The sequence below is a fragment of the Streptomyces sp. NPDC050161 genome (assembly GCF_044460025.1).
Classification (GTDB): Bacteria; Actinomycetota; Actinomycetes; order Streptomycetales; family Streptomycetaceae; genus Streptomyces.
Genome location: NZ_JBITJM010000018.1, coordinates 56,278 through 112,623, shown reverse-complemented (window position 1 = coordinate 112,623; position 56,346 = coordinate 56,278). Strand labels below are relative to the sequence as shown.

Genomic DNA, 56,346 nt, shown 5'->3' with positions numbered 1-56,346 from the left:
CGCGATGCCGCAGCCCGGCAGGGATCCCGATCCCGCCCCGGTCACGCTCGGCGCCGCCGACCGCCGGATGCTCGACGCGCTCGCCAGGGACGGCCGTACGCCGCCCGCCGAGCTGGCCGCGGTCACCGGCTGGTCGCCCACCACCGTGCGCCGCCGGCTCGCCGAACTCCAGGCCGGTGGCGTCCTCTACTTCGACGTCGACTACGACGTGCGGCGTTTCGGCTACGGCGTGATGGTCGCGCTGTGGATGTCCGTCGCACCGGCCGAACTGGCCGCCGCCGGGGCCGCGTTGGCGACGCACCCGGAGGTCGCGTTCGCCTGCGCCACCACAGGACCCAACAACCTCTTCGCCTCGGTGGTGTGCCGGGACGTCCGCGCCCTCTACACGTATCTGACCAGCCGCATCGCGGCGCTGCCCGGGGTGCGGACGATGGAGAGCGCGCCGCGGATCCGGCACATCAAGGGCGCGGGGCCTTTCGTCGCCGCCGCGCCCAAGCGCTCGCAGGGAAAGCGCCGTTGACCGTGCTCAGCGCCCGTACAGGCGCTCCAGCACCACCGCGATGCCGTCGTCCTCGTTGGACGCGGTGATCTCGTCGGCGACGGCCTTCAGTTCGTCGTGGGCGTTGGCCATGGCGACGCCGTGCGCGGCCCAGGCGAACATCGGGAGGTCGTTGGGCATGTCACCGAAGGCGAGGGTCTCGCTGCCCTTGGCGCCGAGGCGGCGGGCGGCCAGCGAAAGACCGGTGGCCTTGGTCAGGCCGAGCGGCAGCAGCTCGACGATGCCGGGCCCGGAGACCGTCACCCCGACGAGATCACCGGCGGCGGCGCGCGCGGCCTCGGCCAGTGCGTCGTCGTGCAGCGTGGGGTGCTGGAGGTAGACCTTGTTCACCGGCGCCGACCACAGCTCGGCCGGGTCGTCCACCTGGATGCACGGCAGCGGCCCTTCGGTGAAGCGGTAGCCGGGGCCGACCAGCACCTCGCCCGCCAGGCCGTCCCGGCTCGCGGCCAGCCGCAGCGGGCCGGTCTCCGTCTCGATCTTGGCCAGCGCGAGCGCGGCGAGCTTGCGGTCCAGCGTCACGGACGTCAGCAGCCGCTGCTCACCCGCGTGGTAGACCTGCGAGCCCTGCCCGCACACCGCGATCCCCTGGTAGTCGAGCGCGTCGAGGATGTGCCGGGTCCAGGGCACCGCCCGGCCGGTGACGACGATGTGTGCCGCGCCCGCCGCGGTGGCCGTGGCGAGCGCGGCGCGGGACCGCTCCGAGATGGTCCCGTCGTGCCGCAGCAACGTCCCGTCGAGGTCCGTCGCGATGAGTTTGTACGGCACTGCCGGGGCAGCGTCCGGGCCTGGGGAGGTCACTTGGCGACGGGCTCCAGGATCTCGCGACCGCCCAGGTAGGGGCGGAGCACCTCGGGGACGCGCACCGAGCCGTCCGCCTGCTGGTGGTTCTCGAAGATCGCCACGATGGTGCGCGGGACGGCGCAGAGCGTGCCGTTCAGCGTCGCCAGCGGCGAGACCTTCTGCTTGCCCTCGACGTTCTCGCGCATCCGCACGGAGAGGCGGCGGGCCTGGAACTCGTCGCAGTTCGACGCCGACGTCAGCTCGCGGTACTTGCCCTGGGTCGGGATCCACGCCTCGCAGTCGAACTTGCGGGAGGCGGAGGCGCCGAGGTCACCGGTGGCGACGTCGATCACCTGGAACGGCAGCTCCAGGCCGGTCAGCCACTGCTTCTCCCAGTCCAGCAGGCGCTGGTGCTCGGCCTGCGCGTCGTCCGGCGCGACGTAGGAGAACATCTCCACCTTGTCGAACTGGTGGACGCGGAAGATGCCGCGGGTGTCCTTGCCGTACGTGCCGGCCTCGCGGCGGAAGCACGGCGAGAAACCGGCGTAGCGCAGCGGCAGCTTGGACGCGTCGACGATCTCGTCCATGTGGTACGCGGCGAGCGGGACCTCGGAGGTGCCGACCAGGTAGTAGTCGTCCTTCTCCAGGTGGTAGACGTTCTCCGCCGCCTGGCCGAGGAAGCCGGTGCCCTCCATGGCGCGCGGGCGGACCAGCGCCGGGGTCAGCATCGGCGTGAAGCCGGCCGCGGTGGCCTGCGCGATGGCGGCGTTGACGAGGGCCAGCTCCAGCAGCGCGCCGACGCCCGTCAGGTAGTAGAAGCGCGAGCCGGAGACCTTGGCGCCGCGCTCGACGTCGATCGCGCCGAGCAGTTCGCCGATCTCCAGGTGGTCCTTGGGCTCGAAGCCCTCGGCGGCGAAGTCGCGGCGGGTGCCGAGGGTTTCCAGGACGGTGAAGTCCTCCTCGCCGCCCACGGGGACGTCCGGGTGGACGAGGTTGCCGAGCTTGCGCAGCAGGGCCTGGGCCTCGGCCTTGGCCTCGTCCTGCGCGGCGTCGGCTTCCTTGACGGCGGCGGACAGTTCGCCCGCCTTCTTCAGCAGCACGGCCTTCTCGTCGCCCGCTGCCTTGGGGATGAGCTTGCCGAGCGCCTTCTGCTCGGCGCGCAGCTCGTCGAAGCGGACGCTGGACGACCTGCTCCGCTCGTCGGCGGAGAGAAGCGCGTCGACGAGTTCGACGTCCTCTCCACGGGCGCGCTGGGACGCGCGCACACGGTCGGGGTCCTCACGAAGCAGGCGAAGGTCAATCACCCCTCCAGGCTACCGGGACCGGGCCGGGGCGCTCGACGCGATATTTCACGGCGGGTGTTATGTCCGCTTTGGGATTGTTTATTCTCGCGCAGTGACAGGCAGGAATGCGGTCAATGGTGAGCGGAAAGCGCCGTCGAAGTGACCGCGAAGTGCCCGCCGGAGTGTCGCAGTGATCTACGGCAAAGCGAGACGAAACGCGCCCGGGCGCCCGTGGAAGCCTCCGGGGCGCCGTTCGGGAGTGGCTGAATCTCGACGGGGGAATTTCCCGGCGGGATTCGGGGTGGGTGCGAGAGGCGTGCGCCGACCGGTGATCAACTGGGTGTGTGGAGGGAGTTGGCGAGGAGTGCGGAGGAGGGTGCGGGAAGGGGATTCCGGAGCTGGGGCGGCTGGGGAAAACCGGAGTTGTCCACAGGGGAGAGAGGTTCGGCGATTCTTATCCACAGGCTGTGTGTGAAAACTGTGGACCTCGGAATCTCTCGTTCCGGTAGGCGAATCGTCCGCTATGGATTCGTTGTCCAAACCCCGTTCACCCACTCTTTCGCGTGGAGTTGCCTCGCCCTAAAGGATTGGCCGAGGGAATTGCGCTGACACGGCCCACTTCAGGGATTGCAAGGGCCTGTGGGGTGATCTGGTGACGAAGGGGCGATTTGCCGAGATTGCCGGACTCTCACATCGGCCCCCATGTCGACTTACCCACAGGTCGAGACTCATGCCTGTGGATAACTTTGTGGACAGTCTCCACACCCCGGCGAAAGCCCCAGGTCGGCTACGTCCCGCCGGGCCGGACGGCGTCCGCCGGGCCCGGCCGGCCGACCGGTCAGGACCGGCCGTCGAGGCAACGAGTCAGCCAGTCCGACGCATCGGTGAACGCCGCGTCCGTCATGTCCGGGCGGACCGTCGCCGACACCTGGTCGGCGCGCGGGTACGAACCGAGGAAGCGCACCTCGCGGCAGACCCGCTTGAGCCCCATCAGCACCTCGCTGACCCGGCGGTCGGTGATGTGGCCCTCGCAGTCCACCGAGAAGCAGTAGCGGCCGATGCCCTCGCCGGTCGGGCGGGACTCGATGCGCATCATGTTCACGCCGCGCACCGCGTACTCCTGGAGCAGCTCCAGGAGCGCACCGGGGTGGTCGGCGCGCAGCCACAGCGCCACCGAGGTCTTGTCCGCGCCGGTGGGCGCGGCGGGCCGGGCCGGGCGGCCGACCAGGACGAAGCGGGTGGCGGCGTTCTGCGCGTCGTGGATCTCGGTGACCAGCGGCTCCAGGCCGTAGGTCGCCGCGGCGAACTCCCCGGCGAACGCGCCGTCGTAGCGGCCCTCCTGCACCAGCCGCGCACCGTCCGCGTTCGAAGCCGCCGACTCCCAGACCGCTTCCGGGAGATGGGCCGCCAGCCACTTGCGGACCTGCGGCTGGGCGACGGGATGCCCGGTCACCGTCTTGACGTCGGACAGCGGCGTACCGGGGCGCACCAGCAGGGCGAAGGCGATCGGCAGCAGCACCTCGCGGTAGATCATCAGCGGTTCGCCTGCGGCCAGTTCGTCCAGGGTGGTGGTCACGCCGCCCTCGACGGAGTTCTCGATCGGGACCAGCGCAGCCGCGGCCTCACCGCAGCGCACCGCGTCCAGCGCGGCCGGTACGGACACCATCGGCACCAGCTCGCGGGTCGCCGATTCGGGGAGCGTGCGCAGCGCCGCCTCCGTAAAGGTGCCCGCCGGGCCGAGATAGGTGTAGCGACTGGCCGACATGCAGGTGTCTCCCTCGCGTTCTTGCGGGGACGTCCCGCCGATCTCCCTTGTGTTCACGATACCGAGACCCGGCCCGGCCCCGCGGGCTCCGTCCACAGAGCGGCCCCCGCACCCGCCACCCTGTGGACGCGCGGCCGGGATCAGCCCTCCAGCAGCGACTGCCCGACGTAGCCGCCCTGCTCCGGGGCGGGCGGCACCGCGTACAGGCCGCTCGCCTCGTGCCGCAGGAACGGCGACAGCGCGTCGCCGCGGTCCAGCTTCCGCTGGATCTGTGTGAAGGCGCGCAGCGGGTCGGCCTGCCAGCAGATGAAGAGCAGCCCCGCGTCCGGTGCGCCGTCGTCGCGGAACCCGTCGTGGAAGGAGAACGGGCGGCGCAGCATCGCCGCCCCCTGGTTGGAATCCGGCGCGGCGATCCGGGCGTGCGCGTTGGCGGGGATGACCGGCAGCCCGTCGGCACCGGTCTTGTCCAGCTGCATCGGCGTGGTCTCCGAGCCGCCGGTCAGCGGGGCGCCGCTGACCTTACGGCGGCCTATCACCCGCTCCTGCTCGTCGCGCGAACGCTTCTCCCAGTCGTCGAGGAGCATCCGGATGCGGCGGACGACGGCGTACGAACCGCCGCGCATCCACGCCTGGTCGGCGTCCCGCCCCACGAAGATCCGCTCGTCGAAGTCCTGGTCGGACGGCTTGGGGTTGTTGGTGCCGTCGATCTGGCCCATGAGGTTGCGGGCGGTCAGCGGCTGCGCGGTGGCGCCCGGCGTGCGGTTGAAGCCGGTCATCTGCCAGCGCAGCCGCGCGGTGCCCGCGGCCTTCTTCTGGAGCGCACGCAGCGCGTGGAAGGCGACCAGTGCGTCGTCGGCACCGATCTGGATCCACAGGTCGCCCTCGCTGCGCCCGGCGTCCAGCGCGTCCGACGAGAAGTCGGGCAGCGGGTCGAGCTGCACGGGCCGCTGCTTCTCCAGGCCCGTACGGGCGAAGAAGCTGTGGCCGAAGCCGAAGGTGACGGTGAGCGAGGACGGTCCCGCGTCGCGTGCCACGGCGGTGTCGTCGGCCGGGGCCCGTCCCGCCATCAGCTCTTCGGCCAGCTGTGACCAGCGGCGCAGCAGTGCGGCTGCCGCCTTGCGGTCCTTGCCTGGTGCCAGGTCGAAGGCGAGCAGATGACCGGCGGCCTGGAGCGGCGTGGTGATGCCGGCCTGCTGTTTGGCGCGCGCCGCGCGGAAGGGCACCCGCGTCGCGCCGATGGAGCTGAGCGCGGCCGGCGCGTCGCCCTGGGCGGCGGCCGACCCTATGGCGCCGCCGGCCCCGCCGACGACAAGACCGGCGGCGCCGGCCGCGCCGACGGTGCCCAGCAACCGGCGGCGGGACAGCTCGACGGACGGGGATCCTTCGGCCGCCGCGGAGTCGTCGGCGGTGTGCTGCGCTGACCGGTCCGGCTGTCCGCCCTGGCCCCGGTTCGGCTTCTTCGTGGTCATCAGTCGATCTTCACGTTCCTGGTCTCGGTCACCTGGTCGACGTCGGACGTCCGCACGAGCAGCGCGAGCTGCCACTGTCCGGGCACCGGCAACTGGACGCCGTTCGCGCTCCAGTGGCCCTTGCCGACGTGCTCGGGCACCACCGGGAGCGGCCCGAGCTTCTTGGCCCGCAAGGTGAAGGACACCTTCACCTCGGGGACGTTCATGGTCGCGCCCGACGGGTCGGCGATGCGTACCCGCAGCTGGTTGCCGCTGCCGCTGCGCCCCGGGTCGAGGTCGATGCGGGCGGTGCCCTTGCCGTGCGCGCCGCCGGTGTCGAAGGGGATGGTCAGCACCCGCGGCTGGTTGGCGTCCGCCGACTGCCCGGCCTCGCCCGCCTTCACGGCCTCTTCCGTACGGGCCGGTTCGGTGGCGGTCAGCACGGTCGCCACGACGAGCAGCACCACGGCGACCGACGCCTCGGCCAGCACCGACCGGCGCAGCCCCCGCCGCTCCGGGTCGGCGTCGCGCAGCTGCCGCACCTTCGCGCTCTTCAACGCGGCCTGCTGGCGGGCGAGTTGAGCGGCCCGCTCGGGATCGGCGGGCACCGGGCCGGAGGTCTCGGATGTGTCCGGTGCGTCGGGGGCATCCGGCCCTGAAGCCGCCGCGACACCGGCGGGCACCATGGCGGCTGCCGTCTCCCCGCCCGCCTCCCGCAGCCGCGCCGTCCACCGGCGGGACGTCCACGCGATGCCGACGAGCACCACGACCAGTGCCACCTTGAGCAGCAGCAACAGTCCGTAGCTGGTGTCGGTGAGCGCGTGCAGGGTGCCGACCTGCCGCCAGGACTGGTAGATGCCGGTGGCCACCAGCACCAGCACGGAGCCGAACGCCAGCCGGGAGAAGCGGCGTACCGCGGTGCGCTCCACGACAGGGCCCCGGTACAGCGACACGAGCAGCGCCGCGAGGCCGCCGAGCCAGGCGGCGAAGGCCAGCAGGTGCAGCACGTCGACCGGCATCGCGACGGCGGGCTGCAGACCGGTCGACGCGTGCTCGGCCGCCGCCCAGGTCGTCGCGAGCCCGGCGGCGACGAGCACTCCCGCCGCGGAAAGCCAGGCCGTCAGCCGCCGCAGCCGCCCGGCACCGGGAAGCTCCCGCGCCCCGTCCGCCTCGTCGGGCCCCTCGATACGCGCCGCCTGCCGGGCCCGCGCGTACGCCCCGAAGAGCACCGCCAGGAACACCGCGGCCACCGCGAGCAGCAGCAGCCGGGCGAGCAGCGCGGTGCCCGGTTTGGTCTCCAGGGCGCCCTTGAGCACGCCGAGATCGAAGACGTCCGCGAGGTCGCCCGACCCGGTGTACGGGCCGCGCAGCAGCAGCATCACGAGGGTGGTCGCCGTCAGCAGCGCCCAGCCGCGGACCACGAGACGCTGCACCGGCCGGACCCCCGCCGCCGCCGGACGGCAGGCCAGTACGAAGACCGCGCCGCCGACCAGCAGCGTGAAACCGGCGTAGGCGAGGTAGCGGGCGATGCCGTACAGCGCGCCCACCAGGCCGCCGCCCGCCTCCTGTTGGGGCAGTGGCGCCTTGGTCGCGGAGGGCGCGCCGACCGAGAAGGTGAAGGCGCCCGACACCGGGTGGCTGTCGGCGGAGATGGCCTGCCAGGCGACGGTGTACGTCCCGTCGGGGAGTCCTGGCGGCAGCCCCGTGCCGTATTTGACGGTCTCGCCGCTGCACAGGTCACGCAGCTTGCCGCGGTCGACCCGCTTGCCCTTCGGGTCCAGGACGCGGATCGAGTCGTCGCTCATGGCGACGCCTTCGGAGAAGCTGAGCGCGACCTGTTCGGGGGCATGGTCCACCACCGCCCCCTGCGCCGGACTGCTGCCGGTCAGTGCCGCGTGCGCGAAGGCGGGTGCGGCGCCGCCGAACAGGACGCCGAGCAGCGCGCCGACGACGATCAGCAGGCGCAGCGCCGCGGGCCGCGGCTGCCGAGGGGCGGTGGTGATCATGAAAGTGCTCCCCTTTCTCCGTACTTCTACGTCACTTCTTCGGTGTGTAGGCGGCGTCCTTCACCGGCACCTCGACCTTGACCGGGTCGGAGGTGCCGAAGTGCAGCTCGATGGTGACCTTGTCGCCCGCGGCCGGCTTCTTCTTGAGGCCCATGAACATCAGGTGGTTGCCGCCGCGGGAGAGCGTCAACTCGCCGTTGGCGGGCACCGGAAGGGAGTTGACCTGCTCCATCTTGTTGCCGGTCGTCTTGTGTATCGAGACGTCGTCGGAGAGGTCGCTGGTGACCGACGTCAGCTTGTCGGCGGCGGAGCCGGTGTTCTCGATGACGAGGAAGGCGCCCGCCATCTTCTCGTTGACGGGCTGCGGCATGTACGCGCCGCTGACCTTCAGCTTCGGGGCGCTGTCGGCGGAGCCGCAGCCGGCCAGGGCGAGGGCCGAGACGGCGGTGAGGGCGAGGGCGGTGGCGGTGCGGCGGTTCACGGGTTCTGTCCCTTGATGATCTTCGGAAGTGCGGAGGTGTAGTTGTCGGCGGTGGCGTCCTGCATGCCCAGCCAGTGGATGCGGTCGTCCTTGGGCGAGGCCATCAGGACCTGCGCGCCGTGCGTCGAGACGATGTCGCCGTTCTTCTTCGTGACCGGCTTGTCGATGCCGACGTTCACGCTGCGCGCACCGGCCTGGATCGTCTTGAAGTCGCCGGTCAGGCCGGTGAACTTCTTGTTGATGCCGCCGAGCCACTTCTTGAGCGCCGACGGGGTGTCGCGCTCCGGGTCGGAGGTGATGAACACGACCCGCAGATCGTCCTGTTCGGCCTTCGGCAGCTGCTTGACCGCGACGGCGACGTTGGCCATCGTCAGCGGGCAGACGTCGGGGCAGTTGGTGTACCCGAAGTAGATCAGCGTCGGGTGGCCCTTGGTCTTCTCCAGCAGGTCGTACTTCTTGCCGTCGGAGTCGGTCAGGACGAGGTCCGGCTTCTCCATCGGGCTGTCCAGCGCGACGATCGGCTTGGAGGAGGCGCCGGAGACCGACGCGGCGGGCTTGTCGCCGCCGTCGTCGGGTCCGCACGCCGTCATGGTGAGGGCGGCGACCGCCGTGAGAGCAGCCGCGATCAGGGTCTTACTACGCATTGCAGAGGTATCCCGTGTGGTCAGAAGCGGGTGCCGGGCCGGCCCGCAGCGGGCAGGCCCGGCCACTGGTCAGGCGTTGCGGCGTCGGCCGGCGAAGACGCCGTACGCGACTCCGATGATGCCGATGACGATGCCGACGATGCCGAGCACCCGTGCCGTGGTGTCGCTTTCGGACACCTTCTGGTCCGGCGCCGGGGCGTTCTGGGCGGCCTGCGGGCCCGCGGCGCCGTCCTTGGCCGCCGCGGTGAGCTTGAGGACCGGAGCCGGATTCTCCGGCTCGGCCGCGCCCTCCTTCGCCGGCTCGATCCAGCGCACGACCTCCTTGTTGTCGTACGTCTGGAGGGCCTTGAAGACGAGCTGCCCGGCGTGCTCGGGGAGCTGGCCGACGGCGAGCGGGAACTGCTGGAACTGGCCGGGCTCGATGCCGTCGTCCTCCGCCGTCCACGTGATCTTGGAGGGGGCCTTGTCGATCTTCTCGCCGTGCGTCTCCACCGGCTTGTCGAGCTTGGCCTCGGTGACCTGCACCTTCCAGCCGGGCACCGGCTGCGGCATGACGGACACCAGCGGATGGTCGGTGGGCAGGGTGACTTCGAGCTTCACCGTCGAGGCGTGGTCGCGCTCGTTGGGGACCTTGAGGTTGATGGTCGCGTAGCTGCCCTGCGCGGCGGTGTCGGGCTGCACGGTGACGTGCGCGAACGCGGGCGCGGCCAGCAGCAGCACACTGCCCGCCGCGATACCGCCCACAACAGGCAGGCGGCGCATGGTCTTCTTCGTCATCTCGGTTTTCGCCATGGCGGAAACTCTCCACAGTCAGGAGGAGGTAGGGGTGGTCGGCGCGCGCGGCGACGACGCGAAAGCCCCGGCCCTTCCTGCGGGCGTGCTTCGCGTGGCGTCAGGCCGCGAGGGTCAGCGCGGGCGGCCCGCGCCGGACGACACTGTGCTGAAGGACGAGTTCCCGCGGCCCGGCCTCGCCGCTGCCGTGGGCGCGGGGCGCCGCCGGGCCGTTGCCCTGTGCGGCGCCGGTACCGGCGAGCAGGAAACGGACCAGCGCGAGCGCCGAACGCAGCGCACCGGCCAGCGCCTGCGCCGCCGCTTCCTGCGCCGCGGGAGCCGAGAGCCGCACCAGCCGCCACAGGGCCGCCTCGCCGCGGCGCAGCAGCCACCCGGCGACCAGTGCGGCGAGCAGGTGTCCGAGCAGCATCGGCAGCGAGGGCAGCAGGCAGTGCGCCATCGCGCTGTGGCCGCCCGACCCCGTCGTGAGCGGCTGGGACATGCCGGACATCCCCGACGCGCCGGCCACCGCCGGATCCACCCCGCCGCCCTCGGCAAGGATGCGCCGCGCTTCACCGCCGTTGATCTGCACGCCGTCCAGACCGCAGGTGAGCCGCCGCGCGAGGCCGATCACCGCCTGGTCGGAGAGGCCGCCTGAGCCCGTGCCGCCCGGAGCGGCGCCCGGCGCGCACTGCTGGCCGAGCGAGAAGAGCGAGTGCAGGGCGAGCTGCCCCACGGCCAGACCTGCGGCGATGCCGGGCAGCGTGCGCTCCCGGTCGGCCAGCGGCACCGCGACCGCGAAGACCACGGCGCAGGCGACACCCAGCGTCCACAGCGGCACCGAGGCGAAGGACCCGGCCATGTGCCCGGCAGCGGACAGCGCGACGCAGACCGCGGTGAACACCGCGGCCCTCAGCAGCCGCAGATCGGCGGCTGCCCGTGCTGTGCTGGCGACGGGGGCAGTCATGGCGGCGCCATCATCCCACTGCGCTTATCCACCGCCTACGGCAGGTCACCGCGCAGGGGCGCGCGGCAGGGGGACGGCGGAGGACGGCAGGGCGCGCGGGGGCGCATACCCCGGAGCTCGCTTACACGGCACGCTCGGTGCCCGCATCCGCCGATCGAGCGGTGTGCCTCCCCCGGCATGCTTACCGGGCTCTTACCGCGGCAATACGTAACGGTATGTCGAGCCGCGGCGCAGGAGGCTGGAGCGAATGAGCATCTGGTGGTCACTCCATCTGCGCCGTGAGCCTGCGAGCGTGCCCCTCGCCAGACGTCTGCTGCTGGGCGCCATGGAAACGGCCGGCGTCGACCAGGACATCTGCTACGACCTCGCGGCAGCACTCTCCGAGGCCTGTGCGAACGCCGTCGAACACGGCGGTGACGCGGCGGGCGACGACTACCGCGTCACGGCGTTCATCGACGGCGACACCTGCCGCATCGAGGTCACCGACTCGGGCCCCGGCTTCTCCGCCGCCCCCCGCCCCCCGACGGACCCGGCCCTGCTGACCCCCGCCCCGGCCCCCACCGACGCCGAGGACGGCCGCGGCCTCTTCCTCATCGAAGCCCTCACCGACCACGTCCGCTACCGCAACCGCACCGGCCGCCGCGGCGCCGTCGTCAGCTTCGACAAGATCCTCAAGTGGCGGGAGGGGGCGGCGCTTCCTATGGCGTCGTGAGCGCCCAGGCGCGGAAGGCCGGGGACTGACCCGGGTTTCGGCAGTACGGGCCCCGAATCCGCCCTTCACGGGTGCCGGGTGCCCGGTGCCCGGTGCCGGTTTCCCGATGCAGCAGCCTCTCGTTGCGCTCATTGCCCAGGGAGCAGGAACCGGAGCACCGGGCGTGCGGCGGATTCCGGTGTGCTGTCCAGGTCGTCGGGCAGGGCGCCGCTCAGCCACAGGGTGCTGAGGCCGTGCACGAGTGACCAGGCGGCCAACGCGGCCGTTCGTTCCTGTGCCTTGTCGGTGGTGAGTGTGCGGGCTCCTTGCGCCAGCACGTCGCGCGCGCGGTCGCGGGCCGCACTCACCGCGGGGTCGTCGGGGTGGTACAGCTCGGGCCGGAACATCACCTCGAAGTGGGCCCGATGGCCGACGGCGAACCGCACATATGCCGTCCCGACCTCCAGGAAATCCGCTCCTGCCCGCGTCAGCGCCTCGGCGAACAGCTCGAAGCCCTCGGTGGCGATCGCCGTCAGCAGCCCGGCCTTGTCGCCGAAGTGGTGGGCGGGAGCGGCGTGCGAGACACCCGCGCGACGGGCCACGTCGCGCAGGCTCCAGTCAGCCGGCCCCGATTCGGTGATGGCCTGGACGGTGGCGTCGACGATGGCCCGTCGCAGATCGCCGTGGTGATAGCTCCGCTGGTTGATCTTTCTCTCCTCCTCGACTTCCCGGCACGGGCTCGGGCGCGGTGCCGCGCGGCACCGGCGCCGCAGCCCCGAAGCAGCATCTTGCCATTGACTAGATCCCCTCCGCATGGAATCTTGCCAGTGACAAGATTGGAGCCGGAATGATCCCCCTCATCGCCCTGGCCGGCGGCTTCGCGCTGCTGCGTGCCCTCGGGGCCGTCGGCATCGACACCCTGGACGGCTGGCAGCCGGCGATCCGCGGCGGACTGGCGCTGATGTTCGCCCTCACCGGTGTGACGCACTTCGTCCGCAGCCGGCGACGCGACTTCGCCGCGATGGTGCCGCCCCGGCTGCCCCGGCCTGAGCTGCTGGTGACGATCACCGGCATCCTGGAACTGGCCGGTGCGGCAGGGCTGTTGCTTCCCCCGGCGGCTCCGTTCGCCGCGATGGGGCTCGCCCTGCTGATGATCGCCATGTACCCGGCCAACGCGTCGGCCGCCCGCCGCCGCCTCACCCTGGCCGGCCGACCGGTGACCCCGCTGGCCGCCCGCACGGCCCTGCAAGCGGTTTTCGTCACCGCCGCCCTCGCCGCCGCCTGGTGACGAAGGTGCCCGCGGGGTGCGGGTGGGGGCGTCGGCGGTTTCCAGCCGCAGTTCAGCGGCCTGCAACCCGTCTGTCAGCCTTGTCGTCCTGATCATGTGGCTACTTCGCCATCAGGTCCGGTCAACAGGGGGAGCACAGGGCTATGTCCAACGGCAGCATGTCGGTCACACCCGAGGAACTGCGGGCGGCGGCAGGCGCCGCCGACGCCGTCAGCGGGGATCTCCAGGCGCCCATGGCCGTGGCCAAGCGCGACATCGAAGCGGCCGGTACGGCGCTGAAGTCCTGGCACATCGGCCCGGACATGGAACGCGTTGCCCACGACTGGGGCATGGCGCTGGACGAGCTGAGCAAGCGGATCGGCGGCGACCCCGAGAGCGCGGCGTCCCGCCTGCGGCGCACCGCCGACGGCCACCAGTTCAACGAAGACGTCACCGCGCAGTCGTTTCAGGGGCGGTAACCGGTGCCCGAGCGCTTCAAGGAACTCATCGAGCAGGACTTCTCCGACCTGGAAGCCGCCGTCAGGTCCTGGCAGAAACTGGCCAAGGAGTTGGAGGCGGCCCAGGTCAGGCACCGGCAGAAGGTGACAGGACCGCTGCACGCCAGTGGATGGCAGGGCGTGGACGCCCGCTACGGATTCATGAAGATGGAGGCGAGCGAGACCCAGCTCGGCACCGCGCAGTCCGACGTCACCTCCATCGCCACCGTCCTGGACACCGTTCATGTCGATATGAAGCTGGCCCAGGATCAGTTGCGGATGGCGGTGCGCGTCGCGGAAGGCAACGGGTTCGCGGTCGACGACCACGGCAACGTGACGGACAACAGCCCCTGCCCCACCGGGAATGCCGATGACGAGGAGCAGGCGCGGTATCGCGGGCGCGTCGCCGACATGGGCCTCTACAAGGACATGATCCAGACCGCCATCGACAACGCCGGTTCCGCCGACTGGAAAGGGATGCAGCTCCTTCAGAAGATCGACGCCTTCACCCTCGACAAGGATTACGGAGCATCGGCGGCGAAGGACGGTGCCCGCGCGGTCGCCGGGTTCTCCCACATCGACGAGGAATCCATTCCGTCGAAGAAGGACCCGAAGGAGAACGCCAAGTGGTGGGCGGGCCTCACCGAGCAGGAGAAGCAGTCCTACCTCGACGCCTACCCCGAGAAGATCGGCTGGCTCGACGGCATACCCAGCGCCGACCGCGACGAGGCGAACCGCAAGACGGTGGATCTCCAACTCGCGGAGTACGACATGAAGAAGCAGAACGGCGAGTTGGGGATCCACGACCAGCGGCAGTACGACGGCCTGCGGAAGCTGCAGAACGCGCTCGACAAGGCCGACGGTGGCGGCGGCGACGGCAAACGGCTCTACGTACTCGGGATCGACACGCAGCGCGACGGGCGGGCCGTCGTCGCACAGGGAAATCCGGACACCGCCCGCAATGTTGCGGTGCAAGTCCCGGGTACCGACAACGACTTGACGAATGTTGATGAGCAGATCGAGCGGGTGGGCCGGCTGCAGAAGGCATCCGATGACAAGGGCGGCGAGAGCACCGCGGTGGTGTCGTGGCTCGGATACGACGCTCCCGAGACGGACGCCAGCATGGTCACAACGGGACGTGCCGACGCCGGTGCCGGTGATCTGAGGAGCTTCACGCATGGCTTGCGTGAGTCGCATGACGGCGAACGTTCCCACATGACCGTGCTGGGCCACAGCTACGGCTCGACGGTGGTCGGTGACGCCGCATCCCATGACAGCGGCCTCGATGCCGACGACGTCGTCGTGGTCGGCAGCCCGGGAATGACGGTGGACCATGCCAAGGACCTGCAGATGAACCCGGACCATGTCTGGGCCGGGTGGGCAAAGGACGACGTGGTCTCCACCATCGCCTCGGATAAAACCCTGGGAGAGAACCCGGCGGACAAGGAATTCGGGGGCAAGGTCTTCGACGTGGACACCTCGGGCCACGGCGGCTACTGGGACAAGGGCAGCGAAAGCCTCGCCAACCAAGGACGCATCATCGCAGGTCAGCCACCTGGGGACGGGGAATACCACGTGCAGCCGCAGCCCACCCCGCCCGGCACCACGGGGCCGAAGTGGTGACGGGCCGCATCCGGCGTCCTGGCCGTATCAGCGTGCTCACACTCGTCGCCCTGCTCGCATCGGGAGGATGCATGACCGACTCCGGGAAGAACGATCCGCTGCCGGTGAAGAGCAGGGTGGGAGCCGAACACTCGGCGCGCGAACTGATCGACTCCCTGGCCCGTCAGTACGGTCTCCAGGCCGACGACGGAACGGTGAGCAAGGAGTTCTTCGAATGCTTCGGTGAAAACCACGAACACGCCGATGACGGCCGCTTCGACCTGTCCTACGCCGTGCGGGCCGAGCTCCCCAGGGACGAACACGGCAAGGCCCTGCGCCCTATGCGTAAGAAGCTCGAAGCCGAGGGCTACAAGATCAGTAGCTACCGTGAAGAACCCGCACTCATGGATGCGAAGGGCGGCGGCGACAAGTTCTTCGTCTCGGTGGAGACCTACGGGCGCGGCAACGCACTTGTCTTCTCGGTGGAAACCCCCTGCTTCCTGCCTCCCGGCACGAAGCAGCAACAGGTGTCCGCCCTGGCGCCCGACGCCGTGCCCGTCGCGCCGGTGGATCCCCGCCTCGCGCTGATGGAGCCCACCGGGGCCGCGCTTCCCCCCACCCCCTTCGGGTAACGGCCCCGCCCCCTCACCCCTGCGAAGCCGCGTTCAGCAGATCCAGGGCGCTGTGCTGGCAGCCGTTGCCGGTGGTGGTGAAGGGGCCGGCCCAGTGGGGGCCGTACTGGTCCAGTGAGGTGCGGTCATCGGCGTGCAGGGTGGCGGCCTGTTTGTCGAGGTAGGCGTGGTAGGGGTGGTCGGGGAGTTCCTTGTTGAGGATGCCCAGGCCGCGGGCGTAGGGGCCCTTGAAGGAGTCGCCGTCGGATGTGCAGCCGGTGCCGTCCGGTTCGTAGGGCTCGTGCAGGGTGCCGCCCGGGTTGAGGTAGGTCGATGAGGTGGAGGCGTCGGCCAGGGTGCGGGCGCTGTTCAGGACGGACGCGTCGCCGGTGGCGCGGTGGAGTTCGGCGAGGCCGGCGAGGATGACGCCCTGGTTGTACGTCCAGGTCAACTGGCCGTTGTTCTTGCAGGAGTTGTCGAGGCCGTCGTTGATGGTGTGGCCCGAGTTGGTCATGCCACTGCCCTGGAACCAGGACCACTCGTCTTCGGCGCGCTGAAGGTAGGTGCGGTCGCCGTCGATGCGGTTGTGCAGGGACGCGTTGAGGTGCAGGTACAGCTCGTTGGTGATCGCGTTCTTGTACGGCTTGTCGGTGGCCCACTGGACGCCGCCCCCGCAGGCGCTGGTCCAGTAGTCGTGCATGTGGTCGGCGTCGGCGCGGGCGGTGTCCAGGTACCGCTGCTCGCCCGTCACGTCGTACGCGGCGACCCAGGCCAGGCCCCACCAGCCGGTGTCGTCGAGGTAGGAGTTCTTGAAGTCGCCGTCCTGCTCGCCGCGGAGCTTGTCGTACGTGGTGGAGATGGCGTACGTGTAGCTCGGCATGCCGCTGACGCGGATGTTGTCGATGAGCGAGGTCAGCGCGGTGGCCGAGGTCCACCAGCCGGCGAACTTCCCGGTGTCGCGGTGGTAGCCCATCATCAGCGCGGTGGCCGCGGCGGTGCTCCTGCTCCAGGAGTTCCAGGTGGTGCGCTTCCACGGGGTGCAGGCGATCTCGGGCCGGTCGCCCGCCTTGCCGCAGGCGCGCAGTGCGCCGATCCCCGCGTGGTTCCAGTCGTCGACGTTGTACATCTGGCTGCGCCAGCCCCGCGAGCCATCCGGGGTCTTGGTGGCGCCGAGCCTGCTGCCCGAGGCCCAGGTCTGCCCGCCGTCGAAGGAGCGGTCGAGCCAGATCTCGTCGCCGGGATTGCCGTTGTCGATCGACGCCCAGCCCATGACATCGTTGTCGGAGAGGTGCAGGGCGAGGGTGCGGGAGTAGAGCGATGCGGTGGCGGCGGTGTGGTCGTCGGCGGCGTACTGGGGGTCGCGGGCGTCGCAGTGCTTGTTGCAGACGGGCTGGTCGGCCGCGCGGGGGTCGGCTGCGCGGGGATCGGCTGCCTGTGCCGCCGCCGACGACGGGAGGGCGGGTGCCAGGAAGGCCAGCAGGCAGGAGGCGGCGGCGAGCCTTCTGAGGCGGGGGGATCGGGGGTGGCGGGCGGTGCCGCCGGAGTGCGGGGTCGGGCGCATGATCTCCTCCAGTCGCAGGGCGGAGAGCGGGGTGACGGCCCAGACAAGCGTCCTGGCTTTGTGCATGTCAAGTGAACGTCCGGTGCAGCAAAGGGAGTTGGGGTGTGCTTGGCGCTCCCCGGGGGGACCGGGCGACCGATGCGGCCCCGAGGCGGTGGGATTCCGCCCGTTCGGCGCCGTCGCGCGGGATGGGATGAACCTTTCCCGGTCTTTACTGCGCACTGGTTGCAACTGCGAAACAAGCGCAGCAACGTGAGGAGGGGCGCCCGCAGAAGGAGAGGCGCGCCCCATCGGACGCGACCCACCCGGACGCGCCCCACCGGAAGAGAGCAGTACCGCCCATGCCCGTGCCCCCCGCCGCCCCGCAGGCCACCGCGCCCGCCGCCACCCGCAGGCAGCGCATCGCCCGCTCGATGACCCGCGCCGAGTGGGGCCGTCTGGGCGGCATGGCCGCGTTCATCCTCGCCCTGCACGTGATCGGCTGGTTCACGCTGGTGGCGATCGTCGCGCCGGAGCACTACAGCCTGGGCACCAAGACCTTCGGCATCGGCATCGGCGTCACCGCCTACACCCTGGGCATGCGGCACGCCTTCGACGCCGACCACATCGCCGCCATCGACAACACCACCCGGAAGCTGATGAACGAGGGGCAGCGCCCGCTCTCGGTCGGCTTCTGGTTCTCGCTCGGCCACTCCAGCATCGTCTTCGGCCTGGCCTTCCTGCTCTCGCTCGGCGTACGGGCCCTGGCGGGACCTGTCCAGGACGACGGCTCCCGGCTGCACGACGTCACCGGTCTGATCGGCACCACCGTCTCCGGCGTCTTCCTGTACGTCATCGCGGCGGTCAACCTCGTCATCCTGGCCGGGATCTGGCAGGTATTCCGCCGGATGCGGGCCGGCGACTTCGACGAGGCGGCCCTGGAGGACCAGCTCGACAAGCGCGGGCTGATGAACCGGCTGCTCGGCCGCGTCATGAAGTCGATCACCAAGCCCTGGCAGATGTACCCGCTCGGCCTGCTCTTCGGCCTCGGCTTCGACACCGCGACCGAGGTCGCGCTCCTCGTACTCGCCGGATCAGGCGCCGCGTCCGGACTGCCCTGGTACGCCATCCTCTGCCTGCCGGTGCTCTTCGCGGCGGGCATGAGCCTGCTGGACACCATCGACGGCTCGTTCATGAACTTCGCCTACGGCTGGGCCTTCTCCAAGCCGGTCCGCAAGGTCTACTACAACCTCACCATCACCGGCCTGTCGGTCGCCGTCGCGCTGATCATCGGCACCGTCGAACTGCTCGGCCTGCTCGCCGACAAGCTCGGTCTGCACGGCGCCTTCTGGGACTGGATCGCCGGGCTCGACCTCAACATCATCGGCTTCGTGATCGTCGGCATCTTCTTCGTCACCTGGCTCGTCGCGCTGGCCGTATGGAAGTTCGGCCGTATCGAGGAGAAGTGGGAGGCGGACATCCGGCCGACGGGGGAGGCGGGGGCCGAGTGAACTCCGGGGTGTGCGGGGCGGAAGCGCACACCACGTCAGTGCCCTTTGAGCGACGAGGGGTCTTCTCCCTCTTCATCTCTGCCGGTCAAGGGCACGCGCCGGCCGGCCGACCGTGGCTGCGACGGCTTCGGTGATGGGGACGGTGCCGGAGATGAGTTCCAGGGTCAGGCCCGCTGTGGCGGGGGTGTCGAGCAGGGCGGCGATGACGGCGGCGACATCGGCGCGGGTGATGTCGCCGACGCCGGTGGTTTCGGCGAGGCGGACCCGGCCGGTCCCCGTGCCGTCCCGGAGCCATGCGGGCCGGACGACGGTGCAGTCCAGGGCGGGGCGGGCCAGGAGGTTTTCGTCGGCCTCGCCCTTGGCCCGCAGGTAGACCTCGACCCGTGGGTCGTCCGGGTAGCGCTGCGCAGGGTCGGCACCCATCGCCGAGAGCATGAGGTACCGGCGGACGCCTGCGAGTCCGGCCGCGTCCGCGAGCGTGAGGGCCGCGTCACGGTCGGCCGGATCCGCCCGGCCGTTCGTGTCCCCCAGTCCGATACCGGCGGCGTAGACCACCGCGTCCGCGCCGTCGAGAACCTTCGCGAGCTGCGGTGCCGTAGCGGTGGCGAGATCAAGGAGTACGGGTTCCGCTCCTGCGGCCCGGACTCTGCCGGCCTGTCCGGAGCGGCGGATGATTCCGGAGACCCGGTGGCCCCGGTCGGTGAGCAGGCGGGTGAGGAGGAGGGCGACCCGTCCGTGACCACCGGCGATAACGGTATACATGCCGCAAAAATACCCATCCGGAGATCGCGGTAAGACGAGCCTCTGGACTCTTCACCCCAGGGGACGCACGTCCGGCGCGCCCGCCCACCCGCCGGCATCCGGCCGGGCCGCCCGTCGGACCCGCCCCACAGGAGGGTGAATTCCGCACGATTCACCCGTACTTGAGGGGGTTCTGCCCCCAGGATGGGCGGGCGACCTGCGGCATGCCTCGGGCGAGGGAGGCCCCGGAGGAGGCAGCCGGCCGAGCGCACGACGCTCCGGCAGCGCGAGGCAGTACGAGGCAGTACGAGCCAGCGCGTGTACGGACCGCAGGCCCGCATCCGGCTCTCATCGAGCACGGGACACCCGACCCTCCACAGTTTCCCGCCCATCCCGGCCGACGCCTCCTCCGCGCGGGCGGCACCAACGAACCGGCTCCGTCGACAGCCCACCGCTCCAGCGCACTGACGGGAGAAGCATGCCCCCCACCGACACCGTCCCCCTGCACCGCCTGACCTTCGCCCGGCCCGCCCCTCCCCGGCGGACGACCCTGCCCGACGGCACCACCGCCTGGCTCTTCACCCGCTACACCGACGTCCGCCGCATCATCAACCACGCCACGTTCCACCGCGTTCTGCTGCCCGCACCGGGCGCCGGCACCACCAACCTGGTGGACGCCCCGGACTCCCTGACCAAGAAGGATGACGACCAGCACCTCCGGCTGCGCCGTACCGTCCAGCGCTCATTCAGCCCCCGCGCGATCGCGCGCATGACACCGTGGGTGAGCACTGTCGTCGACCAACTGCTCGACGCACTCGTCGACCACGGCCCCCCGGCTGACCTGGTCACCCATTACACCCAGTCGCTGCCCATCGCGGTCATGAGCAGGCTGACGGGAGTGCACGACGTCAGTGACGCCCGCCTGCGCCACTGGGCCGAGCACGCCTTCGCCGGTGCCACGACGGACCGGGCGGAAGCCGCCGATGCCACCCGGGAGTTCACCGACTTCACCGTCAACCTGCTGGCCGAGCGGCGGCGCACACCAGGCCCTGACATGATCAGCTCCCTGGTCCAGGCCGCCGACGTCGAAGGCGGCATCACCGAGCCGCAGCTCGTCAACCTCGTCAGCACGCTGATCGTGGGCGGTCACGACACCGCGATGACCATGCTCGGCAACTCCCTGCTCTACCTGCTGGACGAGCGCCCCGAGGTCTGGGCCCGCCTCGGCTCCGACGAAGCCGCGGCCGGCCTCCTGACCGACCGCATGCTGCACCTGATCCCGCCCGGCGACCCCGACGAACACCCCAACCCCCTCCGGGCCACCGAGGACATCGACGTCGGCGGCATCACCATCCGAGCGGGGGAGATCGTCGTCGTCGACCGTGCCGCGGCCAACCGGGATCCGGCAGCGTTCTCGGACGACCCTTTCAGCGACCTGTTCGCACCGCTGGAGAGCCCGACCCTGGCCTTCGGCGGAGGCCGCCACTACTGCCCTGGCACCTGGCTGGCCCACGCCGAACTGCACCTCGGCCTGCACCGCCTCGCCGCCCGCATCCCCGGCCTGCGCCTGACCACATCGGCCGACACCGTCGAGTGGCGCCTCGGCACCATCACCCGAAGCCCGCTGCACCTGCCGGCGACCTGGTGACCCCAACCGTCGACGGCGGCGCCGCTCAACAGGTCACGTTGTGTGGCCGGCTGCCCACCCCCTGACCGGCCTGCCCCTGCGCTCCCGCTCACCCCAACCCCCTTACCGCACCGCAGCCTTGAGCAGCACCTCGGTCAGCCGCCCGGCCGTCTCCACGTTGCAGTTGCCGAGCGCGATCAGCGGCAGCCGGTAATGCCCCACGAGGCTCGGCAGGTCGAGGCCGAGCGACGGCAGCGTGATGCCGTTGGCGTGCAACGCACCCTGGAGCGCTTCCAGACGCTCGCCGACGTCCTCGGGGTCGGGGGTGCGGTCGGTGTAGGGGGCGTGGTCGTGCATGGTGTCCACCTTCCTGTGCGGTCTGTGACGAATCCCTCACAGCGTGACGTGGTGGCGCGTAGCGTGGAAAGGGAAAAAACGACACCGAGCTGACCGTGAAACGGTGAACCATGCCCCCTCGTAAGGACATTGATGGATCGCTGAGCGTCCCCGCTTTCTACGGCAAGGAATTGCGCTGGAAGCGGGAAGCGGCGGGCAGGACGCTCGAAGAGCTGGTGGACGGCTCCTTCTACGGGACGAGCTACCTGAGCGAGATCGAGCGTGGCCAGCGCCGTATGCCGCTGGACCTCGCCAGGCATGCGGACCGTGTGCTGGAGACGGACGGGTTCTTCGAGCGGCGCTGTGAAGACGTCAGAAGGGCCAAGCGAGGCGGGCATGCCGAGTACTTCATCGACGCCATCGAGCTTGAGGAGCGCGCGCGGGAGATGGAGGAATGGTCACCCACGCTGATTCCCGGGCTGCTGCAGACGGCGACATACGCGCGGGCTGTTATCGAGGCCGCGCATCCCATGCAGCAGGCGGATCAGGTCGAAGAGAAGATCAGGGCTCGACTGGGACGAGCACGCCTCTTCGATGATCCTCAAAGGCCTGAGTTCTGGTGGGTGTTGAACGAGTCGCTGCTGCGGCAGCCGATTGTCCCGCGCGAGGCCATGGCGGAGCAGCTCGACCACATCGTCGCTCTTGCACGAAAGCGTCGGATCTTTCCACAGGTCGTTCCGTGGACCGTCGCAGCGCACCCGTTCATGATGGGCATGGCGACGATCATGACGTTCGACGACGCCCCGCCAGTCATCTACACCGAGGCCCTGTACAGCGGCCAACTCATCGATGACCCACGGCTCGTACGCCTGTATATGAAGGCATACGATCGGCTCAGGGCCGCCGCTATGTCACCAGAGGCGTCCCTGGCCATGATCGAAAAAGCGGCTGAGGGCTACCGAAATGACGAGCAGAGCAGTTGACCTGACCACCGCTCGCTGGCGTAAGAGCAGCTACAGCAACGGCGACGGCGGAAGCTGCATCGAAATCCGCGAAGACCTCCCCGGCATCGTCCCCGTCCGGGACTCCAAGAACCCGGACGGGCCGGCGCTGGTGATGGGTGCCGGGGCCTGGGGCCGGTTCGTCACGGCCGTCAAGGGTGGGGCGCTCGGGGTCTGAGCGGGGCGCCGCTGTCGGCGGAACGTGCCGCGCGGTCTCGCAGGTGAGGACTTCCCCCGCGGTTTCCCCACACTGCGAGACCGGCACGCACTGTCTAACGCGAACTTGCTCGCGTTAGTCTGTACTGGACAATACGTGGCCCGATCCCGCACGGCAATACGGAGCGGCAGTGAACCCTGCGCCTCACCCTCCCGGCACGGCCCGACCGGGAGGTCGTACGGCACGTACCCGAGAGGCCGTACTGACCGCGGTCTTCGACGAGTTGGCCGAGTCGGGGTTCGGTGCGCTCACGATGGAAGGCATCGCCCAGCGTTCCGGAATTCACCTTGCGACGATCTACCGGCGCTGGCGGAACATCGAGGGCCTGGTCTGCGATCTGCTGACGGACGTCAGCAGCACGAGCGTTCCGCTGGCCGACACCGGAACCCTCGACGGTGACCTGCGCGCGCTCGCGTATTCCCTCCAGACGCTCTACGAGGCCGCCCGGGTGCGCGGGCTCCTCGACGCGGTGGTCTCCGCGGCGGCACGCCAGCCGGAGGCCGCCGGCATCCTCCGCGACTTCTTCGACGTCCGTCTCCAGCTCGCGGGCGCGATGGTCGGGCGCGCGATCGCCCGCGGCGAAGTCCCGGACGACACCGACCCGGTCGCCGTGATCTCCGCCCTCGCCGCGCCCTTCTACTACCGCCTGCTCATCTCCCGCCGCCCCGTGGACCGCGCCCTCGCCGACTCCGCCGCCACCGCGGTCCGGGCGGGGGTCGAGGCGGGGGCGTACCGGACGGGAGACTGAGGCACCCCGGGTTCCGGTGGCGTCGGCGGTGCGCCGGGCGGCCGACGGGCGCACGCTGGAAGAAGCGATTCCGGAGGTGATCGTCATGGTGCACACCGCTGTCGGATGGCATGTCGAGATGGAATTCGAGGAGGACACCCACCGCACCCGCGCGGCGGCGCTGGTACGGCTCCCCGACGGGCGTGAGGTACGCGCCCACGGGTATGCCAGCCGCCACCCCGTCGACTCGTACCAGCCCCGCATCGGCGAGGAGATCGCCGCGGCCAGGGCACTCAACGAACTGGCCATGAAGATGCTGACCAAGGCACACGAGGAGATCGACGAGGCGTCCGGCAGGACGTCCTACCCGCTGGCGCTGTGAGGTGGCAGGCCAACGGCCGGTGACCCCCAGGGGATCACCGGCCGTTGCGCGTGCCGTGCGGCTGGGTCAGCCCTTCAGACCGGCCATCCAGGACTCGACCTCGTCCGAGCGGCGCGGCAGGGCGGCCGAGAGGTTCCGGTTGCCGTCCTCGGTGACGAGGATGTCGTCCTCGATGCGGACGCCGATGCCGCGGTACTCCTCGGGCACCGTCAGGTCGTCGGCCTGGAAGTACAGGCCGGGCTCGACGGTCAGCACCATGCCGGGCTCCAGGGTGCCGTTGACGTACGCCTCGGTGCGGGCCGCGGCGCAGTCGTGGACGTCGAGGCCCAGCATGTGGCCGGTGCCGTGCAGGGTCCAGCGGCGCTGGAGTGCCAGCTCCAGGACGCGGTCGGCGGGGCCTTCGATCAGGCCCCACTCGACGAGCTTCTCGGCCAGCACGCGCTGCGACGCGTCGTGGAAGTCGCGGAAGTTCGCGCCGGGCTTGACCGCCGCGATACCGGCTTCCTGGGCCTCGTACACCGCGTCGTAGATCTTGCGCTGGAGGTCGGTGTAGCGGCCGTTGATCGGCAGGGTGCGGGTGACGTCGGCGGTGTAGAGGCTGTTGGTCTCCACGCCGGCGTCCAGCAGCAGCAGGTCGCCGGAGCGGACCGCGCCGTTGTTGCGGACCCAGTGCAGGGTGGTGGCGTGCGGTCCTGCGGCGCAGATCGAGCCGTAGCCGACGTCGTTGCCCTCGACGCGGGCGCGCAGGAAGAACGTGCCCTCGATGTACCGCTCGCTGGTCGCCTCGGCCTTGTCCAGGACCTTCACGACGTCCTCGAAGCCGCGGACGGTCGAGTCGACGGCCTTCTGCAGCTCGCCGATCTCGAAGGCGTCCTTCACCACGCGGGCCTCGGAGAGGTAGACGCGCAGCTCTTCGTCGCGCTCGGCGGTGACCTTGTCGGCCAGCGCCGTCTCGATCCCGGCGTCGTGGCCGCGGACGACGCGGACCGGACCGGTCGCCTCGGTCAGCGCTTCGGCCAGCTCGCGGACGTCCTTGCAGGGGACGCCGAGCAGCGCCTCGGACTCGGCGAGGCTGTTGCGGCGGCCGACCCACAGCTCGCCCATGCCGTTGAGCCAGAACTCGCCGTTCTCGCGGTTCGAGCGGGGCAGGCGGTAGAGCGTCGCGTCGTGCGCGTCGCCGTTCGGCTCCAGGACCAGGACGCTGTCGTCGGTCTGGTCGCCGGTGAGGTAGACGTACTCCGTGGAGGCGCGGAAGTCGTACTCGGTGTCGTTCGAGCGGGTCTTGAGGTTGCCCGCGGGGATCACCAGACGCTCGCCGGGGAAGCGCGCGGAGAGCGCGGCGCGGCGGGCGGCGGCGTTCGGGGCCTGCTCGATCGGCTCCAGGTCACGCAGTTCGGTGTCCGCCCAGCCGCTCTTCATGCTCGCGGCGAGCTCGTCGGAAACGCCCGGGTAAAGGCCGTTCTTGCGCTGCTTGATCGGCTGCTCGTCCTCGTCCGGGGTCTCCGGGGTGAGCTCGTCGGTCACGATGCCTCCTTGTAAAGACTGAACCGCGTTCCATCGTATGTGCGGATCGAATGCGGTCCAGAGGGCGGAAGGTGTGACCTCTCCGGCACTTCGGCCATGTAGGGGCGGAGCCGCCAGGGGGGCCGCGTCCCTTGGGGCGGCCGGGTCTACGCCTCGAAGTGCGCGGCGAGCAGGATGACGTCCTCGTCCGACGCGGGATCGTCGAGACCCTGGGGCAGCAGGGCGGCCAGGATGTGGTCGGCGATCGCGTCCGGATCGCGGCGGCTCCTCCTGGGGACGCGGGCCGCCGCGGCGTGCAGCCGGGCGAAGGCGCGGTCCGTGGTGTCGCCGGTCCGGTGCAGCAGCCCGTCGCTGTAGAGCAGCAGGGTCTCGCCGGGCGCCGGTTCGATCTCCACGCTCGGCGCTTCCCAGCAGGCCAGCATGCCGAGCGGTGCGGACAGCGAGGTCTCGACGAACTCGGTGCGCCGCTCGCCGACGATCAACGGCGGGCAGTGCCCGGCACCGGCCAGGGTCAGCGTGCGCGGAGCGTCGCCGGGCAGTCCCGCCGGGCCGCCCGGCGGCTCGGTGAACGCGAACAGGGCGGTGGCGGTGCGGGCCGGTTCGGCCAGCCGCATGAGGAGTTCCAGGTCGGACAGGACCGCCACCGGATCCTCGCCCTCCATGACGGCGTAGGCGCGCAGCGAGGCCCGCAGCCGGCCCATCGCGGCCACCGCGCCGGGGCCCGAGCCGGAGACCGAGCCGACGGCGAGGCCCAGCGCGCCGTCGGGCAGCGGCAGCGCGTCGTACCAGTCGCCGCCGCCGCGCGGTCCCGATCCGTGCCGCACCGCGAGGCGTACGCCTGGCACCCGGGGCAGCCGGTGGGGCAGCAGTTCCTCGCCGAGTGCGGTGGCGGTCTCGCGGTGGCGGTCGAGTTCCAGGAGGCGGGCGAGGTGTTCGGACGCGTAGCTGCGGTAGCGGCCGATGAGGTGGCGCTGCCGTTCGGTCGGCTCGGCCGGTTCGTCGTAGAGCCAGGTCGCGGCGCCGAGGCCGCCGTAGGGGTCGGCGGCCAGCCGGACGGTGTAGCTCGCGGCGTACCCGAGGCGGGCGGCGACCTCGCGCAGCCGGGGGTCGATGCCCTTCGTGCCGGGGATGTCGGGTTCGGCGGTCTCGGTGCGCCCGGCTGCCTCGGTGCGGGTGCCGTCCTCCGGGCGGGATCCGGTGGCGTCGTGGCCGCCGTCCGGCTCCGGGAGGCCGTCGAGCATGCGGCGGTGCGGCAGGGCGCGGTGCGGGACGGTCTCGATGTGGCCGATGTCGGCGGGGCCGAGGCCGAGGCCGATGGTGGTGTCGGGGCCGAGTCCGTCGGCCGGTTCGATGACGATCAGGCCCCGGCCTGCGCCGATGAGGGCGGCGCCGGCCCGCAGTACTTCCCGGAGCGCGTCCGGCAGTGTGCGGGTGCACGCGAGCCGCTCGGTGAGGTCGTGCAGGGTGTCGGGGTCGGCGGGCGGGTCGGCAGTGTGAGCGGAGCCGGAGAGTGGGGGCTCGGTTCCGGCCACTTTCGGGACATGGGGGAGGGTCATGGCCGACGACTTCCGCCAGGCCCGGAATCACGCCAGGTGGCAACGCATTTTGGTAGGGAGTGCGTCGTTTTGTTGAGTGATGTCGTGCGGTTGTTTTGTCCGCTCAATTTACTCAATAGCATCGCAAACCCCCATGTCATGCTGCTCAGCTATCAATGCCTCCACATCTACACGCAACAATGACGTGATGTCCAGCATTGTCCCCAGGGGGTTTATGGTGTCCACTGGGCAAGAAGGTTGGCCGGAAAACATCCCCACGGACACTCATTTGGGGTCGACTGACGGCGATCAACAGCGCGTCATATGCACGATGGCGGGTACGTACTCGGAGAGATGCGGGGCCAGTTGGGGCCGCACCGGAACCCTCCGGCGGACACGGGCGTCTTTACGGACGACGACCGCGACGGACTCCCAAGTGGCGGGGATTGCACTACCGCACAGCAAGCGCCAAGAGCGCGCCACCCCGTCACGTTCCACGCTCGGCGTACGACGTGATGCGCTGCCCTTCGAATACGCAGTGTCCAAAGATCCACGTGGCGTGACCGGCCCCGGGTCGTACGGCCAGGTCGTATGAAATCGCCGCGCAGCGGCATGAACCGGCATGTAGTGCGATGGACTTAGCCCTCGGCGTTAACGGAAAGGAACGAGCGCTCATGCGCGAGATCCTCGGAAGGCGACGCAAGCATCTGTTCCGGCGCACCGGGAGGTCGGCCCTGCTCGGTGCGGCGCTCCACTGCGCCACCGAATGGCAGTGGCCGGTGGTCCCGGGGGTGAGACTGCGGGCCGGCGGCCGGCAGCCCGGCGGCTGGCACGGCCTCGGCGAACGCGCGGCGCCCCGGTGCAGCTGCCCCGACGCCGACTGCGTGGTGCCCGGCGCGCACCCCTTCGACCCCGGGCTGCTGGCCGCCACGACCGACGCGCGGATGGTGCGCTGGTGGTGGACGAACCGGCCGGACGCCCCGGTCGTGCTGGCCACCGGCGGCAACGCGCCCTGCGCGGTGAGCCTGCCGGCCGTCGCCGGTGCGCAGGCGCTGGCCGCCCTCGACCACTTCGGCGTCCGTATCGGCCCGGTCGTGGCCACCCCCACCCGCTGGTCGCTGCTCGTCTCGCCGTACGACCTGGCGGAGTTGGGCGAGCTGCTGCACACCCAGGAATGGGTGCCCAGCTCGCTGCGCTTCCACGGTGAGGGCGGCTATCTGGTGCTGCCGCCTTCGCAGATCGGCGCGGGCGCGGTCCGCTGGGAGAGGCCGCCGGCCGCCACCCAGGCCGCACCGTGGCTGCCGCAGGTGTCCACGATCGTGACCGCACTGGTCACCGCGAGCACCAGCGCCCCGGACGGCGGCAGCCGGCTCGCCTACTGAGCCCTTCCGGGGCCGCGTCCCGGAGTTTCACCCGTACGGGGCGGCGCAGCACGGGACTTCACCTCCCGGCGCCCCCGTACGGCCGTGCCCGCCGCACGGCCCCGGCCGCTCCGGTCCGCCCGCCGGAGCGTCCCTGCGCGCCGCGTCCCGGCAGCGTTGTCACTGCGGCCTGCCACGCCCCTGCGGGCGCCTCGGAAGCCCTCGCATGCGCCGCTGCGCGGTTCTGTGCCCGTGACCCTCCTGGCGGGCCTGTCGGACGTCCTGACGTGCGCCGACGGGCAACTCCGTGCCGGGTGGCGGGTGTTCACGCGGGTGCGGGTGCGGGGGCTGTGCGCGAGGCGAAGAAGATCCACACCCGGTGCCGCGTCGGATGCCGCGCGAGGTCGTGTCCGGTGTGCCGCAACGGATTCCGTGCCGGTGATCGGGCGGGCGGCCGTGCGGAGAGGGTCCGGCCGGGAAGAGCGTCCGGCTGCGGACATGGAAGCGCCCGGTCGCTGGCGACGGGGGATGCACCAGCGACCGGGCTCCTAGAACGGTAACAAGAGATCGGCGGTTCGCAAATTCGATCGCGGAATTCCGGACGCCTATTTACCGATAGGTAGGGGCAGTTGTGACGGGAGTCACGTCAGAGGCCCCTGGGATGTCACTGTCAGCTCAGCGTCACCTGACGGTTGGTGAGGCCACCGCGCGCCCGGCGCTCCTCCGAGGTCAGCGGGGCGTCCGAGGCGAGCGCCTCCGCCAGCCGCTCGGCGAACGCCGCGGCCGGTGCCGTCACGTCCTCCGCGCTCATCTCCGACGGCAGGTCCCAGACCGGCACGACCAGGCCGTGCGCGCGGAAGGACCCGACGAGCCGGGTGCCGTCACCGAGCGAGGACGTGCCGGCGGCGTGCAGCCGGGCGAGCGCGTCGAGCAGCTGCTCCTCGGGGAACGAGGTGACCCAGCGCAGGTGGTTCTTCTCCGGGGCCTCGCACCAGTAGGCGCCCTCCAGGCCGGGGATGCGGGCGGTCGGGATGGCGGAGGCGTTGGCCCGCTCCAGGGACGCGGCCACCTCGGGAGCGGCGTTTTCCGCGTCGTCCACCCAGAACTCGAAGCCGCTGTGCACGGACGGCTCGAAATGAGCGTCCGGGTCGAGCAGATCCTGGAGCCGGGGGCCGTCGGCGGCGGGCCGTCCGGCCGCCACCGGGGTGCCCGGCTTCGCGGCCAGGGCGCGCTGGAGCGTGTCCGCCAGGTCGCGGCTGAGGTCGCCGGACGAGGTGTCGTTCTGGATGCCCAGCAGGACGGCGCCGTCGTCGCGGCGCAGCGCGGGCCAGGCCATCGGCAGCACCGTGGCCAGCGTCACCGACGGCACGCCGTCGGGCAGCCCGCCCTTGAGGGCCAGCTCGGCGGTCGCGGCCGGCACCAGCTCGCGCAGCGCGACCCAGTCGCACTCGCCGGGCAGGCCGTCGAACGGGCGCCTGACCAGCTCGGTGACGGCGTGCGCCGCACTCCGGCCGTGGCATGCCTTGTAGCGGCGGCCCGAACCGCACGGGCAGGGCTCGCGGGCGCCGACGACCGGCACCTCCCCGTCCTGCATCTTCGGTGCTGCGGCCTGGGGCTGGGGGCGGCGCTTCTTGGCCATGGCGGCGGTGTCTCCTGGTCGATCCTGGGCTGAGAGGCGTGCACGCCAGGGGCGTCCGGCCGCTGCGTGCGCGCCTCTTTGGGACGCGGTTCGGCGTGAGCCTAGAGGAATGAGCCCGAATGCGTGTCGCCCTGCCCGCCCTGCCGCACGGCCCGCACCCTTCGCTCCTGCAGCGGGTGCCGGGACCGCCTACACCGGGTCTTCGAGGTCCGCGAAGGCCAGCTCGGGCGGCAGGCCCTGCGCCCCGCCCGCGGCGAAGGACGCCGGCAGGACCGGCGCCAGCGCGACCCGGTCGGCGAAGCCGTCGTACGCGGACAGCACGGCCCAGACCGTGACCTCGCCCTCCATCACCTCGCGTACGCCCCAGTCCTTGGACAGCGAGCGGATGATCGCCAGCCCACGGCCGCCGCGCGCGGTGACCGAGGGGGTGGCCGGACGGGGCCGGGTCGGGCCGCCACCGTCCGTGACCGAAACCGTGAGCTGCCCGCGGCCGTCGATGCGCCAGGAAGCGAGGACGTACTCCTGGTCACGACCGCCGTGGATCTCGCGCACGGCCCCCGCTTCGCGTACGGAGTCCGGCAGGCTCTTCTCGTATACGGGACGCGCATGCCGAGCGGCATTGCTCAACAGTTCCGAGAGGATGAGGACCGCGTCATCGACGACTGTGTCCTGAACTCCACTTGCCAGCAGCTCTTCGCTCATGCGTCGTCTGGCCATGCCGACACCCACAGCACCATGGGGTACGGCCATGATCGACGACGTCGGCACCTCTTGTGCCACCACCAACGCCACCCCCGAGACCTCCTTTGCCCCACGCCACGGGATGAATTCCCCAATGGACTGGACCGGAAACCGGCCAAGCGCTGCACAGTGACGCATTCGACACACATGCCCACGTGTCGCATGCGCCGGTGCACACCCTGTGACGAGCTTTAGGTAAAGCCGAGTTGGTTTCGTACCTGCTTAGGGCGATTTGTAATGACCGCATCCACGCCGAGATTTCGGCACAGCTCGACGTCATCGGGTTCGTTGACGGTCCACACGTGCACCCGGTGACCTGCCCGGTGCGCCCTGGCGACGTAGTCGGGGTGCGCGCGCAGGATCCGTATACCGGGCCCCGCGATGCCGACGCCGGGCGGCAGCCGGCCGTCGCGGTGCCGGGGGGTGAGGAACTGCATCAGGTAGACCGCCGGGATCGCCGGGGCCGCGGCCCGCACGCGGTGCAGCGAGCGCGCCGAGAAGCTCATGACGCGGACCGCGGGCGGCAGATCCCCGGGGCCCGTGGGCCTGGTGTGCCCGAAGCGCTCCAGGAGGGTGACGAGCCGGTCCTCCACCTGTCCGGCCCAGCGGGTCGGGTGTTTGGTCTCGATGGCCAGCTCGACCCGCCGGTCGGCGTCCGCGACCAGCTCCAGCAGGCGCTCCAGCGTCAGCACGGAGGTCAGCTCGGGGTCCTCGTACTGCCGGTCGGGCGCCTCGGGGTCGCCGGCCGCCGCCTTCCAGGACCCGAAGTCCAGGGTGGCCAGGTCGGCCAGCTCCAGCGCCGAGACGGCGCCGCGCCCGTTGGACGTGCGGTTCACCCGGCGGTCGTGGACGCAGACCAGCTGGCCGTCGGCGGTCAGCCGGACATCGCACTCCAGGGCGTCGGCACCGTCCTCGATCGCCTTGCGGTAGGCGGCCAGCGTGTGTTCCGGAGCGTCGTCGGACGCGCCGCGATGGGCCACGACGGACAGAGCGGGAGGACCCGGACGGGCGTCCTGGGCGGGGCGTGCATAGGTCACCGAGTTATCGTGCCATCCACCGTCGTCGGGCCGCCCCGCGCAGCCCGTGCGCACGGCAGGGGACGCGCTGCTCATCGGGCGTGAAGGACGTCCGGGATGAAGGATGAGGGGACGGTCACAGCCTCGGCTTACGGTGCGCTGACGCGCTGTGGGAAAGGCTGGAGGCCGAGCCCCGCCCGTGCCGTCCGGGCCGGGACTCGCCCGTTCCGCCCGGATCCGGAATCCTGAAGACCGGATTCCGCGTCCCTGGGACAGAGGAACCGGAAATCCCGGAACACCGGAACACCCGGTCCCGGAGACCGGCGAACCGGACGACGAGGCGCCGCAGACGCCCCCGCCGCCCGGTGAACCGGAGGACGGGCCGGGTTGTGGGCCGGCACAGTCGTGAAGCTGAGGAGAGAGCCGTGAGCACCGAGAACGAGGGCGCCGCCGTCCCGCCGGAGGCCGAGCCGCCGGCGGCGCCCAAGGCGTCGGACAGCACACCCGCGTCCGCCTCCGCCGCACAGACTCCGCACACCCCGCCCGCCCCCGCCGCGCCCCCGCCGCCGGACTTCGCCCCCACCACGGGCGACGGCCGGGCACCGGACGCGGCAGGTCCTGGCGCTCCCGCCGACCAGGACCGTACGGCGACGATGGCCGCGCAGCCCGGATACGGCGGGCCCGGACAGCCGCCGTACCCCGGCGGCGGGTACCCCGGGGCCGCGGGCGGACCCGCGGGGCAGCCGCCCGCCTACGCCTCGGCGGGCCACGGCGCACCCGGTGGCGGCTGGGGCACGCAGCCGCCCTACGGCGGTGGTGGCGGCGACCCCTGGGGCGCGCCGGAACCGCAGCCCCCCAGGCGGCGCAACGGCGGCCTGGTCGCGGCCGTGCTGGTCGCGGCGCTGGTCGCGGGCGGCGTCGGCGGCGGCATCGGCTTCTGGGCCGCTGGCCGCGACGACAGCTCCTCCACCACGGTCTCCTCTTCGGGCGACCCCGGTGCGCTCAACCGCAAGCCCACATCCGTCTCCGGGATAGCGCAGAAGGCACTGCCCAGCGTCGTCACGATCGAGGCGCAGGGCGCGACCGGCGAGGGCGGCACCGGCACCGGCTTCGTCTACGACAAGCAGGGCCACATCCTCACCAACAACCACGTCGTGGCGGCTGCCGACGACGGCGGTTCGCTCACCGCGACGTTCTCGGACGGCAAGAAGTACAACGCCGAGGTCGTGGGCCGGGCCCAGGGCTACGACGTCGCCGTGGTCAAGCTGAAGAAGGCATCGGACGCCAAGCTCACGCCGCTGCCGCTGGGCAAGTCCGCCAACGTGCAGGTCGGCGACGCCACGATCGCGATCGGCGCCCCCTTCGGCCTGTCCGGCACGGTCACCACCGGCATCGTCAGCGCCAAGGACCGCCCGGTGGCCTCCAGCGACGGCGGCGGCAGCAGCGCCTCGTACATGAGCGCCCTGCAGACCGACGCCTCCATCAACCCGGGCAACTCCGGCGGCCCTCTGATGGACGCGAGCGGCAACGTCATCGGCATCAACTCGGCCATCCAGTCGGCAGGAAACGGCGGCCTGGGCGGCGAGGGCCAGCAGTCGGGCAGCATCGGCCTGGGCTTCGCGATCCCCATCGACCAGGCACGCCGGGTGGCCCAGGACCTGATCAGGACGGGCAAGCCGGTCTATCCGCAGATCGGCGTCCAGGTCACCATGAAGGACACCGGCAACGGCGCGACCATCCCCCAGACCGGCAACGGCGGCTCGGACGCGGTCACTCCGAACGGCCCCGCCGACAAGGCAGGACTCCAGCCCGGCGACACCATCACCAAGCTCGACGACACGGTGATCGACAGCGGCCCCACCCTGATCAGCGAGATCTGGCAGCACAAGCCCGGCGACAAGATCACCCTCACCTACAAGCGCGGCGGCAAGGACCGCACCGCCGTCGTCACCCTGGGCCAGCGCACAGGAGACAAGTGACGCGCTAGTCTGATCCCCGCGGCACCGCCAGGCGCTGCCGCGGGGAGGCTTGCCCGAGCGGCCTAAGGGAACAGTCTTGAAAACTGTCGTGAGGTAACCCCTCACCGTGGGTTCAAATCCCACAGCCTCCGCAGGCGGACGGCCTCTGACCAGGGATTTCCCGGTCGGGGGCCGTTTACTTTCCCGGTAGCCGCCGACCCGTGGCCGACCGTTCCTGGCCGCGTTCGGCCGCCCTGGCCATCGCGCTCGCGGACGCGGCCGGTCCGGCCGGGGCCGCAGCCACCGCAGGGCTGCCCCGGCCCGGCTTCTGCGTGACCGGTTTTTCGGTGTCAGGTTTGTGAGACTCCGCCGTCGACGATCAGTTCGGAACCGGTGGTGAATGAACTCTGGTCACTGGCGAGGAACAGTGCCGCCGCGGCGACCTCGTCGGGTCGGCCGAGGCGTCCCAGGGGGATCCGGGCCGTCATGCTCGCCCGCACGGCGTCGCGCGTGGTCCCGTCCCCGCAGAGGGCCGACATCAGCGCCTCGGTTTCGATCGGACCCGGGCTGATCGCATTGACCCGGATGCTGCGCGGGGCGAGGTCCACGGCGAACGATCGTGCCAGGTTGCGGATAGCCGCTTTCGATGCGGCGTAGACGCTGCCCGACGGCCAGCCCCTCGTGCTGACCGTGGACGACATCAAGATCACCGATGCGCTCTCGGACAGCAAGGGCAACGCCTTCTGCACTGTGAAGATCAGGCCCTTCACGTTGATGTCGAAGGTCCGGTTGAAGTGGTCGACGGTGATCTCACTGAGTGCCGTCCTGGTGCCGACGGCAGCATTCGCCACCACGATGTCGAGATGGCCGCTGCGCTTGCTGATCACGTCGAACACCCGATCCAGGTCGTCGGGGTCGGACACATCCGCCGTGACAGCGGTGGCACGTTCACCGATCTCCGCAGCGACCGCGTCGAGTTGACGGGTCCGGCGACCCGTCAGGTACACCGTCGCGCCCTCCTGCCCGAAACGCTGGGCGATCGCTTGGCCGATTCCCGAGGACGCGCCGGTGACCAGTGCGACCTTTCCGTTCAATTGCTGCACGATCAACTCTCTTTCACGTGACAGTCGGGGCCAGGGTCCGGAGGAGGCGGAGCATCGCCTCCGGGTCGCTGCCGGTCTGTCGCGCGGTCTCGTCGGAAGTCATGGACGCGGCGTCCGGGACGTCCGCGATCCGCAGCTGGCCGCCACCACTCTCCTGTGCTCCCGTCCGCTGTCCCCGCCGAACGAGCTCTCCCGGAGAGCGGGTTCGGGAGCGGGTGCCCCCGGCTGTGCGGCAAACGGAACAACGAGGCGACGGGGTGACCGGAACGGCTCCGGATCCTGTTCGTTGAGCGAACCCCCTCGGTGGGGTTCGGTGCCCAGTCGATCACCGGAAGAGGGCCGATGGGCGGGGTGAGGCCCAGCTCCTCCTGGACCTCGCGTCGGCACGGGGCCAAGGGGGATCCCCCCTGTTTCGTCTCCGGGCGCTGATCGTGGCTGATGGCCAATCCTCGTTCAGTGGCGGATCGCACTGTGTCTCCGGGGCCTGGGGGAACGGGGCGTTCCTGCTGCGTGTCAGGGTGTTTCACCTGCGAATCGTCCAGCTCCGGGGGTGGGAGGTCGGGGGGCTGTCGCTCCCCCGCTACCGTGACGCTGAGTGAGTTATTTGCTGGGTTTGGCGCTGATTTCGGGTGATGTTGGCGTGGAATGGAAGGCGGGCGAGGGCGGTATGGCGGGGCGTGGGGTGCGTGGGCGGCGTGGTGTGGGGGTGTGGGTTCGGCGGGCGACGGGGCGGGATGCGAAGCGGCTTACGCGGATGGTGCGGAGTTCGCGGGCGTATGAAGGGCCGCATGCCGCGATGGTGGCGGGGTATCGGGTGGGGCCGGATTACATCGAGGCGCATGAGGTGTATGTCGCGGTGGAAGGGGGTGGCGAGGCGTCGGGGGCCAACGGGGGTGTGGGGGAGCGGGTGTTGGGGTTCTATGCGTTGGTGCTGGAGCCGCCCGAGTTGGATCTGATGTTTGTTGCCGATGAGGCGCAAGGGGCGGGGATCGGGCGGTTGTTGATCGCGCACATGCGGGAGGTGGCGCGGAGTGCGGGCATTGAGAGCGTGCGGGTCGTTTCGCATCCGCCGGCCGAGGGCTTCTATCGCAGTGTCGGTGCGCGGCGTACCGGCACCGTGGCGGCGAACCCGCCGGCTGTGATGTGGGATCGGCCGGAGATGACGATTGTGGTGGGGGAGGAAGAGGGGGAGGGGTGAGGGGGTTTGGGGTGGGGGTCAGTCGAGTGTGACGAGGTCTAGGTGGTCCGGGCTCCAGAGGTCCTCTGTGCCGTCGGGGAGGAGCAGGATGCGGTCGGGGCGTAGTGCCTCGATGGCGCCCGGGTCGTGGGTGACCATGACGAGGGCGCCCGGGTAGGTGTCGACGGCGCTCAGGACCTCGCCGCGGGACGCCGGGTCGAGGTTGTTGGTGGGCTCGTCCAGGAGGAGCACGTTCGCGCCGGAGTGGACGAGTCCGGCCAGGGCGAGGCGGGTCTTCTCGCCGCCGGAGAGGACACCGGCCGGTTTGTCGGCGTCGTCGCCCGTGAACAGGAACGAGCCGAGGACGTGCCGCACCTCGCCGTCGGTGAGATGCGGCGCGCCGGCCGCGAGGTTCTCCCGGACGCTGCGCGCCGGATCGAGGGTGTCGTGTTCCTGGGCGAAGTAGCCGAGCCGCAGCCCGTGACCGTGCACCACCCGCCCGGAGTCCGGCAGTTCGCGTCCGGCGAGCAGCCGCAGCAGGGTCGTCTTGCCCGCGCCGTTGAGTCCGATCACGACCAGGCGGCTGCCCCGGTCCACGGCCAGGTCCACGCCGCGCAGCACCTGGTGGTCTCCGTACGCCTTGGTGAGGCTGACGGCCCCCAGGGGCGTCCGGCCGCACGGTGCGGGTTCGGGCAGCCGGATCCGGGCGACCTTGGCCGTGCGGCGGGCCGGTTCCAGGTCGGCGAGCAGCCGGTCGGCGCGCCGTGCCATGTTCTTCGCCGCGATGGCGGTCGCGACCCTGCCGCGCATTTTGTCCGCCTGGAGGCGCAGTGCGGTGGCCTTGCGTTCGGCGTTGCCGCGCTCGCGGGCGCGGCGGCGTTCGTCGGCCGCGCGCTGGGTGAGGTAGGCGTGCCAGGTGGTGTTGTGGATGTCGAGGGTGGAGCCGGCGGCTTCTGCGGCGCCCGGATGCGGGCGAGCGCCGGGGGACGGGTCCAGGTGGAAGACCCGGTTGACGAGGCCGGCCAGCAGCTCGGTGTCATGGCTGGTGATCACCAGGCCGCCGCGGTGACCGGCCAGGAACGTCCGCAGCCAGGCGATGGCGTCGGCGTCCAGGTGGTTGGTCGGCTCGTCGAGCAGCAGGGTGTCGTGGTCGGCGACAAGGATGCGGGCCAGTTCGACGCGACGCCGCTGCCCGCCGGAGAGCGTGCCCACCGGTTGGTGCATGACCTCGGGCGGCAGCCCGACGCCGGCGGCGACCCGTGCCGCGTCGGCCTCCGCCGCGTAGCCGCCGCGCGCCTGGAAGTCGGCCTCCGCGCGGGCGTACGCGGTCATCGCGCGCTGCTGTGCGGCGGGCGCGGCGGCCTCGGCCATGGCGGTCTCGGCGGCGCGCAGCGCCCGCACGGCGCGGTCCAGGCCGCGGGCGGACAGGATCCGGCCGGTGACGCTGACGGACGGGTCGGCCGTGCGGGAGTCCTGCGCGAGGTGGCCGAGCGAGCCGGTGCGGGTGACCGAGCCGGCGGCCGGCTTGGCGGCTCCGATGAGGGTGTTGAGGAGGCTGGTTTTGCCGGCGCCGTTGCGGCCCACGAGGCCGATGCGGTCGCCGGGGGCGATGTGGAAGGTGAGGTCGGACAGCAGGAGTCGGGCGCCGACGCGTACGTCGGCACCGCGCACGGTGATCATGGATAACGCTCCGGAAAAAGCTCAAGGACACACAGACACACGGGTGGCGTGAAAGCGGGTGTCCGAGCTAGGAAATCCGGGGTGTCGACATGGCGGCCAGGGTAGTCGGGGTGGCGCGCGGGCGCAGCTGAATATTGCGGGACCGCCGTGGGGGAGCGGGGAGTGGGGAGTGGGGGTGTCGTGGTGGTTCGAGAGGGCCTGTGGTGGGCGTCAGGAGCGTTCGTGGCCGGGGTCAGGGGGTCTTGCGCGGGGCGGTGAGTGATGCGACGTAGTGGCGGGTGGCGGAGGTCAGGGTTGCCCGGATCTCGCGTTCGGGCAGGCCGGTGCGGCGGGCGGCGACGGTTAGGGCGCCGGTCAGTTCCGTGCCGAGGCCGGATTCGTGGGCGCGGCAGGCGGCCCAGAAGAGGCGCGCGTTGCGCTGCCCCGGGGGCGAGGTGCGGACGAAGCGTACGAGGGCCGTGGCGGGGTGGAGCGACGTCGGGTGGGGTGCTGCCGCGGGCGCCGGTTCGCCGGGGCGGGGCGGGGGCGTGAGGAGGCGGATGAGGGCGCGCGGGGCGGCGGCGGGGGTGCGGGGTGTGCCGGGCGCGAGGACGTACCGGCCGTGGGTGGTGAGGGAGCCGGGGCCCACCAGGTAGCCGCCGGTGCCGCGGATGTCGATGCCCGGGGCGAGCAGGCCGGCGGAGTTGGGCACCGGAGGGCCTGGCGGGCCGGTGAACCAGAGGTGCAGGCCGCCGCTGGGGGTGCGGACCGTGACGGTGGGCGGCAGCCCGAAGTGGTGCTGGGCGGCGATGAGTTGGAGCGCGGTGCGGCCGTCGGCGCCGTGCTTGGTGTCGAGGTCGACGCCGATGAGGTGGTGCGGTGGCAGGCCGCAGGCGATTCCGTAGGCCGTGGCCCAGGGGGCGGCGGCGAAGAGGCGGCGCACGGTGAACGGGTCGCTGCTCGCGTCGTGCACGCCGTGTCCGATCCGGCCGCATGCGCCGCGGCAGGGGGCGGTGGCCCGGCCGGCCCTGTCGTGGTGCGGGGAGCGGACGGCGGGGACCTTGCCGCGGGTCAGCGGGATGACGGCGTAGCCGAGGCCGGCGGCGGCGAGGGCGTGGGCGAGCGCGGCGCTGTGCGGGGTGGCGGGGGTCATCTGGGGTGGTGGGGGTGGTGGGGGCGGTAGGGGCTGTGAGGGCTCGGGGGGTTGTGGGTCTGCGGGAGGGCGGGTGTCGCGGGCCGGGCGGGCGGAGTGGGCGGAGCGGACGGGGCCGGCAGGGCGGGCGGCGACAGGGCGGTCGGCGACCGGATCGGCATGGCTGTGGAGTGGGGCCATGGATCTATTTTCGTACGGATGTTCGAGTAAAGGAAGGGGGGTGTGGGGGTGGGGTGTGCCCTGGGTGGGATGTGGGGGTGAGATGGGGGGTGTTGGCGGTTTAGGTGCGGTTTCTCGCTCTTGCGAGGGAATCAGGGGATCCGTTGGGATTCGATGGAGGTGTGGTGGGCAGTTCTCGTCCTGCGGCAACCCGTCGGCGGTCGGCGGGGCCGGGCAACCGCCGGGGGGCGGTGCGGAGTTGTGGCCGGCGGGCCCGGTCCGCTCGCCCGGCCCGTGTGTCCCGTCCGGGGTGTGCTCGTGCGGTCCCGTGGTTCCGGTGCGGGGCGGCATGCCGGTTCCGGCACCAGGAGGAGAGATGGCAGGACTGTGCACCACCCGGCCCGTCGGCGGCCGACGGGATGCGCTCGGGGAAGGCGGCACCACGACCGGGTGCATCCCCGGGGTGGACGGGAGACACCCGCCGTAGTGGGTTGTAGCGGGCCGCGATGGTGCGGAGGCGGGGAGGTGTGGGGGTCGGGAGGCGGGATGCGGAACGGCTGATGGGGGGGCAGAGGGGGGCGGGGGGGGCTGGGGCGCCCCGGGGGGGGGAGAGAGAAGGGTCGCGCCAGGCCAGGTATCCGCTTCGACCTTGACAGCGCGAGGGTTTCTGACGGACAGTCAGAAACCCTCGCGCTCGTTCATGACCGGGAGTTGAGGGGCGCGGCGCTCCGGCGGGTCGACGGCGCGCGTCCGGCCGCCGGGCACGGGCGCGCCCGCCGAAGCGCCGCGCGTCCCCGCCCGCTCCGCCGCCCGATCCAGCCCCGCACCTCACGCCGCCACCAGAAGGGGAGGCCGCCGACGTGCACCTCGCCCCCACCGCGCGCCAGCAGCGGTTGCGCGCCGAACTGCGTTCCTACTTCCGGGAGTTGCTGCCCGACGGGCCGCTCGACGACCCCGCCGAGCAGCGTGCCGTGCTCCGCAGGATCGGCGCCGACGGCCTGCTCGGTCTCGGTTGGCCGGTCGCGTACGGAGGGCAGGGGCGCGGCGCCGACGAGCAGTTCGTGTTCTTCGACGAGGCGTACCGCGCGGGCGCGCCGGTCTCGATGGTCACGCTCAACACGGTCGGTCCGACGCTGATGAAGTACGGCACCGACGAGCAGAAGGACTACTTCCTGCCGCGCATCCTGAGCGGCGAGACGGTCTTCGCGATCGGCTACACCGAACCGGAAGCGGGCACCGACCTCGCCGCGCTGCGTACCCGCGCGGTGCGGGACGGCGGCGACTGGCTGATCGACGGGGCCAAGAGCTTCACCAGCAACGCCCACCAGGCCGACTGGATCTGGCTGGCCTGCCGCACCGATGCCGGGGCGCCCAAGCACAAGGGCATCTCGATCATCCTCGTGCCGACCGGCGCGCCTGGCTTCTCCTGGACGCCGATCGAGACGGTCGGCGGGCTGATGACCACCGCGACGTACTACGACGGTGTCCGGGTGCCGGCCGGGAACCTCGTCGGCGAGGAGAACGCCGGCTGGCGGCTGATCACCAACCAGCTCAACCACGAGCGGGTGGCGCTGGCCGCCATCGGGATGCAGGCCGAGGACGCCTTCGACGCGGCGCTCGGGCATGCCCGTACGCCGGATCCGGCGACCGGGGAGCGGCCGGCCGACCGGGCGTGGGTGCGCTCGCGGCTCGCCGAGGCGCACGCCAGGCTGGCCGCGACCCGGCTGCTGAACTGGCGGCTGGTCGGCGACGTCGGCGCCGGGACGCTCGGCCCCGGCGACGCCAGCGGCGTCAAGTTCGCCGGTACGGAGAGCACCGTCGAGGTGTACCGGATGTGCCAGGAGGTGGTGGGCGACGCGGCGTTGGTGCGGGCCGGATCACCGGGCGCCTTCGGGGGCGGCGAGCTGGAGCGGATGAACCGTGCGGCGCAGATCAACACGTTCGGGGGCGGCGTGAGCGAGGTGCAGCGGGAGATCGTCGCGACGATGCGGCTGGGGATGCGGAGGGGGCGCAGGTGAGCGGCGGTGACGAACGGATACGGGGCGCCGGGGGGCGCGAGGACGACCTTTACGCGCGTCTCCGGCGCTTCGAAGGACGGCCCGCCGCGACCGGCGGCGTCGGCAAGGATCCCGTCAACCTGCCCATGATCAGGCACTGGTGCGAGGCGATGGGGGACGACCACCCCGCGTACCGGGGGCCGGACGCGGTGGCTCCGCCGACGATGCTCCAGGCATGGACCATGGGCGGTCTGTCCGGCCACACGGACCGCTCGTCGGAGTACGACGCGCTCTTCGCGCTGCTCGACGGCGCCGGTTACACCTCCGTCGTCGCCACCGACTGCGAGCAGGAGTACCTGCGTCCGCTGCGGCCAGGTGACCGGATCACGTTCGACGCGGTGATCGAGTCGGTGTCGGACCGCAAGACCACCAAGCTGGGGACCGGGCACTTCGTCACGACGCGGATGGACGTGCACGCCGACGGCGAGTTGGCCGGCACCCACCGCTTCCGGATCCTCAAGTACGCGCCGGCGCGCGCGGGCGGGCGCCCGCCGAGGGCCGAGCCGCCGCCCCGCCGCCCCCGGCCCGTGATCAACCGCGACAACGCCGGGTTCTGGGACGGGGTCGCCGCCCACACCCTGCTGATCCAGCGGTGCACCGGCTGCGGGCGGCTGCGGCTGCCCTGGCTGCCCGGCTGCCCGGACTGCGGCGGGCAGGAGTGGGACACGGTCGAGGCGGGCGGGGCTGGCACCGTCCACTCGTACGTCGTGATGCACCACCCGCCGTTCCCGGCCTTCGATCCGCCGTACGCGGTCGCGCTGGTCGAGCTGGCGGAGGGGGTGCGGATGGTGAGCAACGTGGTCGGGGTGGCGTACGACGAGGTGCGGATCGGGATGCCGGTGCGGCTGGAATTCCTGCGGGTGGACGGGGAGTTGGAGCTGCCGGTCTTCCGGGCCGTGCCGGGCGCGGGGGCCACGGGCGGAGGCGAGGGCTGACATGGACTTCACACCCACGGACGAGCAGCGCGCGGCGAGCGGTCTGGCGGCGGAGATCTTCGCCGACCTGTCCACGCCGGAACGGCTGGCCGCGCTCGGCGGCGGCCCCGACACCGTGCTGTGGAAGGCGCTGTGCGCGGCCGGGCTGCCCGGTGCGGTGGAGGACACCGGGCTGCTCGGTCTGGTGCTTCTCCTGGAGGAGCAGGGGCGGGTCACCGCGCAGGTGCCGTTCGCCGCGACCTGCGTGTACGGGCTGTGGGCCGTCGCCGCGCACGGCACGTCCGGGCAGCGGGAGCGGCTGCTGCCCGCCCTGCGCGACGGGACGCTGACGGCCACCGGCGCGTTCCCCGGCGGCGCCGCACCGGCCGTACGGGCCGAGCGGGACACCACCGGAGGGCCCCGTTCCGCCCCGGGGGCCGCCCGGCTGACCGGCACGGTGCCCGTCGTCCCCTGGCTGTGCGGTGCCGGGCTGCTGCTGGTGCCGGACGCCGGGCGGCGGCTGTGGCTGGTGCGGGGTGACGCGCCCGGCGTCGGCGTCGAGCCGGTCGCCACCACCGCGCCCTGGTCGGCGGGACGGCTCACCCTGGACGGCGCCCAGGCCGAGCGGCTGGGGGCCGACGAGGCCGCGGGCACCGGCCCGTACGACGACGTCGTCGCCGCCGCCCGCACCGCCTTCGCCGGGCTCCAGGCCGGGGTCTGCGCGGGCGCCGTCGCCCGCGCGGTGGAACACACCGCCACCCGCGAGCAGTTCGGGCGTCCGCTCTCCACCAACCAGGGGGTGCTGCTGCGGGCCGCCGACGCGCACATGGACACCGAGGCGATCCGCGTCACCGCCTACGAGGCGGCCTGGCGGCGGGACGCGGGCCTGGACGCCGCGCCCGCCGCGCTGACCGCCGCCTGGTGGGCGTCGGAAGCGGGCACCCGCGTGGTGCACGCCGTCCAGCATCTGCACGGCGGGATCGGCGCCGACCTCGGCCACCCCGTCCACCGGCACTTCCTGTGGGGCAGGCAGCTCGGCGCGCACCTCGGTGCCGGTGCCCAACTCCTCGAAGATCTTGGCCTGTTGCTCACCGAAGGCGCGACGGAGGAGGAAACGGTATGAAGCCGGGCGATGAACTGCCCCCGCTGCGCATCCCCGTGACCCGCACGCTGATCGTCTCCGGGGCGGTCGCCTCGCGTGACTACCAGGACGTGCACCACGACGCCGAGGCGGCCCGCGCCAAGGGCTCCCCCGACCTCTTCATGAACATCCTCACCACCAACGGGCTCGTCGGCCGCTACATCACCGACCACTTCGGGCCGCGGGCCGTACTGCGCAAGGTCGCCATCCGGCTCGGCGCGCCCAACTATCCGGGGGACACCATGGTGTTGAAGGGAACGGTGACCGGGGTCGACGGCGGGACGGCGCAGGTCCGTGTCGTCGGCGCGAACGGCCTGGGCCACCACGTCACCGGCACCGTCACGGTCACCGTGCCCGCCGACGACGGCCTCCCGGAGGGCAACGGCCGCGCAGGGGAGGCGTCATGACCCTGGACCGTGCGGACACCCTCGGCGGCCGGGCCGCCATCGCCGGTATCGGCGCGACCGCGTTCTCCAAGGACTCGGGGCGCAGCGAGCTGAAACTCGCCGTCGACGCGGTGCACGCCGCACTCGACGACGCCGGTCTGCGGCCGTCCGACGTTGACGGCCTGGTCACCTTCACCATGGACACCAGCCCGGAGATCACCGTCGCGCAGGCGGCCGGCATCGGGGAGCTGTCCTTCTTCTCGCGCGTCCACTACGGGGGCGGCGCGGCCTGTGCCACCGTCCAGCAGGCGGCGCTCGCCGTCGCCTGCGGCCTCGCCGACGTCGTCGTCTGCTACCGCGCGTTCAACGAGCGGTCGGGGCGCCGCTTCGGCTCCGGCGTCCAGCAGCGCGAACCGTCGGCCGAGGGCGCCGCGCTCGGCTGGATGCTCCCGTTCGGCCTGCTCACCCCCGCGTCCTGGGTCGCGATGGCCGCCCAGCGCTATCTGCACGCGTACGGGCTGACGCCGGAAGCCTTCGGTCATGTCGCGGTCACCGACCGCAGGCACGCGGCCCGCAATCCGGCCGCGTACTTCTACGGCAAGCCGATCACCCTCGCCGACCACGCGGCCTCCCGCTGGATCGTCGAACCGCTGCGGCTGCTGGACTGCTGCCAGGAGACGGACGGCGGCCAGGCGATCGTGGTCACCTCCGTCGAGCGGGCCCGTACGCTGCGCAGGAAGCCCGCGGTGATCACGGCGGCGGCGCAGGGCGCGGGCCGCGCGCAGGAGCAGATGACGAGCTTCTCGCGGGATCTGACCGGGCTGCCCGAGATGGGGGTCGTCGCCCGTCAGCTGTGGCGCACGGCGGGGCTCTCGCCCGCCGACATCGACGTGGCGATCCTCTACGACCACTTCACGCCGTTCGTGCTGATGCAGCTGGAGGAGTTCGGCTTCTGCGGGCCCGGCGAGGCGGCCGGTTTCGTCGCGGCGGACGCGTTGCCGCTGAACACCCACGGCGGCCAGCTCGGCGAGGCGTATCTGCACGGGATGAACGGGATCGCGGAGGGCGTGCGGCAGGTGCGCGGCAGCTCCGTCAACCAGGCGCCGGGCGCCGCGCGGGTGCTGGTCACGGCGGGTACCGGGGTGCCCACGTCGGGGCTGATCCTGGGGGCCGACGGCTGAGCGGCGGGCCCGCTGCCGGGACGGGGCCGGGCAGCGTAAAACCTGCGAGGTGGGCTTCCTTGGACGGCATTGTCCGTCAGGTGGTGGAGGTCGCCTTCCGGTCTTTCCGACTTTCCGGCCTCTCAGCCCGGCCCTTGCGTGCTCGAAGGAACTCGTCCTTCTCCCCAACACGCTCCGGTCGAGCTCCCTCGCTCGCCCCGCAGGCTGATACTTACGCTACGCCTCTTCGCGGCGGGTGAAAAGCCCTTTTTGTGACTTTTCTTCGTGCGGTCGATACGGGCTTCCGGGCACGGCGGGGACGCCTCCGGGAGGCGCCGCCCCGGCCGCTGCCCTAGGGGAGCGCCGCCCCCTGTCCGTCCTGAGGAGGTAGGGCGGCCCCCACCCGTACAACTTCAGACGGAGAGCGCTTCGGCACCTAGGGCCGATCCTCCGCGGCCGTCCCGCTTCTAGCGTGGAGACATGACCACGCCAGTGTGCACAAGCGCCGCGACACCAGCCGCGTACCCGTCGTTCTCGACCTACGTACGCGCCCGGGGACCGGTGCTGCTGCGTGCCGCGCGGTCGCTCTCCACCAATCCGAACGACGCGGAAGACCTGTTGCAGACCGCGCTCGCCAAGACGTTCGTGGCCTGGGAGCGCATCGAGGACCACCGCGCGCTCGACGGCTACGTCCGCCGTGCGCTGCTGAACACCCGCACCTCGCAGTGGCGCAAGCGCAAGGTCGACGAGTTCGCCTGCGACGAACTGCCCGAGCCCGACCCGGTTCCGGCCCCCGACCCCGCCGAGGTGCAGGGGCTGCGGGACGCCATGTGGGAGGCCATCCTGCGGCTGCCGCCCCGCCAGCGGGCGATGGTCGTGCTGCGCTACTACGAGGACCTGAGCGAGGCGCAGACCGCCGCGGTCATGGAGGTCTCCGTCGGCACGGTCAAGAGCGCCGTCTCACGCGCCCTGGCCAAGCTGCGCGAGGACGCCGAGCTGGCCCTGATCATGTGAGCCGGACCCAGCAGGTCGCACCAGGAGTGTCCGCCATGCCCGATCGTCCCCGTCAGCTCCGGCGCCGTGTCCCGGCAACGGCCGGGCTCCGCAAGGGTGTTACGGCGGTCGCGGTGCTGGCCGCCGCGCTGACCGTGGCCGGTCCGCCGCCCGCGTACGCGGCCCGGCCGGGCGGCTCGGCCGACGTCCTGCGGCAGGGCCTGGACCGTCTGGTGCACGACGACCGGTACCCGGCCGCGCTGGCCGCCACCCTCGGCCCCGACGGGCGGGCCCGCCACTACACCGCCGGGGTCGCGGACCTGCGGACCGGCGCGAAGGTGCCGGCCGACGGGCAGGTGCGCGCGGGGAGCAACACCAAGGCGTTCACCGCCACCGTCGTCCTTCAGCTGGTGGGCGAGGGCAAGGTCGCGCTCGACGCCCCCGTCGAGAGGTATCTGCCGGGCCTGGTGCGGGGCGAGGGCATCGACGGCCGCCGCATCACGGTGCGCCAACTGCTCCAGCACACCAGCGGACTGCCCGACTACACCGACCACCTCACCGACCTCACCGGCAAGGGCCGTCACACCTACGTCCCGCCGCGCACCGCCCTCGACCTGGCGCTCGCGCACAAGGCACGGTTCGCCCCCGGCACCGACTGGGCGTACAGCAGCACCAATTACCTGCTGGCCGGGCTGCTCATCGAGAAGGTCACCGGACGTCCGCTGGCGGAGCAGATCACCCACCGGGTCATCGAGCCCGCCGGTCTGCGCCACACCTATTTCCCCGCGGCGGGCGACGAGCGCATCCGGGAGGCCCACCCCGATGGCTACTTCGCGGCGAAGCCGGGCGGACCGCTGGAGAACATCACGGAGATGGACCCCTCCTGGGGATGGGCCGCAGGACAGCTGATCTCCACCCCGGGCGACCTGAACCGCTTCTTCACCGCCCTGCTCGACGGCCGGCTCCTCAAGCCCGCGCAGCTCGCCCAGATGCGCACCACGGTCCCCGCCGACGCCATGTGGCCAGGTGCCAGGTACGGCCTGGGGCTGGTCAGCGTGCCTCTGAGCTGCGGCGGCCGGGTGTGGGGGCACGGCGGCGACATACCCGGCTACCAGACGCGCACCGGTGTCACCGACGGGGGCCGCGCCGTCACGGTCGCGGTCACCGCCGTCGGGGCGCCGAGCGAGCGGGGCCCGGCGGATGTCAGAGGGGTCATCGACAGGGCTCTGTGCCGGTGAGTCGGATCGACAGCGCTCTGTGCCGGTGAGCCGGTGAGCCGGTTACCCGGGGGATGCGCCAACCGCCGTCGCAACGGCCGCCCCCGGGGTGCCGTGCGGCGTGCGCCGCGAGGTCAGGTGCCGCGGTTGACCAGCAGTCTGCCGACGGCGCGTTCGATCTCGGCGACGCGGTCCGCCAGGCCGGCCGGCTCGCCGCCCTCGCCGCCCTCGGCGTCCCGCAGCAGCACTTCCACCTCCGCGAGCTGGGCGACGATCTCGGCCAGGCGGGTGGCATCCAGCTCCCTGTCGGGGCCGTCCGCGGTCAGCAGGCGGCGCAACTGCTCGGACTGGGCGGCCAGTTGGCGGTTCTTGCGGTACAGGTCGAGGAACACGTTGACCTTGGTACGCAGCAGCCAGGGGTCGAACGGCTTGATCAGGAAGTCGGCGGCGCCCACGGTGTAGCCGCGGTAGGCGTAGTTCGGGTCGACCTCGGCGCCGGTCAGCAGGATGACCGGTACGTCCTTGGTCTGGTCGAGCCCCTTGATGTTGGCGGCGGTCTCGAATCCGTTCATGCCGGGCATCAGGACGTCGATCAGCACCACCGCGAACTCCTGGCGCAGCATCGCCTTCAGGGCCTCCTCGCCGGAGTGCGCGCGGACGACCCGCGCGAGCGGGCCGAGCACGGCTTCGAGCGCGACGAGGTTCTCCTCCATGTCGTCGACGATGAGGAGTGTGGCGGTGTCCGGTGTCTGCGTCATGACGGCTGCTCCGGGGCGTCGGGCCGGGTGGCCGACGGGTCCGCGCCCGGCGGCCGGGGCGTCGCCTGCGGGGCGCCGTGCCGCGGGTCCAGGAGGCGGTAGACGGCCGTCAGCAGCCGGTCCACGTCGACTGGCTTGGGGACGTAGTCGTCGGCGCCGCTCTCGATGGCCCGTTCGCGGTCGCCCGGCATGGCCTTGGCGGTGAGCGCGATGACCGGCAGGTCCGCGTAGCGCGGGGCCTTGCGCAGTGCCTGGATCATCTCGTAGCCGTCCATCTCCGGCATCATGATGTCCAGCAGGACGAGGCATACGTCGGGTGTCCGGTCCAGCACCTCCAGGCCCTCGCGGCCGTTCTCCGCGTACTTCACGCTGATGCCGACCCGGCCCAGGACGTGCGTCAGGGCGAAGACGTTGCGGATGTCGTCGTCGACGATGAGGATCCGGCGGTTGGCCAGCACCTCGCCGGGACGGCCGCTGAGCCAGTCCTTGAGGCGGGTGGTCTCGGGCCAGGTGACGTCCGCGCCGCCGGTGACCGCGGTGTCGGCGGGCGGCGGGGCGGCCACGGTGGGAGCTTCGGTGGCCTCATCGGCCGCGGGTTCCGGCGGCCGTTCGGGAGGGGCGGGGAGGCCGGCGGGCGGCGTCGGCAGCCCGGTGGGTGTGGGCGCGGCGGCGTGTGCCGGGGGCGCGAGGTCGGGGGCGGCGGACGGGCCGCTGTAGCGCGCCGGCACGTAGAGGGTGAAGACGGAGCCGACGCCGGGCTCGCTCTCGGCGGTGATCCGGCCGCCGAGCAGGCTCGCCATGTCCCGGCTGATGGACAGGCCGAGTCCGGTGCCGCCGTATTTGCGGTTGGTGGTGCCGTCGGCCTGCTGGAACGCCTCGAAGATCGACCCGAGTTTCTCGGCGGGGATGCCGACCCCGGTGTCCTTGACGGCGAACGCGACGACGGACTCCGCGGTGCGCAGCGGCCCGTCGTCGAACGCGCCCGCCGGTGCCCGGGTGACGTGCAGGGCGACGCCGCCCGACGAGGTGAACTTCAGGGCGTTGGACAGGAGGTTGCGCAGGATCTGCTGGAGCCGCTGCTCGTCCGAGAACAGCTCGTCGGGCACGTCGCCGTCGACCTCGGTCCCGAAGCTCAGCCCTCGGTCGACGGCGAGCGGCCGGAACGTCGCCCGTACGTAGTCGAGCAGCTTCACCATCGGCAGTGCCTTGGGGTGCACGTCCATCCGGCCGGCCTCGATCTTCGCCAGGTCGAGGATGTCGTTGATCAGCTGGAGCAGGTCGGAGCCCGAGCGGTGGATGGTGTGGGCGAACTCCACCTCCTGGGCGGAGAGCCGGCCGTCGGGGTTGTCGGCCAGCAGCCTGGCCATCACCAGCAGCGAGTTGAGCGGGGTGCGCAGTTCGTGCGACATGTTCGCCAGGAACTCGGACTTGTACTGCGACGAGGTGGCGAGCAGCGCCGCCTTCTCCTCCAGCTCCGCGTTGGTCAGCTGGAGTTCGTCGGAGCGCCGGCGCAGCTCGGATGTCAGCCGCTGGGACTCCGAAAGCAGCGCTTCGGTACGGGAGTTGGCGATGATGGTGTTGACGGAGACGCCGATGGTGCTGACGAACTGGTCGATGAAGGCGAGGTGCACCTCGCTGAACCGGCTGAGCGACGCCAGCTCGATGACGCCGAGCACCTGGTCCTCGAAGAGCACCGGCAGGATGACGATGCTGGCGGGCGGCGCGGCGCCGAGCCCTGAGCTGATGGTGATGTAGTCAGCGGGGACGGCCTCGACGAGGACGCGCCGCTTCTCCGTCGCCGCCTCGGTGACCAGGCCCCAGCCCGGGGCGCCGCGGCTGGGCAGCTCGTGCCACACCTCGGCCCTGCCGGTGCCGTAACCGGCGATGAACTCCAGGCCCTCGCCGGGCTCGGCGCCCGCCTCGGCCAGGAAGAAGGCGCCGAACTGGGCGTTGACCAGCGGCGTCAGCTCGCGCAGGATCAGGTCGGCGACCTCGACGAGATCGCGGTGGCCCTGCATGAGGCCCGCGATGCGCGTGAGGTTGGATTCCAGCCAGTCCTTGGCGCGGGTGGTCTCGCGGAGGTTGGCGACCATCAGATTGATGTTGTTCTTCAGCGCGGCGACCTCGCCCTGTGCCTCCACCGAGATGGACCCGGACATGTCGCCCTGGGTGACGGCGCTGGCGACCTCGGCGATGGCCCGCACCTGGGTGGTGAGGTTGAGCGCCAGCTCGTTGACGCTGGTGGTCAGCTTCTTCCAGGTGCCGTAGACACCCTCGACGCGCGCCTGGCCGCCCAACTGCCCCTCGCTGCCGACCTCGCGGGCGACCCGGGTCACCTCGGACGAGAACGACGAGAGGGTGTCGACCATCGTGTTGAGGGTGGTCTTCAGCTCCAGGATCTCGCCGCGCGCGTCCACGTCGATCTTCTTGGACAGGTCGCCGTCGGCGACGGCGGTGGCGACCTGGGCGATGTTGCGGACCTGCGAGGTCAGGTTGGACGCCATGAAGTTGACGTTGTCGGTGAGCGCCTTCCAGACCCCGGAGACCCCGTGCACCTGGGCCTGTCCGCCGAGTTGGCCCTCGGTGCCGACCTCGCGGGCGACCCGGGTCACCTCGTCGGCGAACGCCCGCAGCTGCTGCACCATCGTGTTGACGGTGTCCTTCAGCTCCAGGATCTCGCCGCGGGCGTCCACGTCGATCTTCTTGGACAGGTCGCCGTTGGCTACGGCGGTGGTCACCTGGGCGATGTTGCGGACCTGCGACGTCAGGTTCAGCGCCATGGAATTGACGTTGTCGGTCAGGTCCTTCCAGACCCCGGACGCCCCGCGGACCTGCGCCTGCCCGCCCAGATTCCCTTCCGTGCCGACCTCGCGGGCGACGCGGGTGACCTCGTCGGCGAACGCGGAGAGCTGGCTGACCATGGTGTTGATGGTCGACTTCAGCTCCAGGATCTCGCCCTTCGCCTCCACCGCGATCTTCTTGGACAGGTCGCCCTCGGCGACGGCGGTGGCGACCTGGGCGATGTTGCGGACCTGGGACGTCAGGTTGTCCGCCATGAAGTTGACGCTGTCCGTCAGGTCCTTCCACACCCCGGATACGCCCCTGACCTGCGCCCGGCCGCCGAGCCTGCCCTCGGTGCCGACCTCACGGGCGACCCGGGTCACCTCGTCGGCGAAGGCGGAGAGCTGGCCGACCATGGTGTTGATCGTGGACTTCAGCTCCAGGATCTCGCCCTGCGCGTCCACCGTGATCTTCTGGCTCAGGTCGCCGTTGGCGACGGCGGTGGTCACCTGGGCGATGTTGCGGACCTGGGACGTCAGGTTGGACGCCATGAAGTTGACGTTGTCGGTGAGGTCCTTCCACACCCCGGACACGTCCCTGACCTGCGCCCGGCCGCCGAGTCTGCCCTCGGTGCCGACCTCGCGGGCGACCCGCGTGACCTCGTCGGCGAACGCCCGCAGCTGGTCGACCATCGTGTTCACGGTGAGCTTTAGCTCCAGCAGCTCGCCGGTGGCCTCGACCGTCACCTGCTGGGTCAGGTCACCGCGCGCCACCGCCGTCGTCACCACCGCGATGTCACGGACCTGAGCGGTCAGCCGCGACGCCATGGTGTTGACCGCCTCGGTCACGTGGAGCCAGTCGCCCTTCAGTCCCTGCGGCTTCGCCCGGCCGCCGAGCCGCCCCTCGGTGCCGACCTCGCGGGCGACCCGGGTCACCTCGCCGGTGAACAGCGAGAGCTGGTCGACCATGCGGTTCACGCCGCTGCCCAGGTGCCGCAGGTCGCCGCGGAGCCTGCGGGTGCCGTCGTGCAGATCGACGTGCTGGGTCAGGTCGCCGTCCGCCACCGCGTCCAGCACCCGGGTGGCCTTGGCGACCGGATCCACCAGCGCGTCGAGGACCGTGTTGGCGCAGTCGACGTTCGCCGCCCAGCCGCCCTGCCCCGGGCTCGGGCCGATCCGCTCGTCCAGCCGGCCCTCGCGGACGACCTCGTGCCGCAGCCGCTGGAGCTCACCCGACAGGTGCGCGTTGCGGGCGACGAGCTGGTGGAACGCCCCGGCCAGTTCGGCCAGCACGCCGTCAGGAGCATCGTCCGCGCCCGCCGGCACCCGGGCCGTGAAGTCGCCGTCGCACAGCGCACGCAACGCCGCCAGCAACGGGCGCAGCTCCTGGGCGCGCACCCACGGGCCGCCCGCCGCCGCGCCGTACGGCTGCCGGGCGTCCCCCGGCGGGACCGGCTCCTGGGGGGACGCGGCGGATTCGGGCCTGGCCGGGTCGTGTGCCATGGCGCACCATCCCCCCAATGATCCGTTTGGGAGTATATGTCATAGTATAAAGGGCTCGCAAATCGTGCTGCCCAGGCGCACCAGGGGGTGCAGTGGGATCTCCTTCCCCTCACACATCCGCCTCCGTGTCCCGGAAGGGCCTCCCGGCGAACCAGCTCGCACCGGCCGCCGCCCGCCGCTTCGTCCGCGCCGCACTGGCCGACGGGCCGCCGCCGGAAGCCCCCGCCACGGCGCCGTTCGCGGCCGGCCTCACCGCCCCCCTCATCGACGACGCGGTGCTCCTCGTCAGCGAACTGGTCACCAACGCCGTCATGTACGCGGGCACCGAGATCGACGTCAGCTGCCGCCTGGAGCGCGGCCCGCGCAGGGACCGGGGCGCCGGGGACGACGGCCCGGACGCCGCGTGCGTGGTCGTCGAGGTCGTCGACCGGCACCCCGCCCGCGCCGTGCACGGCGGCGTGGACGTACGCCGCGGCCCGCCCGGCTACGGCCTGCAACTGGTCGGCGCACTCTCCGAATCCTGGGGCGTGACCTACCGCCGCACGGAGAAGACGGTGTGGTTCCGGCTGATGGCCCCCGACGACCGCCCGATGCCGAGCGACGACCGCCCACCGGCCCCCGAAGTCCACCAAGTACCGCCTGAAGACGGCCCCGTTGTGCTGGAGGGAGCAGCCGGCCCCGCCCCCGTACAGGAACCGGACCCCGCGACCGGCCCGGCCCCCGCCACCGGCTCCGCTCCCGCTCCCGCTTCCGCTTCTGCTCCCGCCCCGCCCGACCGCCCCCGAGCCGCCGCGGTCCGCATGGCCCCCCTCAACCCCTCCCTCACCCGCCGCCCGTCCCCGCCCCGCGGCCACGCCGCCGAGTGGGCCGACCGCGGCGGCCCCTCGTTCCTCGCCGAGACCAGCGAGCTGCTGGCCGGCCAGCTCGACCAGGACATGGTCACCGCGCTCGCCGCGCAGCTGCTGGTCCCACGCCTCGCCGACTGGTGCGGCATCTGGCTGAGCACCGAGAGCAGGGACCTGCACCTGTCCCGCGTCTGGCACGCCGACGAGCAGCGCCTGCACGCACTCCGCGCCGAGCTGGAGCGCGAGCCCCCGTCCACCGTCGTGCGCACCGCAGGCACCGCCTGGCCCTGGCCGGAGAGCGCGGGCGGCGGCCGGGCGGGCGGCTCGGCGCTGGCCTTCCCCCTCCTCTCCCGCGACACCCCGCAGGGCGTGCTGCTGCTCGGCCGGGCAGGTCAGCTCCAGATGACCGACAACGTCGCGCGGATGGTGGAGGACGTCGCCCGGCGCGTCGCGCAGGCCGTGGACACCGCCCGCCAGTACACCCGGCAGACCACCATCAGCAGGGCCCTCCAGCGCCGCCAGCTGCCCACGACGCTCGCCAGCATCCCCGGCGTCGACACCGCCGTCGTCTACGAACCGCACGGCCAGGGCCAGACCGTGGGCGGCGACTTCTACGACATCTTCCCGATGGGCGCCCGCCGTTGGGGCTTCCTCCTCGGCGACGTCCAGGGAAAGGACCCCGAGGCGATGTCCGTCACCGGCCTGGCCCGCCACCTGGTGCGGCTGCTGGCCCGCGAGGGGCAGGGCGTCGAGTCGGTGCTCGGCCGGCTCAACACGGCCATGTCGGAGGAGAGCGCGGAGGCCGTGGAGGCCGGCGGCGAACAGGCCAGGCCGCGCTTCCTGAGCATGCTCTACGGCGAGCTGGCCCTCGCCCCCGGCACCCCGGGCGCCCACGGCACGGTCGCCAGCGCCGGCCACCCGCTCCCCTTGCAGCTACACGCCGACGGCACCGTCGCACCGGTCTCCGAACCCCAGATGCTGCTCGGCATCGACGAGGGCGCCACCTTCCACCCCACCCCCTTCCGCCTCGCCCCCGGCGAAACCCTGCTGTGCGTCACCGACGGAGTCACCGAACGCCGCTGCGGCAGCTGGCAGTTGGACGACAACGACGGCCTCGCCGCAATCCTCGCCGAAGGCACCGGCCTGGGCGCCAAGGCCCTCGCCGAACACGTACGCCGCGCCGCCCACGACTTCGGCCCCGGGCCCGTCGAGGACGATCTTTCGGTCCTGGTGCTTCAGGCGGCGCGGGGGGTTTAAGGGGGCGAAGCCCTGGCCGACCGTCAAGGTCCCGTCCGGCCCGCCGCCGCTCCGCTAGCCGCCGGAGGCGGTGGCGCGCCGCGAGTCGGCCGCGGGCGCTCCGAGCGGGGCGATCTCCCGCTCGAAGAACTCCGAGAACTCCTCGCCCTTGCGGTACAGGGACTCGAATTCGCCAACCGTCGTCGCGATCTGCCCGGGATCGAGGAACCGGCGCGCGCCCGTACCCTTCAGTTCCTCGTCGTAGATCACGGCATACATCACCGCATGCCCGAGGACGACGACCTCGGGCAGCGGACCGTCGCGCTCCAGGTCCGCGATCTCCCGGGCATCCAGTACCCGGATCTCCTCGCCCAGCTCCGACCGGAGCCGGAAGGAATGCAGCTCCCACTGGAGATACGGAGTCACGGGGAATTCGACGATACGAAGCCTCCGGAACGCCAGGCCGCGTCGAGCGGTGTCCTGGAAGTACGCGGCGACGGAATCCCGTTCGGCCTCGATCAGCCGCAATGCGCCCGCCCAGTCCCCGGCGGCGAATGCGTCCCAGCTCGGCGAGCCCTGCTCCTTGAACGTCTGCCCGCGCTCGATCTTGGCGAGGAAGCGGATGTCGCTCGCGTAGAACCGGCCGAAGTCGTCAAGGTAGTCCGGCCTCTTGAGAACCTCGCCGGAGCCGCCACGGAAGCACTCGAACATCACAGATCCCCCCACCCGTCGACGACCGTCTCACGGAGCCCTTCGGACCACGTGAGGAACCGGTCGATGTGTCCTTCGCGGAAGAGGTGCGTGGGCGGTGCACCGGCGCACCGTTGGCACAGCGAAAACTCCCAGCCGGGCCCGGAATCCGCAGGCAGGTAGGTCTCGGCGACCTCGTGGACGGTGCCGCACCCCTCGCACGACGCGGGCGTGGGCGGGGACGACACCGCACCCGGATGCGGCCGGAGCGCGGTCATGCCCCGGTAGGCGCACCCCGTGGCGACGATGCGCTGGAGGTACGCCTCGATGGCGTCGGGACCGGCGCCGGGCGGCAGCGGATCGAGCCCGACCGTGACGCACACCGGCCCGCCCCCGGCGACATGCTCCCGCCAGCCGGGCCCCGGTGACGGCAGCCGCAGGGCGTGCACCGGATGCCCGTAGTCGAGCGCCACCAGGGAGCCGTTAACCAGGAGGCGGGCGTCGACCCCGGACAGCGGCTCGGCGGCCGGCCGGAGAGCCATGGCGTCGGCCATCCCGAGGAGCGCGGCCCCGACGGTCGCCGGGGTCTCGGCTCGGCGCGGCCGGGGGACGTGCCCGATCAGCAGGGCTCCTACGGGATCGCCGGGCGAGGCGGTGTCGAGCCAGGTCGACACCGCGCACCCGGAGAGGAACGCGGGTCCGGGGACGGGGCGGATCGTGAGGCGCCCGGGGGTCAGCATGCGGAACCTGCCGATGACGTGCCGAACGCGTAATGGGCCCAGACGGCTTTGCCCATAGGGATGTCGTCCACGCCCCAGCCGTCCGGGCAGAGGCGGTTAAGGATCAGGAGGCCGCGTCCCCGGTTGCGGTGCGGTGATTCCGGCCGGAAGCGGGGGCGGCGCCGTACGGGGTCGTGCACCTCGATGCGTACTCCGGTCTCGTCGGCGTCGATGACGATGCGTAGCGAGTCACCGGGTTCAGTGCCGTACCGGATCGCGTTGGTGACCAGCTCACAGGCGATCAACACGACGGTGTCGAGGTGGTCTTGGCTCACCTCCGGGACGTGGTGTGACACGTACTCGTGCACGAACTCCCGTGCAGCGCGGGCCGATTGCGCTTCGCCAGCCAGGAGTAAGACCGGCGGAGGTCCGGTGGGCGGCTGGCAGCAGGCAGGCGGAGGTGTCCGCCACTTTTCGATCATGCATGTCCCCTCACGGGCAAGCACCCCTGTGCGTACGGGACTTCGTGACACAGGTGACAGTGCGGTTGCATTTCGTCACTACAGACTGCTCTCTCCGTGCGAGGCTCTGCAACCTATGTCACACGAACGTGGAAATTTGCATATCCAAGTGAGATGGGGAGGGCGGCGTGGCAACTAGGCAGGTGACAGGCGATGACGGGGCACGGCAGACTGTTGGGCAGGACACCGGACAGGGAGGGGAACCCGTGAGTGCGCCCACCGTGCGCCGCAGGCGACTCGGCGCGAAGTTACGTGCCTTGCGCGGCGCCGACACCCTCGATGAGATCGCGGAGCGGTCCGAGGGTGCGTTCGTCACCTCGAAGCTCTCGCGGATGGAGACGGCGAAGAGCGCGGCCAAGGCGAAGGATGTCGAGCAACTACTCGACCTGTACGCCAAATTGGGCCGGGACGTGAGCGACGAACTGCGCGCCGCCTTGGTCACCCTGACGAAGGAAGGCGCGCAGCGTGGCTGGTGGCACTCCTACCGGGGCGTCCTGACACCGGTGTACGCCGACTTGATCAGCCTGGAAGCCGAGGCGGAGTCGGTTTCGACGTGGCAACTGGGTGTGATTCCCGGTCTGCTCCAGACCGCCGAGTACGCCCGCTGGATCATCCGGGCCACGGCCATGTCGGAGGCGGTCGAGGCACGCGTCGATGCTCTGGTGGAAGTGCGGCTCGCCCGGCAGGCCGTGCTGACGCGTGATAACCCGCTCACCTTGTGGGCGATCATCTCGGAGCAGGCTCTGCGTTCCACGTCTGAGGGCGACAGCGTGATGGACGAGCAGCTGGGCCGACTGCTCTCGATGGCCAAACGACCGAACGTCAATATCCAGGTACTGCGGTCGGCTGCTCCCTTGCACGTTGGGCAGCTGGGGACGTTCACGGTCCTCGGCTTTGGCCCGCATCCCGACCTTGACGTCGTCCACACCGAAAGTCTGACCGCCGCG

General features: G+C 71.5%; 50 protein-coding genes and 1 tRNA gene (2 of these 51 cut by a window edge). 25 read left to right on the top strand and 26 right to left on the bottom strand.

Translation table 11 applies throughout. The features are described 5' to 3' along the window. Positions 1-520, top strand: the final stretch of a protein-coding gene (locus ACIBK8_RS26510; RefSeq protein WP_399044365.1) for an Lrp/AsnC family transcriptional regulator. It extends 563 nt beyond the left edge of the window; only the last 520 of its 1,083 coding nucleotides appear in the window; its start codon lies off the left edge, out of view; its stop codon occupies positions 518-520. A gap of 6 nt (positions 521-526) precedes the next feature. Here ACIBK8_RS26510 and ACIBK8_RS26505 read toward each other — a convergent pair whose 3' ends face one another. The 9 genes from ACIBK8_RS26505 to ACIBK8_RS26465 all read right to left on the bottom strand — a co-directional run bounded on the left by ACIBK8_RS26505 (position 527) and on the right by ACIBK8_RS26465 (position 10,704). Continuing rightward, on the bottom strand, positions 527-1,357 hold the full coding sequence (locus ACIBK8_RS26505; RefSeq protein ID WP_399044364.1) for an HAD family hydrolase: 831 nt from the start codon (positions 1,355-1,357) through the stop codon (positions 527-529). Beyond that, entirely contained in the window at positions 1,354-2,643 is a 1,290-nt protein-coding gene (gene serS, locus ACIBK8_RS26500; RefSeq protein WP_399044363.1) for a serine--tRNA ligase, read from the bottom strand. The genes ACIBK8_RS26505 and serS overlap by 4 nt, the downstream gene beginning before the upstream one ends. An 817-nt stretch (positions 2,644-3,460) precedes the next feature. Then, the gene (gene pheA, locus ACIBK8_RS26495) at positions 3,461-4,387 is read right to left on the bottom strand and encodes a prephenate dehydratase (RefSeq protein ID WP_399044362.1); all 927 of its coding nucleotides are present in this window, start codon (positions 4,385-4,387) and stop codon (positions 3,461-3,463) included. Between the two features lie 140 nt (positions 4,388-4,527). Beyond that, positions 4,528-5,856: an iron uptake transporter deferrochelatase/peroxidase subunit gene (gene efeB / locus ACIBK8_RS26490; RefSeq protein ID WP_399044361.1), complete on the bottom strand. Its 1,329-nt coding sequence runs from the start codon at positions 5,854-5,856 to the stop codon at positions 4,528-4,530. Continuing rightward, positions 5,856-7,841: a copper resistance CopC/CopD family protein gene (locus ACIBK8_RS26485; RefSeq protein ID WP_399044360.1), complete on the bottom strand. Its 1,986-nt coding sequence runs from the start codon at positions 7,839-7,841 to the stop codon at positions 5,856-5,858. Before ACIBK8_RS26485 ends, efeB begins: the two co-directional genes overlap by 1 nt. 31 nt (positions 7,842-7,872) lie before the next feature. Continuing rightward, positions 7,873-8,322: a copper chaperone PCu(A)C gene (locus ACIBK8_RS26480; protein WP_399044359.1), complete on the bottom strand. Its 450-nt coding sequence runs from the start codon at positions 8,320-8,322 to the stop codon at positions 7,873-7,875. After that, on the bottom strand, positions 8,319-8,966 hold the full coding sequence (locus tag ACIBK8_RS26475; RefSeq protein ID WP_393684532.1) for an SCO family protein: 648 nt from the start codon (positions 8,964-8,966) through the stop codon (positions 8,319-8,321). Before ACIBK8_RS26475 ends, ACIBK8_RS26480 begins: the two co-directional genes overlap by 4 nt. Positions 8,967-9,035: 69 nt before the next feature. Further along, complete coding sequence (locus ACIBK8_RS26470) at positions 9,036-9,758, bottom strand: YcnI family protein (RefSeq protein WP_399044358.1); 723 nt, start codon at positions 9,756-9,758, stop codon at positions 9,036-9,038. Positions 9,759-9,858: 100 nt separating this feature from the next. Then, a complete protein-coding gene (locus tag ACIBK8_RS26465; protein WP_399044357.1) occupies positions 9,859-10,704 on the bottom strand; it encodes a hypothetical protein in 846 nt (281 codons plus the stop codon). A gap of 247 nt (positions 10,705-10,951) precedes the next feature. On the opposite strand from ACIBK8_RS26465, the gene ACIBK8_RS26460 reads away from it, so the two are divergent. Next, on the top strand, positions 10,952-11,416 hold the full coding sequence (locus ACIBK8_RS26460; protein ID WP_399044356.1) for an ATP-binding protein: 465 nt from the start codon (positions 10,952-10,954) through the stop codon (positions 11,414-11,416). A 128-nt stretch (positions 11,417-11,544) separates the two neighbouring features. Here ACIBK8_RS26460 and ACIBK8_RS26455 read toward each other — a convergent pair whose 3' ends face one another. Further along, positions 11,545-12,102, bottom strand: a complete 558-nt coding sequence (locus tag ACIBK8_RS26455; RefSeq protein WP_399044399.1) for a TetR/AcrR family transcriptional regulator — start codon at positions 12,100-12,102, stop codon at positions 11,545-11,547. Positions 12,103-12,242: 140 nt separating this feature from the next. On the opposite strand from ACIBK8_RS26455, the gene ACIBK8_RS26450 reads away from it, so the two are divergent. The 4 genes from ACIBK8_RS26450 to ACIBK8_RS26435 all read left to right on the top strand — a co-directional run bounded on the left by ACIBK8_RS26450 (position 12,243) and on the right by ACIBK8_RS26435 (position 15,393). Next, complete coding sequence (locus ACIBK8_RS26450; RefSeq protein ID WP_399044355.1) at positions 12,243-12,683, top strand: DoxX family protein; 441 nt, start codon at positions 12,243-12,245, stop codon at positions 12,681-12,683. Between the two features lie 143 nt (positions 12,684-12,826). Then, positions 12,827-13,141, top strand: a complete 315-nt coding sequence (locus ACIBK8_RS26445) for a hypothetical protein (RefSeq protein WP_399044354.1) — start codon at positions 12,827-12,829, stop codon at positions 13,139-13,141. Positions 13,142-13,144: 3 nt separating this feature from the next. Then, positions 13,145-14,782: an alpha/beta hydrolase gene (locus tag ACIBK8_RS26440; protein ID WP_399044353.1), complete on the top strand. Its 1,638-nt coding sequence runs from the start codon at positions 13,145-13,147 to the stop codon at positions 14,780-14,782. Positions 14,783-14,853: 71 nt separating this feature from the next. After that, complete coding sequence (locus tag ACIBK8_RS26435) at positions 14,854-15,393, top strand: hypothetical protein (RefSeq protein ID WP_399044352.1); 540 nt, start codon at positions 14,854-14,856, stop codon at positions 15,391-15,393. 13 nt (positions 15,394-15,406) lie between these two features. Here the strand turns inward: ACIBK8_RS26435 and ACIBK8_RS26430 are convergent, their stop codons facing one another. Further along, entirely contained in the window at positions 15,407-16,933 is a 1,527-nt protein-coding gene (locus ACIBK8_RS26430) for a glycoside hydrolase family 76 protein (RefSeq protein ID WP_399044398.1), read from the bottom strand. Positions 16,934-17,346: 413 nt separating this feature from the next. On the opposite strand from ACIBK8_RS26430, the gene ACIBK8_RS26425 reads away from it, so the two are divergent. Continuing rightward, the gene (locus ACIBK8_RS26425; RefSeq protein ID WP_399044397.1) at positions 17,347-18,423 is read left to right on the top strand and encodes a HoxN/HupN/NixA family nickel/cobalt transporter; all 1,077 of its coding nucleotides are present in this window, start codon (positions 17,347-17,349) and stop codon (positions 18,421-18,423) included. Positions 18,424-18,495: 72 nt separating this feature from the next. Here the strand turns inward: ACIBK8_RS26425 and ACIBK8_RS26420 are convergent, their stop codons facing one another. Next, positions 18,496-19,185 (bottom strand): NAD(P)H-binding protein, encoded by a 690-nt coding sequence (locus ACIBK8_RS26420; protein WP_399044351.1) that lies wholly within the window; start codon positions 19,183-19,185, stop codon positions 18,496-18,498. Between the two features lie 457 nt (positions 19,186-19,642). Here ACIBK8_RS26420 and ACIBK8_RS26415 point away from each other — a divergent pair, with 457 nt between their 5' ends. Continuing rightward, on the top strand, positions 19,643-20,812 hold the full coding sequence (locus ACIBK8_RS26415; protein ID WP_399044350.1) for a cytochrome P450: 1,170 nt from the start codon (positions 19,643-19,645) through the stop codon (positions 20,810-20,812). 102 nt (positions 20,813-20,914) lie between these two features. On the opposite strand, the gene ACIBK8_RS26410 is transcribed toward ACIBK8_RS26415, so the two are convergent. Continuing rightward, on the bottom strand, positions 20,915-21,148 hold the full coding sequence (locus ACIBK8_RS26410) for a hypothetical protein (RefSeq protein WP_399044349.1): 234 nt from the start codon (positions 21,146-21,148) through the stop codon (positions 20,915-20,917). Positions 21,149-21,258: 110 nt separating this feature from the next. Here ACIBK8_RS26410 and ACIBK8_RS26405 point away from each other — a divergent pair, with 110 nt between their 5' ends. From ACIBK8_RS26405 to ACIBK8_RS26390, 4 genes are all read left to right on the top strand, one after another. Next, entirely contained in the window at positions 21,259-22,110 is an 852-nt protein-coding gene (locus tag ACIBK8_RS26405; protein WP_399044348.1) for a helix-turn-helix domain-containing protein, read from the top strand. Next, the gene (locus ACIBK8_RS26400; protein WP_399044347.1) at positions 22,091-22,306 is read left to right on the top strand and encodes a DUF397 domain-containing protein; all 216 of its coding nucleotides are present in this window, start codon (positions 22,091-22,093) and stop codon (positions 22,304-22,306) included. Before ACIBK8_RS26405 ends, ACIBK8_RS26400 begins: the two co-directional genes overlap by 20 nt. Before the next feature lie 169 nt (positions 22,307-22,475). After that, the gene (locus ACIBK8_RS26395) at positions 22,476-23,093 is read left to right on the top strand and encodes a TetR/AcrR family transcriptional regulator (protein WP_399044346.1); all 618 of its coding nucleotides are present in this window, start codon (positions 22,476-22,478) and stop codon (positions 23,091-23,093) included. Between the two features lie 85 nt (positions 23,094-23,178). Then, positions 23,179-23,454 carry a DUF1876 domain-containing protein gene (locus tag ACIBK8_RS26390; protein WP_393684551.1) on the top strand — a complete coding sequence of 92 codons (276 nt, stop codon included), beginning with the start codon at positions 23,179-23,181 and terminating at the stop codon, positions 23,452-23,454. Positions 23,455-23,520: 66 nt separating this feature from the next. Here the strand turns inward: ACIBK8_RS26390 and ACIBK8_RS26385 are convergent, their stop codons facing one another. Both ACIBK8_RS26385 and ACIBK8_RS26380 read right to left on the bottom strand, forming a co-directional pair. Then, a complete protein-coding gene (locus ACIBK8_RS26385) occupies positions 23,521-24,978 on the bottom strand; it encodes an aminopeptidase P family protein (RefSeq protein WP_399044345.1) in 1,458 nt (485 codons plus the stop codon). A gap of 146 nt (positions 24,979-25,124) precedes the next feature. After that, the gene (locus ACIBK8_RS26380; RefSeq protein WP_399044344.1) at positions 25,125-26,534 is read right to left on the bottom strand and encodes a PP2C family protein-serine/threonine phosphatase; all 1,410 of its coding nucleotides are present in this window, start codon (positions 26,532-26,534) and stop codon (positions 25,125-25,127) included. 653 nt (positions 26,535-27,187) lie between these two features. Here ACIBK8_RS26380 and ACIBK8_RS26375 point away from each other — a divergent pair. Next, a complete protein-coding gene (locus ACIBK8_RS26375) occupies positions 27,188-27,895 on the top strand; it encodes a bifunctional DNA primase/polymerase (RefSeq protein WP_399044343.1) in 708 nt (235 codons plus the stop codon). 649 nt (positions 27,896-28,544) lie between these two features. Here ACIBK8_RS26375 and ACIBK8_RS26370 read toward each other — a convergent pair. The 3 genes from ACIBK8_RS26370 to ACIBK8_RS26360 form a co-directional block, all read right to left on the bottom strand. Further along, on the bottom strand, positions 28,545-29,513 hold the full coding sequence (locus tag ACIBK8_RS26370) for a DUF5926 family protein (RefSeq protein WP_399044342.1): 969 nt from the start codon (positions 29,511-29,513) through the stop codon (positions 28,545-28,547). A 189-nt stretch (positions 29,514-29,702) separates the two neighbouring features. Continuing rightward, positions 29,703-30,392, bottom strand: coding sequence for an ATP-binding protein (locus ACIBK8_RS26365; RefSeq protein ID WP_399044341.1), 690 nt, complete (start codon positions 30,390-30,392; stop codon positions 29,703-29,705). Between the two features lie 53 nt (positions 30,393-30,445). Further along, entirely contained in the window at positions 30,446-31,291 is an 846-nt protein-coding gene (locus ACIBK8_RS26360; protein WP_399044340.1) for a glycerophosphodiester phosphodiesterase, read from the bottom strand. Positions 31,292-31,695: 404 nt separating this feature from the next. Between ACIBK8_RS26360 and ACIBK8_RS26355 the strand changes: the two genes are divergently transcribed. Together ACIBK8_RS26355 and ACIBK8_RS26350 are read left to right on the top strand one after the other, a co-directional pair. Further along, the gene (locus ACIBK8_RS26355; RefSeq protein WP_399044339.1) at positions 31,696-33,249 is read left to right on the top strand and encodes a S1C family serine protease; all 1,554 of its coding nucleotides are present in this window, start codon (positions 31,696-31,698) and stop codon (positions 33,247-33,249) included. A gap of 43 nt (positions 33,250-33,292) precedes the next feature. Then, positions 33,293-33,380 (top strand) — tRNA-Ser (locus ACIBK8_RS26350). 198 nt (positions 33,381-33,578) lie between these two features. On the opposite strand, the gene ACIBK8_RS26345 is transcribed toward ACIBK8_RS26350, so the two are convergent. Next, positions 33,579-34,331 carry an SDR family NAD(P)-dependent oxidoreductase gene (locus ACIBK8_RS26345; protein WP_399044338.1) on the bottom strand — a complete coding sequence of 251 codons (753 nt, stop codon included), beginning with the start codon at positions 34,329-34,331 and terminating at the stop codon, positions 33,579-33,581. A gap of 667 nt (positions 34,332-34,998) precedes the next feature. On the opposite strand from ACIBK8_RS26345, the gene ACIBK8_RS26340 reads away from it, so the two are divergent. Next, complete coding sequence (locus ACIBK8_RS26340; protein ID WP_399044396.1) at positions 34,999-35,529, top strand: GNAT family N-acetyltransferase; 531 nt, start codon at positions 34,999-35,001, stop codon at positions 35,527-35,529. Positions 35,530-35,547: 18 nt separating this feature from the next. Here ACIBK8_RS26340 and ACIBK8_RS26335 read toward each other — a convergent pair whose 3' ends face one another. Together ACIBK8_RS26335 and ACIBK8_RS26330 are read right to left on the bottom strand one after the other, a co-directional pair. Continuing rightward, a complete protein-coding gene (locus tag ACIBK8_RS26335; RefSeq protein ID WP_399044337.1) occupies positions 35,548-37,188 on the bottom strand; it encodes an ABC-F family ATP-binding cassette domain-containing protein in 1,641 nt (546 codons plus the stop codon). A gap of 232 nt (positions 37,189-37,420) precedes the next feature. Continuing rightward, positions 37,421-38,320 (bottom strand): bifunctional DNA primase/polymerase, encoded by a 900-nt coding sequence (locus tag ACIBK8_RS26330; protein WP_399044336.1) that lies wholly within the window; start codon positions 38,318-38,320, stop codon positions 37,421-37,423. Between the two features lie 1,019 nt (positions 38,321-39,339). Between ACIBK8_RS26330 and ACIBK8_RS26325 the strand changes: the two genes are divergently transcribed. The 7 genes from ACIBK8_RS26325 to ACIBK8_RS26295 all read left to right on the top strand — a co-directional run bounded on the left by ACIBK8_RS26325 (position 39,340) and on the right by ACIBK8_RS26295 (position 46,368). After that, positions 39,340-40,497 carry an acyl-CoA dehydrogenase family protein gene (locus ACIBK8_RS26325; protein ID WP_399044335.1) on the top strand — a complete coding sequence of 386 codons (1,158 nt, stop codon included), beginning with the start codon at positions 39,340-39,342 and terminating at the stop codon, positions 40,495-40,497. Then, positions 40,494-41,471, top strand: a complete 978-nt coding sequence (locus ACIBK8_RS26320) for a bifunctional MaoC family dehydratase N-terminal/OB-fold nucleic acid binding domain-containing protein (protein WP_399044334.1) — start codon at positions 40,494-40,496, stop codon at positions 41,469-41,471. The genes ACIBK8_RS26325 and ACIBK8_RS26320 overlap by 4 nt, the downstream gene beginning before the upstream one ends. Position 41,472: 1 nt before the next feature. After that, the gene (locus ACIBK8_RS26315) at positions 41,473-42,573 is read left to right on the top strand and encodes an acyl-CoA dehydrogenase family protein (protein WP_399044333.1); all 1,101 of its coding nucleotides are present in this window, start codon (positions 41,473-41,475) and stop codon (positions 42,571-42,573) included. Further along, positions 42,570-42,998: a MaoC family dehydratase gene (locus ACIBK8_RS26310; protein ID WP_399044332.1), complete on the top strand. Its 429-nt coding sequence runs from the start codon at positions 42,570-42,572 to the stop codon at positions 42,996-42,998. The genes ACIBK8_RS26315 and ACIBK8_RS26310 overlap by 4 nt, the downstream gene beginning before the upstream one ends. Beyond that, positions 42,995-44,158: a lipid-transfer protein gene (locus tag ACIBK8_RS26305; protein ID WP_399044331.1), complete on the top strand. Its 1,164-nt coding sequence runs from the start codon at positions 42,995-42,997 to the stop codon at positions 44,156-44,158. Before ACIBK8_RS26310 ends, ACIBK8_RS26305 begins: the two co-directional genes overlap by 4 nt. A 459-nt stretch (positions 44,159-44,617) precedes the next feature. Next, complete coding sequence (locus tag ACIBK8_RS26300; RefSeq protein WP_399044330.1) at positions 44,618-45,151, top strand: SigE family RNA polymerase sigma factor; 534 nt, start codon at positions 44,618-44,620, stop codon at positions 45,149-45,151. Positions 45,152-45,186: 35 nt separating this feature from the next. Further along, positions 45,187-46,368: a serine hydrolase domain-containing protein gene (locus ACIBK8_RS26295; RefSeq protein ID WP_399044329.1), complete on the top strand. Its 1,182-nt coding sequence runs from the start codon at positions 45,187-45,189 to the stop codon at positions 46,366-46,368. A gap of 113 nt (positions 46,369-46,481) precedes the next feature. On the opposite strand, the gene ACIBK8_RS26290 is transcribed toward ACIBK8_RS26295, so the two are convergent. Further along, complete coding sequence (locus ACIBK8_RS26290; protein ID WP_393684582.1) at positions 46,482-47,105, bottom strand: two-component system response regulator; 624 nt, start codon at positions 47,103-47,105, stop codon at positions 46,482-46,484. Then, the gene (locus ACIBK8_RS26285; protein WP_399044328.1) at positions 47,102-51,388 is read right to left on the bottom strand and encodes a HAMP domain-containing protein; all 4,287 of its coding nucleotides are present in this window, start codon (positions 51,386-51,388) and stop codon (positions 47,102-47,104) included. The genes ACIBK8_RS26290 and ACIBK8_RS26285 overlap by 4 nt, the downstream gene beginning before the upstream one ends. 125 nt (positions 51,389-51,513) lie before the next feature. Here ACIBK8_RS26285 and ACIBK8_RS26280 point away from each other — a divergent pair, with 125 nt between their 5' ends. Beyond that, on the top strand, positions 51,514-53,490 hold the full coding sequence (locus ACIBK8_RS26280) for a SpoIIE family protein phosphatase (protein WP_399044327.1): 1,977 nt from the start codon (positions 51,514-51,516) through the stop codon (positions 53,488-53,490). A 54-nt stretch (positions 53,491-53,544) separates the two neighbouring features. Here ACIBK8_RS26280 and ACIBK8_RS26275 read toward each other — a convergent pair whose 3' ends face one another. Genes ACIBK8_RS26275 through ACIBK8_RS26265 form a run of 3 tightly spaced genes read right to left on the bottom strand, consistent with a single transcriptional unit; the run spans position 53,545 to position 55,360 of the window. Then, positions 53,545-54,180, bottom strand: a complete 636-nt coding sequence (locus ACIBK8_RS26275) for a DUF6879 family protein (RefSeq protein ID WP_399044326.1) — start codon at positions 54,178-54,180, stop codon at positions 53,545-53,547. Next, positions 54,180-54,899: a hypothetical protein gene (locus ACIBK8_RS26270; protein ID WP_399044325.1), complete on the bottom strand. Its 720-nt coding sequence runs from the start codon at positions 54,897-54,899 to the stop codon at positions 54,180-54,182. The genes ACIBK8_RS26275 and ACIBK8_RS26270 overlap by 1 nt, the downstream gene beginning before the upstream one ends. After that, on the bottom strand, positions 54,893-55,360 hold the full coding sequence (locus tag ACIBK8_RS26265; RefSeq protein WP_399044324.1) for an ATP-binding protein: 468 nt from the start codon (positions 55,358-55,360) through the stop codon (positions 54,893-54,895). Before ACIBK8_RS26265 ends, ACIBK8_RS26270 begins: the two co-directional genes overlap by 7 nt. A 245-nt stretch (positions 55,361-55,605) precedes the next feature. Between ACIBK8_RS26265 and ACIBK8_RS26260 the strand changes: the two genes are divergently transcribed. Continuing rightward, positions 55,606-56,346, top strand: partial view of a DUF5753 domain-containing protein gene (locus tag ACIBK8_RS26260; RefSeq protein WP_399044323.1) — the 5' portion only. Its footprint extends 123 nt past the window's final position; 741 of the gene's 864 nt are visible here — the first part of the coding sequence; its start codon is at positions 55,606-55,608; its stop codon lies beyond the right edge, outside the window.

Bases quoted from the DNA above. Each gene is read 5' to 3' on its own strand.
- pheA (WP_399044362.1), bottom strand. From the start codon at position 4,387: ATGTCGGCCAGTCGCTACACCTATCTCGGCCCGGCGGGCACCTTTACG.
- efeB (WP_399044361.1), bottom strand. From the start codon at position 5,856: ATGACCACGAAGAAGCCGAACCGGGGCCAGGGCGGACAGCCGGACCGG.
- ACIBK8_RS26485 (WP_399044360.1), bottom strand. From the start codon at position 7,841: ATGATCACCACCGCCCCTCGGCAGCCGCGGCCCGCGGCGCTGCGCCTG.
- ACIBK8_RS26475 (WP_393684532.1), bottom strand. From the start codon at position 8,966: ATGCGTAGTAAGACCCTGATCGCGGCTGCTCTCACGGCGGTCGCCGCC.
- ACIBK8_RS26470 (WP_399044358.1), bottom strand. From the start codon at position 9,758: ATGGCGAAAACCGAGATGACGAAGAAGACCATGCGCCGCCTGCCTGTT.
- ACIBK8_RS26465 (WP_399044357.1), bottom strand. From the start codon at position 10,704: ATGACTGCCCCCGTCGCCAGCACAGCACGGGCAGCCGCCGATCTGCGG.
- ACIBK8_RS26460 (WP_399044356.1), top strand. From the start codon at position 10,952: ATGAGCATCTGGTGGTCACTCCATCTGCGCCGTGAGCCTGCGAGCGTG.
- ACIBK8_RS26450 (WP_399044355.1), top strand. From the start codon at position 12,243: ATGATCCCCCTCATCGCCCTGGCCGGCGGCTTCGCGCTGCTGCGTGCC.
- ACIBK8_RS26445 (WP_399044354.1), top strand. From the start codon at position 12,827: ATGTCCAACGGCAGCATGTCGGTCACACCCGAGGAACTGCGGGCGGCG.
- ACIBK8_RS26435 (WP_399044352.1), top strand. From the start codon at position 14,854: ATGACCGACTCCGGGAAGAACGATCCGCTGCCGGTGAAGAGCAGGGTG.
- ACIBK8_RS26430 (WP_399044398.1), bottom strand. From the start codon at position 16,933: ATGCGCCCGACCCCGCACTCCGGCGGCACCGCCCGCCACCCCCGATCC.
- ACIBK8_RS26425 (WP_399044397.1), top strand. From the start codon at position 17,347: ATGACCCGCGCCGAGTGGGGCCGTCTGGGCGGCATGGCCGCGTTCATC.
- ACIBK8_RS26420 (WP_399044351.1), bottom strand. From the start codon at position 19,185: ATGTATACCGTTATCGCCGGTGGTCACGGACGGGTCGCCCTCCTCCTC.
- ACIBK8_RS26415 (WP_399044350.1), top strand. From the start codon at position 19,643: ATGCCCCCCACCGACACCGTCCCCCTGCACCGCCTGACCTTCGCCCGG.
- ACIBK8_RS26410 (WP_399044349.1), bottom strand. From the start codon at position 21,148: ATGCACGACCACGCCCCCTACACCGACCGCACCCCCGACCCCGAGGAC.
- ACIBK8_RS26405 (WP_399044348.1), top strand. From the start codon at position 21,259: ATGCCCCCTCGTAAGGACATTGATGGATCGCTGAGCGTCCCCGCTTTC.
- ACIBK8_RS26400 (WP_399044347.1), top strand. From the start codon at position 22,091: ATGACGAGCAGAGCAGTTGACCTGACCACCGCTCGCTGGCGTAAGAGC.
- ACIBK8_RS26390 (WP_393684551.1), top strand. From the start codon at position 23,179: ATGGTGCACACCGCTGTCGGATGGCATGTCGAGATGGAATTCGAGGAG.
- ACIBK8_RS26380 (WP_399044344.1), bottom strand. From the start codon at position 26,534: ATGACCCTCCCCCATGTCCCGAAAGTGGCCGGAACCGAGCCCCCACTC.
- ACIBK8_RS26375 (WP_399044343.1), top strand. From the start codon at position 27,188: ATGCGCGAGATCCTCGGAAGGCGACGCAAGCATCTGTTCCGGCGCACC.
- ACIBK8_RS26370 (WP_399044342.1), bottom strand. From the start codon at position 29,513: ATGGCCAAGAAGCGCCGCCCCCAGCCCCAGGCCGCAGCACCGAAGATG.
- ACIBK8_RS26365 (WP_399044341.1), bottom strand. From the start codon at position 30,392: ATGCGTCACTGTGCAGCGCTTGGCCGGTTTCCGGTCCAGTCCATTGGG.
- ACIBK8_RS26340 (WP_399044396.1), top strand. From the start codon at position 34,999: ATGGCGGGGCGTGGGGTGCGTGGGCGGCGTGGTGTGGGGGTGTGGGTT.
- ACIBK8_RS26335 (WP_399044337.1), bottom strand. From the start codon at position 37,188: ATGATCACCGTGCGCGGTGCCGACGTACGCGTCGGCGCCCGACTCCTG.
- ACIBK8_RS26330 (WP_399044336.1), bottom strand. From the start codon at position 38,320: ATGACCCCCGCCACCCCGCACAGCGCCGCGCTCGCCCACGCCCTCGCC.
- ACIBK8_RS26315 (WP_399044333.1), top strand. From the start codon at position 41,473: ATGGACTTCACACCCACGGACGAGCAGCGCGCGGCGAGCGGTCTGGCG.
- ACIBK8_RS26310 (WP_399044332.1), top strand. From the start codon at position 42,570: ATGAAGCCGGGCGATGAACTGCCCCCGCTGCGCATCCCCGTGACCCGC.
- ACIBK8_RS26305 (WP_399044331.1), top strand. From the start codon at position 42,995: ATGACCCTGGACCGTGCGGACACCCTCGGCGGCCGGGCCGCCATCGCC.
- ACIBK8_RS26300 (WP_399044330.1), top strand. From the start codon at position 44,618: ATGACCACGCCAGTGTGCACAAGCGCCGCGACACCAGCCGCGTACCCG.
- ACIBK8_RS26295 (WP_399044329.1), top strand. From the start codon at position 45,187: ATGCCCGATCGTCCCCGTCAGCTCCGGCGCCGTGTCCCGGCAACGGCC.
- ACIBK8_RS26290 (WP_393684582.1), bottom strand. From the start codon at position 47,105: ATGACGCAGACACCGGACACCGCCACACTCCTCATCGTCGACGACATG.
- ACIBK8_RS26285 (WP_399044328.1), bottom strand. From the start codon at position 51,388: ATGGCACACGACCCGGCCAGGCCCGAATCCGCCGCGTCCCCCCAGGAG.
- ACIBK8_RS26275 (WP_399044326.1), bottom strand. From the start codon at position 54,180: ATGTTCGAGTGCTTCCGTGGCGGCTCCGGCGAGGTTCTCAAGAGGCCG.
- ACIBK8_RS26270 (WP_399044325.1), bottom strand. From the start codon at position 54,899: ATGCTGACCCCCGGGCGCCTCACGATCCGCCCCGTCCCCGGACCCGCG.
- ACIBK8_RS26265 (WP_399044324.1), bottom strand. From the start codon at position 55,360: ATGATCGAAAAGTGGCGGACACCTCCGCCTGCCTGCTGCCAGCCGCCC.